55 protein-coding genes, 2 tRNA genes and 1 riboswitch (2 of these 58 only partly in view) are annotated in these 56,103 nt (G+C 53.2%); of the genes, 23 read left to right on the top strand and 34 right to left on the bottom strand.

The genetic code is table 11. From position 1 onward, the window contains the following. The 6 genes from hflX to tsaE all read right to left on the bottom strand — a co-directional run. Positions 1-1,098, bottom strand: the 5' portion of a protein-coding gene (gene hflX / locus WKJ04_RS04545; RefSeq protein WP_337879307.1) for a ribosome rescue GTPase HflX. It extends 192 nt beyond the left edge of the window; only the first 1,098 of its 1,290 coding nucleotides appear in the window; the start codon lies at positions 1,096-1,098; its stop codon lies beyond the left edge, outside the window. A 14-nt stretch (positions 1,099-1,112) separates the two neighbouring features. Continuing rightward, positions 1,113-1,367, bottom strand: coding sequence for an RNA chaperone Hfq (gene hfq, locus WKJ04_RS04540; RefSeq protein ID WP_337842313.1), 255 nt, complete (start codon positions 1,365-1,367; stop codon positions 1,113-1,115). A 95-nt stretch (positions 1,368-1,462) separates the two neighbouring features. Beyond that, a complete protein-coding gene (gene miaA / locus WKJ04_RS04535) occupies positions 1,463-2,386 on the bottom strand; it encodes a tRNA (adenosine(37)-N6)-dimethylallyltransferase MiaA (RefSeq protein WP_337879306.1) in 924 nt (307 codons plus the stop codon). Then, entirely contained in the window at positions 2,383-4,101 is a 1,719-nt protein-coding gene (gene mutL, locus WKJ04_RS04530) for a DNA mismatch repair endonuclease MutL (RefSeq protein ID WP_337879305.1), read from the bottom strand. Before mutL ends, miaA begins: the two co-directional genes overlap by 4 nt. Then, entirely contained in the window at positions 4,101-5,513 is a 1,413-nt protein-coding gene (locus WKJ04_RS04525; protein ID WP_337879304.1) for an N-acetylmuramoyl-L-alanine amidase, read from the bottom strand. The genes mutL and WKJ04_RS04525 overlap by 1 nt, the downstream gene beginning before the upstream one ends. Next, positions 5,510-5,989 carry a tRNA (adenosine(37)-N6)-threonylcarbamoyltransferase complex ATPase subunit type 1 TsaE gene (gene tsaE, locus WKJ04_RS04520; protein WP_337842317.1) on the bottom strand — a complete coding sequence of 160 codons (480 nt, stop codon included), beginning with the start codon at positions 5,987-5,989 and terminating at the stop codon, positions 5,510-5,512. The genes WKJ04_RS04525 and tsaE overlap by 4 nt, the downstream gene beginning before the upstream one ends. 160 nt (positions 5,990-6,149) lie before the next feature. Here tsaE and queG point away from each other — a divergent pair, with 160 nt between their 5' ends. Further along, positions 6,150-7,295 (top strand): tRNA epoxyqueuosine(34) reductase QueG, encoded by a 1,146-nt coding sequence (gene queG / locus WKJ04_RS04515; RefSeq protein WP_337879303.1) that lies wholly within the window; start codon positions 6,150-6,152, stop codon positions 7,293-7,295. Here queG and WKJ04_RS04510 read toward each other — a convergent pair. The 5 genes from WKJ04_RS04510 to orn form a co-directional block, all read right to left on the bottom strand. Further along, positions 7,234-7,452 (bottom strand): DUF1289 domain-containing protein, encoded by a 219-nt coding sequence (locus tag WKJ04_RS04510; protein ID WP_337879302.1) that lies wholly within the window; start codon positions 7,450-7,452, stop codon positions 7,234-7,236. The two genes, queG and WKJ04_RS04510, sit on opposite strands and share 62 nt — an antisense overlap. A gap of 37 nt (positions 7,453-7,489) precedes the next feature. Continuing rightward, on the bottom strand, positions 7,490-7,984 hold the full coding sequence (locus WKJ04_RS04505) for a DUF4442 domain-containing protein (RefSeq protein WP_337879301.1): 495 nt from the start codon (positions 7,982-7,984) through the stop codon (positions 7,490-7,492). A 162-nt stretch (positions 7,985-8,146) separates the two neighbouring features. Further along, positions 8,147-8,222 (bottom strand) — tRNA-Gly (locus WKJ04_RS04500). Between the two features lie 27 nt (positions 8,223-8,249). Beyond that, positions 8,250-8,325: transfer RNA gene (locus WKJ04_RS04495), tRNA-Gly, on the bottom strand. 81 nt (positions 8,326-8,406) lie between these two features. Then, complete coding sequence (gene orn / locus WKJ04_RS04490; RefSeq protein ID WP_337879300.1) at positions 8,407-8,958, bottom strand: oligoribonuclease; 552 nt, start codon at positions 8,956-8,958, stop codon at positions 8,407-8,409. 131 nt (positions 8,959-9,089) lie between these two features. Here orn and rsgA point away from each other — a divergent pair, with 131 nt between their 5' ends. The 3 genes from rsgA to WKJ04_RS04475 all read left to right on the top strand — a co-directional run bounded on the left by rsgA (position 9,090) and on the right by WKJ04_RS04475 (position 11,781). Further along, entirely contained in the window at positions 9,090-10,130 is a 1,041-nt protein-coding gene (gene rsgA / locus WKJ04_RS04485) for a small ribosomal subunit biogenesis GTPase RsgA (protein WP_337879299.1), read from the top strand. A 13-nt stretch (positions 10,131-10,143) separates the two neighbouring features. After that, on the top strand, positions 10,144-11,010 hold the full coding sequence (gene asd, locus WKJ04_RS04480) for an archaetidylserine decarboxylase (protein WP_337879298.1): 867 nt from the start codon (positions 10,144-10,146) through the stop codon (positions 11,008-11,010). Between the two features lie 72 nt (positions 11,011-11,082). Beyond that, positions 11,083-11,781 (top strand): glycerophosphodiester phosphodiesterase family protein, encoded by a 699-nt coding sequence (locus WKJ04_RS04475; RefSeq protein WP_337879297.1) that lies wholly within the window; start codon positions 11,083-11,085, stop codon positions 11,779-11,781. Here the strand turns inward: WKJ04_RS04475 and WKJ04_RS04470 are convergent. Then, positions 11,778-12,164 (bottom strand): MerC domain-containing protein, encoded by a 387-nt coding sequence (locus tag WKJ04_RS04470; RefSeq protein WP_337879296.1) that lies wholly within the window; start codon positions 12,162-12,164, stop codon positions 11,778-11,780. The genes WKJ04_RS04475 and WKJ04_RS04470 overlap by 4 nt on opposite strands. 122 nt (positions 12,165-12,286) lie before the next feature. Here WKJ04_RS04470 and priC point away from each other — a divergent pair, with 122 nt between their 5' ends. Together priC and WKJ04_RS04460 are read left to right on the top strand one after the other, a co-directional pair. Beyond that, positions 12,287-12,592 carry a primosomal replication protein PriC gene (gene priC, locus WKJ04_RS04465; RefSeq protein WP_337879295.1) on the top strand — a complete coding sequence of 102 codons (306 nt, stop codon included), beginning with the start codon at positions 12,287-12,289 and terminating at the stop codon, positions 12,590-12,592. A 55-nt stretch (positions 12,593-12,647) separates the two neighbouring features. Further along, entirely contained in the window at positions 12,648-12,923 is a 276-nt protein-coding gene (locus WKJ04_RS04460; RefSeq protein WP_337879294.1) for a hypothetical protein, read from the top strand. Here WKJ04_RS04460 and WKJ04_RS04455 read toward each other — a convergent pair. Together WKJ04_RS04455 and typA are read right to left on the bottom strand one after the other, a co-directional pair. Beyond that, a complete protein-coding gene (locus WKJ04_RS04455; RefSeq protein ID WP_337879293.1) occupies positions 12,910-13,437 on the bottom strand; it encodes a DUF3016 domain-containing protein in 528 nt (175 codons plus the stop codon). The genes WKJ04_RS04460 and WKJ04_RS04455 overlap by 14 nt on opposite strands. 217 nt (positions 13,438-13,654) lie before the next feature. Next, a complete protein-coding gene (gene typA, locus WKJ04_RS04450) occupies positions 13,655-15,493 on the bottom strand; it encodes a translational GTPase TypA (protein ID WP_337879292.1) in 1,839 nt (612 codons plus the stop codon). Positions 15,494-15,914: 421 nt separating this feature from the next. On the opposite strand from typA, the gene glnA reads away from it, so the two are divergent. The 4 genes from glnA (at position 15,915) to glnG (ending at position 20,505) form a co-directional block, all read left to right on the top strand. Further along, positions 15,915-17,324, top strand: coding sequence for a glutamate--ammonia ligase (gene glnA / locus WKJ04_RS04445; protein WP_337879291.1), 1,410 nt, complete (start codon positions 15,915-15,917; stop codon positions 17,322-17,324). A gap of 124 nt (positions 17,325-17,448) precedes the next feature. Beyond that, positions 17,449-17,955, top strand: a complete 507-nt coding sequence (locus WKJ04_RS04440; RefSeq protein WP_337879290.1) for a DUF4124 domain-containing protein — start codon at positions 17,449-17,451, stop codon at positions 17,953-17,955. Between the two features lie 86 nt (positions 17,956-18,041). Further along, the gene (gene glnL, locus WKJ04_RS04435) at positions 18,042-19,094 is read left to right on the top strand and encodes a nitrogen regulation protein NR(II) (protein WP_337842334.1); all 1,053 of its coding nucleotides are present in this window, start codon (positions 18,042-18,044) and stop codon (positions 19,092-19,094) included. After that, positions 19,090-20,505, top strand: a complete 1,416-nt coding sequence (gene glnG / locus WKJ04_RS04430; RefSeq protein ID WP_337879315.1) for a nitrogen regulation protein NR(I) — start codon at positions 19,090-19,092, stop codon at positions 20,503-20,505. Before glnL ends, glnG begins: the two co-directional genes overlap by 5 nt. Before the next feature lie 19 nt (positions 20,506-20,524). On the opposite strand, the gene WKJ04_RS04425 is transcribed toward glnG, so the two are convergent. The 4 genes from WKJ04_RS04425 to WKJ04_RS04410 all read right to left on the bottom strand — a co-directional run bounded on the left by WKJ04_RS04425 (position 20,525) and on the right by WKJ04_RS04410 (position 24,924). After that, entirely contained in the window at positions 20,525-21,220 is a 696-nt protein-coding gene (locus WKJ04_RS04425; RefSeq protein ID WP_337879289.1) for a hypothetical protein, read from the bottom strand. A 121-nt stretch (positions 21,221-21,341) separates the two neighbouring features. Continuing rightward, positions 21,342-22,553, bottom strand: a complete 1,212-nt coding sequence (locus WKJ04_RS04420; protein ID WP_337879288.1) for a Xaa-Pro peptidase family protein — start codon at positions 22,551-22,553, stop codon at positions 21,342-21,344. A 64-nt stretch (positions 22,554-22,617) separates the two neighbouring features. After that, on the bottom strand, positions 22,618-24,315 hold the full coding sequence (locus WKJ04_RS04415) for a M1 family metallopeptidase (protein ID WP_337879287.1): 1,698 nt from the start codon (positions 24,313-24,315) through the stop codon (positions 22,618-22,620). Between the two features lie 180 nt (positions 24,316-24,495). Continuing rightward, on the bottom strand, positions 24,496-24,924 hold the full coding sequence (locus WKJ04_RS04410) for a Spy/CpxP family protein refolding chaperone (RefSeq protein WP_337879286.1): 429 nt from the start codon (positions 24,922-24,924) through the stop codon (positions 24,496-24,498). Between the two features lie 135 nt (positions 24,925-25,059). On the opposite strand from WKJ04_RS04410, the gene WKJ04_RS04405 reads away from it, so the two are divergent. From WKJ04_RS04405 to WKJ04_RS04395, 3 genes are read left to right on the top strand one after another with little or no spacing between them, the layout of a single operon-like run. Then, positions 25,060-25,758 carry a response regulator transcription factor gene (locus WKJ04_RS04405; protein WP_337842949.1) on the top strand — a complete coding sequence of 233 codons (699 nt, stop codon included), beginning with the start codon at positions 25,060-25,062 and terminating at the stop codon, positions 25,756-25,758. Continuing rightward, positions 25,755-27,107 (top strand): ATP-binding protein, encoded by a 1,353-nt coding sequence (locus WKJ04_RS04400; protein ID WP_337879285.1) that lies wholly within the window; start codon positions 25,755-25,757, stop codon positions 27,105-27,107. The genes WKJ04_RS04405 and WKJ04_RS04400 overlap by 4 nt, the downstream gene beginning before the upstream one ends. 5 nt (positions 27,108-27,112) lie before the next feature. Continuing rightward, complete coding sequence (locus WKJ04_RS04395; RefSeq protein ID WP_337879284.1) at positions 27,113-28,081, top strand: alpha/beta fold hydrolase; 969 nt, start codon at positions 27,113-27,115, stop codon at positions 28,079-28,081. Here WKJ04_RS04395 and WKJ04_RS04390 read toward each other — a convergent pair. After that, entirely contained in the window at positions 28,055-28,942 is an 888-nt protein-coding gene (locus WKJ04_RS04390) for a cation diffusion facilitator family transporter (RefSeq protein ID WP_337879283.1), read from the bottom strand. The two genes, WKJ04_RS04395 and WKJ04_RS04390, sit on opposite strands and share 27 nt — an antisense overlap. Before the next feature lie 82 nt (positions 28,943-29,024). Here WKJ04_RS04390 and trmL point away from each other — a divergent pair, with 82 nt between their 5' ends. Together trmL and WKJ04_RS04380 are read left to right on the top strand one after the other, a co-directional pair. Next, a complete protein-coding gene (gene trmL / locus WKJ04_RS04385; protein WP_337842945.1) occupies positions 29,025-29,489 on the top strand; it encodes a tRNA (uridine(34)/cytosine(34)/5-carboxymethylaminomethyluridine(34)-2'-O)-methyltransferase TrmL in 465 nt (154 codons plus the stop codon). 101 nt (positions 29,490-29,590) lie between these two features. After that, a complete protein-coding gene (locus WKJ04_RS04380; RefSeq protein WP_337879282.1) occupies positions 29,591-33,424 on the top strand; it encodes an EAL domain-containing protein in 3,834 nt (1,277 codons plus the stop codon). A gap of 18 nt (positions 33,425-33,442) precedes the next feature. On the opposite strand, the gene gpsA is transcribed toward WKJ04_RS04380, so the two are convergent. From gpsA to WKJ04_RS04360, 4 genes are read right to left on the bottom strand one after another with little or no spacing between them, the layout of a single operon-like run. Continuing rightward, positions 33,443-34,441 carry an NAD(P)H-dependent glycerol-3-phosphate dehydrogenase gene (gene gpsA / locus WKJ04_RS04375; RefSeq protein WP_337842943.1) on the bottom strand — a complete coding sequence of 333 codons (999 nt, stop codon included), beginning with the start codon at positions 34,439-34,441 and terminating at the stop codon, positions 33,443-33,445. Further along, positions 34,442-34,930, bottom strand: a complete 489-nt coding sequence (secB, locus tag WKJ04_RS04370) for a protein-export chaperone SecB (RefSeq protein ID WP_337879281.1) — start codon at positions 34,928-34,930, stop codon at positions 34,442-34,444. It lies immediately after the preceding gene. A gap of 28 nt (positions 34,931-34,958) precedes the next feature. Continuing rightward, complete coding sequence (grxC, locus tag WKJ04_RS04365) at positions 34,959-35,216, bottom strand: glutaredoxin 3 (RefSeq protein ID WP_337879280.1); 258 nt, start codon at positions 35,214-35,216, stop codon at positions 34,959-34,961. 10 nt (positions 35,217-35,226) lie between these two features. Next, on the bottom strand, positions 35,227-35,655 hold the full coding sequence (locus tag WKJ04_RS04360; RefSeq protein ID WP_337842940.1) for a rhodanese-like domain-containing protein: 429 nt from the start codon (positions 35,653-35,655) through the stop codon (positions 35,227-35,229). 165 nt (positions 35,656-35,820) lie between these two features. Between WKJ04_RS04360 and gpmM the strand changes: the two genes are divergently transcribed. From gpmM to WKJ04_RS04345, 3 genes are read left to right on the top strand one after another with little or no spacing between them, the layout of a single operon-like run. Further along, the gene (gpmM, locus tag WKJ04_RS04355) at positions 35,821-37,362 is read left to right on the top strand and encodes a 2,3-bisphosphoglycerate-independent phosphoglycerate mutase (protein ID WP_337879279.1); all 1,542 of its coding nucleotides are present in this window, start codon (positions 35,821-35,823) and stop codon (positions 37,360-37,362) included. After that, entirely contained in the window at positions 37,362-38,519 is a 1,158-nt protein-coding gene (locus tag WKJ04_RS04350) for a peptidoglycan DD-metalloendopeptidase family protein (protein ID WP_337879278.1), read from the top strand. The genes gpmM and WKJ04_RS04350 overlap by 1 nt, the downstream gene beginning before the upstream one ends. Positions 38,520-38,522: 3 nt before the next feature. Beyond that, the gene (locus WKJ04_RS04345; RefSeq protein WP_337879277.1) at positions 38,523-39,560 is read left to right on the top strand and encodes a divergent polysaccharide deacetylase family protein; all 1,038 of its coding nucleotides are present in this window, start codon (positions 38,523-38,525) and stop codon (positions 39,558-39,560) included. A 45-nt stretch (positions 39,561-39,605) separates the two neighbouring features. Here the strand turns inward: WKJ04_RS04345 and WKJ04_RS04340 are convergent, their stop codons facing one another. The 3 genes from WKJ04_RS04340 to rpoH all read right to left on the bottom strand — a co-directional run bounded on the left by WKJ04_RS04340 (position 39,606) and on the right by rpoH (position 42,900). Further along, a complete protein-coding gene (locus WKJ04_RS04340) occupies positions 39,606-40,199 on the bottom strand; it encodes a DUF1566 domain-containing protein (protein ID WP_337879276.1) in 594 nt (197 codons plus the stop codon). Then, positions 40,196-41,626 carry a DUF1566 domain-containing protein gene (locus tag WKJ04_RS04335; RefSeq protein ID WP_337879275.1) on the bottom strand — a complete coding sequence of 477 codons (1,431 nt, stop codon included), beginning with the start codon at positions 41,624-41,626 and terminating at the stop codon, positions 40,196-40,198. The genes WKJ04_RS04340 and WKJ04_RS04335 overlap by 4 nt, the downstream gene beginning before the upstream one ends. Positions 41,627-42,048: 422 nt before the next feature. Continuing rightward, positions 42,049-42,900 (bottom strand): RNA polymerase sigma factor RpoH, encoded by an 852-nt coding sequence (rpoH, locus tag WKJ04_RS04330; RefSeq protein ID WP_337842936.1) that lies wholly within the window; start codon positions 42,898-42,900, stop codon positions 42,049-42,051. 214 nt (positions 42,901-43,114) lie between these two features. Between rpoH and WKJ04_RS04325 the strand changes: the two genes are divergently transcribed. Further along, a complete protein-coding gene (locus WKJ04_RS04325) occupies positions 43,115-44,329 on the top strand; it encodes an EAL domain-containing protein (protein WP_337879274.1) in 1,215 nt (404 codons plus the stop codon). 27 nt (positions 44,330-44,356) lie between these two features. On the opposite strand, the gene ftsX is transcribed toward WKJ04_RS04325, so the two are convergent. The 3 genes from ftsX to ftsY are packed head-to-tail and all read right to left on the bottom strand — an operon-like array spanning position 44,357 to position 47,216. Beyond that, on the bottom strand, positions 44,357-45,337 hold the full coding sequence (gene ftsX / locus WKJ04_RS04320) for a permease-like cell division protein FtsX (RefSeq protein WP_337879273.1): 981 nt from the start codon (positions 45,335-45,337) through the stop codon (positions 44,357-44,359). After that, entirely contained in the window at positions 45,334-46,014 is a 681-nt protein-coding gene (gene ftsE / locus WKJ04_RS04315) for a cell division ATP-binding protein FtsE (RefSeq protein WP_337842933.1), read from the bottom strand. The genes ftsX and ftsE overlap by 4 nt, the downstream gene beginning before the upstream one ends. Positions 46,015-46,016: 2 nt before the next feature. Further along, the gene (gene ftsY, locus WKJ04_RS04310) at positions 46,017-47,216 is read right to left on the bottom strand and encodes a signal recognition particle-docking protein FtsY (RefSeq protein WP_337879272.1); all 1,200 of its coding nucleotides are present in this window, start codon (positions 47,214-47,216) and stop codon (positions 46,017-46,019) included. A gap of 81 nt (positions 47,217-47,297) precedes the next feature. Here ftsY and rsmD point away from each other — a divergent pair, with 81 nt between their 5' ends. Next, positions 47,298-47,894, top strand: coding sequence for a 16S rRNA (guanine(966)-N(2))-methyltransferase RsmD (rsmD, locus tag WKJ04_RS04305; RefSeq protein ID WP_337879271.1), 597 nt, complete (start codon positions 47,298-47,300; stop codon positions 47,892-47,894). A gap of 50 nt (positions 47,895-47,944) precedes the next feature. Here the strand turns inward: rsmD and WKJ04_RS04300 are convergent, their stop codons facing one another. Both WKJ04_RS04300 and WKJ04_RS04295 read right to left on the bottom strand, forming a co-directional pair. Then, entirely contained in the window at positions 47,945-48,316 is a 372-nt protein-coding gene (locus WKJ04_RS04300) for a DUF3718 domain-containing protein (RefSeq protein ID WP_337879270.1), read from the bottom strand. A 167-nt stretch (positions 48,317-48,483) separates the two neighbouring features. Beyond that, a riboswitch (cyclic di-GMP riboswitch) is annotated at positions 48,484-48,567 on the bottom strand. An 83-nt stretch (positions 48,568-48,650) separates the two neighbouring features. After that, the gene (locus WKJ04_RS04295) at positions 48,651-49,280 is read right to left on the bottom strand and encodes a YjaG family protein (protein WP_337879269.1); all 630 of its coding nucleotides are present in this window, start codon (positions 49,278-49,280) and stop codon (positions 48,651-48,653) included. A 79-nt stretch (positions 49,281-49,359) separates the two neighbouring features. Between WKJ04_RS04295 and WKJ04_RS04290 the strand changes: the two genes are divergently transcribed. Further along, positions 49,360-49,827 carry a DUF2721 domain-containing protein gene (locus WKJ04_RS04290; RefSeq protein ID WP_337842927.1) on the top strand — a complete coding sequence of 156 codons (468 nt, stop codon included), beginning with the start codon at positions 49,360-49,362 and terminating at the stop codon, positions 49,825-49,827. Here WKJ04_RS04290 and WKJ04_RS04285 read toward each other — a convergent pair. The 3 genes from WKJ04_RS04285 to WKJ04_RS04275 all read right to left on the bottom strand — a co-directional run bounded on the left by WKJ04_RS04285 (position 49,814) and on the right by WKJ04_RS04275 (position 54,910). Beyond that, on the bottom strand, positions 49,814-53,026 hold the full coding sequence (locus WKJ04_RS04285) for a PAS domain S-box protein (RefSeq protein ID WP_337879268.1): 3,213 nt from the start codon (positions 53,024-53,026) through the stop codon (positions 49,814-49,816). The two genes, WKJ04_RS04290 and WKJ04_RS04285, sit on opposite strands and share 14 nt — an antisense overlap. A 109-nt stretch (positions 53,027-53,135) precedes the next feature. Then, positions 53,136-53,783: a response regulator transcription factor gene (locus WKJ04_RS04280; protein WP_337879267.1), complete on the bottom strand. Its 648-nt coding sequence runs from the start codon at positions 53,781-53,783 to the stop codon at positions 53,136-53,138. Beyond that, complete coding sequence (locus tag WKJ04_RS04275) at positions 53,780-54,910, bottom strand: histidine kinase (RefSeq protein ID WP_337879266.1); 1,131 nt, start codon at positions 54,908-54,910, stop codon at positions 53,780-53,782. The genes WKJ04_RS04280 and WKJ04_RS04275 overlap by 4 nt, the downstream gene beginning before the upstream one ends. A 135-nt stretch (positions 54,911-55,045) precedes the next feature. Between WKJ04_RS04275 and WKJ04_RS04270 the strand changes: the two genes are divergently transcribed. Both WKJ04_RS04270 and WKJ04_RS04265 read left to right on the top strand, forming a co-directional pair. Then, positions 55,046-55,774 (top strand): hypothetical protein, encoded by a 729-nt coding sequence (locus tag WKJ04_RS04270; RefSeq protein WP_337879265.1) that lies wholly within the window; start codon positions 55,046-55,048, stop codon positions 55,772-55,774. A 190-nt stretch (positions 55,775-55,964) separates the two neighbouring features. After that, on the top strand, positions 55,965-56,103 hold the beginning of the coding sequence (locus tag WKJ04_RS04265) for a sigma-70 family RNA polymerase sigma factor (RefSeq protein WP_337879264.1). 425 nt of this gene lie beyond the right edge of the window; only the first 139 of its 564 coding nucleotides appear in the window; its start codon is at positions 55,965-55,967; its stop codon lies beyond the right edge, outside the window.

Below are 56,103 nucleotides of genomic sequence, written 5' to 3'. Positions count from 1 at the left end.
CCGGATAAAATCAACCGACAGCCGTTGCCGGATGGCCTGGCCTAATAAATCCATGCCCTCGCCTGTTTTAGCCGACAACCAAACGGCTACAGGTTGCAACTCGTCGTTGTATTCAATACGGGCTGGTTGTTGGTTCTGATCAATTTTATTAAATACCTTCAACTGAGGCACCTCTGCCGCCTCAATCTCTTCCAGTACCAGTTGCACCTGACGGATATTGTCATCCAGCCGCTCGTCGGCACAATCAATCACATGCAACTGCAGGTCCGCATCGCGGCTTTCCTGCAAAGTTGACTTGAACGCGGCCACCAGGTCATGGGGCAAATGCCGGATAAAACCAACCGTATCCGCCACGACTAAGTCGCCAAACTCAGGCAGCTGGATTTGCCGCAGTGTCGGATCCAGGGTAGCAAACAGCTGATCAGCGGCATAGACACCGGCCTGCGTCAGACGATTAAACAAAGTGGATTTGCCGGCGTTGGTGTAGCCAACCAAAGACACCACCGGAACTTCAGCTTGCTGCCGGGCTTTACGACCCTGCTCGCGTTGCTGGCTGACTTTAGCCAGCCGCTGTTTCAGTACGGTAATACGTTCGCGTAACAGCCGCCTGTCTGTTTCCAGCCTGGTTTCACCCGGACCACGTAAACCAATACCGCCTTTTTGTCGCTCAATATTATCCCAGCCACGGACCAGACGGGACGCCAGGTGTTTCAGCTGGGCCAGCTCAACCTGCAATTTGCCTTCGTAACTGCGGGCTCGCTGGGCAAAAATATCCAAGATCAGACTGGTGCGATCAATAACCCGGCACTGGCACAGGCGTTCCAGATTGCGGGTTTGGGCTGGGGACAAAGCGTGATTGAAAATAATCAGATCGGCTTGCAGCTCAGCGACAGCCTGCGCTAGTTCTGTCGCTTTGCCACTACCTAAAAAAAACTTGGCATCAATGCTGCTGCGGCTGGCAGTAATCACTGCTTTTTTCTGCACTCCGGCAGAAGCCACCAACATAACCAGCTCATTTAAATCTTCGCTGGCACTGTCTTGTTGAAGATAGAGATGAACCAGGATCGCCTGTTCGGCTACCTTTGCATGTTCAAACAAGCTGTCTGACTCTGTTATTCAGTCTCTTCACCTTCAGAGGTGCCTGCATGACCTGCCATGGTGTTCACAGCGCGGGCCGGTACCACAGTAGAAATTGCATGTTTGTAAACCATCTGGCTTACAGTGTTTTTCAACAGGATCACAAACTGATCAAAAGATTCGATCTGGCCCTGCAGCTTAATGCCATTGACCAGATAAATAGAAACCGGGATGCGCTCACGTCTCAATGTGTTTAAGAATGGGTCTTGTAACGATTGGCCCTTTGCCATTTTCGCTTTCCTTATTTTTTATTAGTCTTGCCGGATATTGTGATTATTATATTATTTTCAAGTCGTTAAATAACAACTTTTTTTCAATTACTTTCTTAGCGTAGCGAAGTTAAAAGCAGTTGCAAGTTTTGCGCTGTGCCCTGTTCGGTTTTTAACCAGCATAAATCGGGCCAGCTTCGCAACCAGGTCAATTGCCGTTTCGCCAACTGACGGGTCGCAGCAATCCCCTGCTCTGTCATTTCAGCTTCGCTGATATATCCACTCAGATACAACCACATTTGCCGGTAGCCTACACAGCGCATCGAAGGAAGATCCAGATGTAAATCACCACGCTGCATCAGCTGTTTCACTTCCTCAGCAAAACCTTGCTGCAGCATGTGCCGGAATCTGACCGCTATGCGCTGATGAAGTTCAGCCCTGTCATCCGGCACTATGGCAAATTGCTTTACCGGGTATGGAAAGGCTTGCCCTTTTTCTGCCGTCAGCTCCGTCATGCTTTTACCACTGAGCCGGTACACCTCAATGGCCCTGTTAATCCGCTGCGGATCATTGGGGTGGATACGGGCGGCTGACACCGGATCAAAGGCCGCCAGTTGCTGATGCAATGCCGCCCAGCCCTGCTCGCTGGCTTCCTGTTCAATTTGTTGCCGAACCTGAGGGTCTGCTTCCGGCAACGGCGACATGCCCTGCAGCAGGGTGCGGTAATACAACATGGTCCCGCCCACCAGTATCGCCGTTTTGCCTTTTCGGTGGCAATCCGCAATTAGTCGAAGTGCGTCGCTGCGAAAATCAGCGGCGGAATAAGCTTGCAACGGGTCCAGAATATCAATCAGATGATGGGGTGCCAGCGCCTGCTCTTCTGCCGTAGGTTTGGCGGTACCAATGTCCATCCCTTTGTAAATCAGTGCGCTGTCGACACTGATAAGTTCTGAAGGTAAGCGCTGATACAGCTCCAGCGCCAGGGCGGTTTTGCCACTGGCAGTTGGACCCATTAAAAAAATCACGCCTGGTTGATTCATGCTCGCTCCTGCAGCTGCGCCAGAGCTGCAGCCACATCCAGGGCTACTGCGCTGGTGTCTGGTTCTGTATTCAATAACTCTGGGAAATATCGCCCCAACCTGGCCCCATCGATAAAACGCCCGGCAAGCAACACATGAATTAATTGCTGCACCAGCGCATCAGGTTCAGATGGTGGTGCCAGTTGCCACCACTGAGCCAACCAGGCTGCAACGGCACTTTGCCGCAAAAAAGCCGGAACCCCCCGGACTATCAATTGCTGATCAGACACCAGCAGGTCAAAACCCAGTTGCGCCATTAATCCGGCATGCCGCAGCAACAGCTGCTGCTCTTTGTGCTCGAGCGTCAGCCGGACCGGCATCAGTAACGGCAACGCATCCAGGGTTCTGGCCAGCCAGGATCGGGCCAGCACAGGCACCAGATCCTGCAAATACAGCTGCTCGTTCACAAAACATAACTGATAGCGGTTTTGCAGCAGCCAAAGCCGGCTGTTGTCTGGCATGTTTGCTGAAGCAGCGGCAGCCGTTACTGGTGCAGCTTCCAGCGCCGGTGGCCAAGGCTGCGCTGCGCCAGCGGACGTTGTCCCTGAAGCCCGGTAAACCGGGCTGGTATAAGGGCCTGGTCGCACGGCAAAATGTTCTGTCACCCCATACCCGCTGCCACGACCAGGAGCCGCATGCACAGAGACTGATTCGGTCAGCGCGTCCTGCCTTGCAGCGGGCTCTAACTGCGACAATGCATTTTGCAGCGCACTGACCACAAAATCATGCACTAACCTCGCCTGATGAAAACGGACTTCATGTTTGGCCGGATGCACATTGACATCCACCTGACGCGGGTCCAGTTCCAGATAAAGCACAAAAGAGGCTTGTTGATCTTGCGCCAGTAAATGGCCATAGGCCTGACGGATGGCATGATTCAACAGCTTATCCCGCATCATGCGGCCATTGACATAAGAATACTGCACCGAACTCTGTGCACAGGCGTCCGGTTGCAGCAACCAGCCGTGCAGAGTCATGCCTTCGTAAGCCACATTCACCCGAGCCGCCTGCTGGGCAAAAGCTTTACCGCACAGCGCCGCCACCCGTTTTTGTTGTTGCCCTGTATCCTGTGCCTGGCGTAACTGCCGTACCAGTTGACCGTTATGCGTCAGGGTCCAGCTGACATCAAATCGGCTCAACGCCAGACGCTTGACCAGCTCATCAATATGGGAAAACTCGGTTTTATCACTGCGTAAAAACTTACGCCGTGCCGGGGTATTAAAAAACAGATCCAGCACTTCGATACTGGTTCCATCCGGATGCGCCGCAGGTTTAATCTCAACCTGCATATCACGCCCTTCCGCACTGGCCTGCCAGGCCTTGTCTTGTGACGCAGGTTTGGAGGTCAAGGTCAGACGAGAGACCGAGCTGATACTGGCCAACGCCTCCCCCCGAAAACCCAGGCTGACAATTTGTTCTAAATCATCCAGGGTGCTGATTTTACTGGTGGCATGGCGACATAACGCCAGCTCAAGTTCAGCCTGAGCAATGCCGCTGCCATTGTCACGGATCAGGATCTTTTTGCAGCCGCCTTTTTCAATATCAATCCACAGCTCGGTTGCACCCGCATCCAGGCTGTTTTCCACCAGTTCTTTGACGACCGAAGCAGGACGTTCCACCACTTCACCAGCGGCGATCTGGTTCGCCAGTTGAGGCGATAAGATCTGAATTGGCATCAGGGGATCCTCAGAACCTGACCAATTTTAATGTTGTCATCCCGCAGCCTATTGTGCTGACGTAACTGCGCCATGCTGACACCATACTGCCGCGCCAGCCTGGACAAGGATTCCCCAGCTTTGACTTTGTGGGTGCGTTCTGCAACAGCCACTGTCTGACCAGAGCCAACTGAAGCCACCGGCACGGCACGGCCTTGTTGTTTGATCGCGGCAAACATCGAGTCGGCCGGCGGTTGTTGGGAGAAATAGCTTTTCACTGCGTTGAATATAGCCTGTGCCAGGCGGCGCTGATGGCCCGGGTCTTTTAATTGGCGTTCTTCGTTGTAATTGGAGATAAAGCCGGTTTCAATCAGAATAGACGGAATATCCGGCGCTTTGAGCACAGCCAGACTGGCAGCCTGAGGTTCCTTTTTATGCAGATGCGCTACTTTGCCCATTTCCCGCAGTACTTCTTTCGCCACTTCAAAACCCGTCACCATGGAGTGGTTCATCGATAAATCCAGCACCGTTTGCGCCAGATAGCGCTCATTGGCAGAGTCTTTAATTACCTCGGCCACACCACCCAGCAGTTCCGAGTGCTGTTCTGTTTGCTCCAGCATCCGACCTACCTCTGTGGTGGCCCGGCGCATTGACAAGACCCACACCGAAGCACCATGGGCTTTGCGGTTTTTCACTGCGTCTGCATGCACCGAAATCAGCAGGTCAGCCTGTTTTTGCCGGGCAACGTCCGGCCTTTTCCCAGGATGAATGTAATAATCCCCTGTGCGGGTCATCACAGCTTTTAAACCTGGCTGCTGGTTGATCATCTGCATCAGTTGCTGCGAAATGGCGTAAGTCACCCGTTTTTCATAGGTGCCGTTTGGCCCCACAGCCCCGGGGTCGTTGCCGCCATGACCGGCATCAATGGCAATCACAATATCCCGGCCTGTGGCATGGCTGGGTGTCACAATTTTGGGTTCAGCCACAGTGGCTGGGACTGCCGGCTTCACGGCGCTGACTGGCGCCAGAGTCTGGCGACTGGCGCTTTGAGGCTTCAGATCGACCACCAGCCGGTGGCCATAAGGTGGCGAAGGTGGCAGGCTGAATACAGTGTCAGCCGCGGCCTGGGTCAGCTCAATCACCACAGCGGTCGCGGCACTGGGAGTGCGGCTGGCGTAAACACGTTTGACCAGCGCAGCGGAGCCACTGACTGGCCCCAGGTTCAGGCTGCTGACGCCTGCCAGTTCAATTTCCAACCGCTGAGGATTATTCAACCGGCGGCTTTTGTACGAAGGTGCTGCAGATAAATCCAGCACCAGCCGGGTGTTGTCGGGGCTCGCCCAAATCCGCACTCCTTTGACTGTGTTGGCTGCCTCGGCCAAAGGGGCCAGCAGTACACAACACAGTGCAAAAGCAACAGGCCATAGCCTCATGCCAGCCGCTCCCCAGATAACTGAGTCAGCCACTGTGCCGCTTTGCTATTGCCTGCAGTCAGGCTGGCTGTTCTTTGGCCGCACTGCAATTGCAACTGCAACTCCAGATCGGCAGGTGCCAACAAGCCATAACCCCGCTCGGGCCATTCAATCAGACATAAAGTCGAAGCGGAAAAATAATCACGAATGCCCATAAACTCTAATTCTTCCGGGTCACGTAACCGATATAAGTCAAAGTGATAGGCTGTTAACTCACCCAGCTGATAAGGTTCGACCAAGGTGTAGGTCGGGCTTTTGACATTGCCCTGATGACCCAGTGCCTGCAGCAAATAACGGCTGAAGGTGGTTTTGCCTGCACCTAAATCGCCTTTCAGATAAAGTACAGCGCCCTGCCGGAGCAAAGGTGCCAGAGCCCGGGCTAAAGCCGCCGTGGCCATTTCATCATCAAGAGGCAGAGTCAGTGCTGAAGTTGTCATGTATTCCTGTGCCAGGTTAAGTCGTGGTGCCAGACCGCAAAGCGGAAGTTAAATTGCCGCTCATGCTACCAAAAGACGCAGTACGCAGCCAGTTTCTTTGCCCAGCTTGCGTCACAGCTCTGTGATAAACTGCAGCCAGTTTTTCTTGCTTTGATTCACCATGCACCCTGATTGGTCCGAACTTGCACAACAAATAAAAAGCTGGGGACTGGAGCTGGGCTTCGGCCAGGTCGGCATTTGCGACACCGACCTTCAGGCCGAGGAACCCAGGCTGCAGGCTTGGCTGGATGCCGGCTTTCATGGTGAGATGGAATGGATGGCCAGCCACGGCATGAAGCGGGCCCGCCCTGCTGAATTAGTGCCCGGCACCTTAAGGGTGATTTCGGTACGGATGGATTATCTGCCGGAAGATGCTGCCTTTGCCTCGAACCTGGCCGATCCGGACAGCGCCTATATCAGCCGCTACGCGCTAGGGCGTGATTATCACAAGCTTATTCGAAGCCGGCTAAAACAACTCGGCGAAAAAATTCAGGCCTATGTCGGCCCTTATGGTTTCCGGCCTTTTGTGGATTCGGCCCCTGTACTGGAGCGACCTTTGGCGGCCAAAGCTGGTTTGGGCTGGCAAGGTAAGCATTCGCTGCTGCTCAATCGCGACGCCGGTTCGCTGTTTTTCCTTGGCGAGCTCTTTGTCGATTTACCTTTACCTGTCGATACACCGGCCGACGACAGCTGCGGCAACTGTGTAGCCTGTATCACCATCTGCCCCACCCAAGCCATAGTAGCGCCTTACACAGTGGACGCCCGGCGTTGTGTCTCTTACCTGACCATCGAACTGCAAGGCGATATCCCGGAACCACTGCGGCCGTTACTTGGCAACCGCATTTATGGCTGTGACGACTGTCAGTTAGTATGCCCGGTAAATCAGGCCGCAGCCGTCAGTGCAGAAAATGATTTTCAGCGCCGGCCCGTCTGGTTCAACAAAACCCTGATTGAATTATGGCGCTGGACTGAAACTGAGTTTTTGCACTTCACCGAAGGCTCGGCCATCCGGCGCATAGGCTACGAGCGCTGGCTGCGCAATATTGCAGTGGCATTAGGCAACGCGCCGTTCAGCGAAAAGACAGTCAGGGCCCTGCACGAGCGCAGCGGTTTGGTCAGCGACCTGGTGCAGCGTCATCTGGACTGGGCGCTGGCTCAGCAAAACGGCAAACAACAAAGGCTGCAATGGCAGCAGCAGAATTTACTTACTCGTCAGACCGAACGTTTGGTCCGGGTGATCCAAAAAGGTTTGCCGGATCATGCCTGAACTGCTGCTTTCTCTCTCTGGCGTTATCGAGGATTTGCTGCTGACGCTGCTCGTCGGCGTTCCCCCAAGCTTTAATTTCTTCCAATGAACGGCCACAACCCAGGCAAATATCCTGCAAATTCAGGCAACAGATGCGGGTACAAGGGGAAGGCAGCATTACAACTCTCCATGACGGGCACTGCCTTTAGTATGACCTACTTACGCTGCTTCGGCACCCAGGCCCAGACAAACTCGGCCAGCACAGGTTCGACATGGACTGAGTCGGTGATCTGCACCTTGATGCTGATTTCGCCTTTTTCTGTGCTGCGAATAAAGTCAATTTGCTCTGCGGTTAACTGAGCGCGCGCCGTTAAATCACCACTGGCGCGTTTCACATAATCCAGGTGCATCGATTTGAGCAAAGGAATGCGGTCATCCGGCACATGCACGCCCACCAGGAAGCCGCTGGCTGACTCGCCCAGCAACGACATCGCGGCTGCATGCACAGAGCCAATATGGTTCTGCACTTTGCTTTTGTTTTTTAACTTCAGTAAGGAGTGCGAAAAATCCAGTTCAGCCACCTGAACAGAGGCTGTGCCGGCAAATTTAATAGCGCGGCCAAATAACTGGGTTAACAACCAGCTGCGCAGCCAGGGGCTCTGCCGGTTGATTCTGTGCACATAACGGCCAAGTTTATTCACTGGTTCCATACTGGTCATACCTCTAAATGCAATGCTGCAAAACTAGCAGTAAAGCGTCATCCAGGCAAGCGGGATGCGGGACAGAGGCGTCATGCAGACACGAAAAAACCGCTTGATGCGGTACAGATGTTCACAGGTGCTTGTCATTTAAACCAGTGTTCCAACCGAAATTGGAGCGGGCAACGAGGCTCGAACTCGTGACCTCGACCTTGGCAAGGTCGCGCTCTACCAACTGAGCTATGCCCGCACTGAAGATGTCTTGCAGAACTGTACGTGGAGCGGGTTACGAGGCTCGAACTCGTGACCTCGACCTTGGCAAGGTCGCGCTCTACCAACTGAGCTAAACCCGCGTACAGTAAAAACCGCTTCTTTCAGTTTTCCGTCAGAAGCGGCGCGCATTTTACAAAAAAAATCGTACTGTGCAACAGCTTTTATTCAGGAATTTTGAAAAAATGCTGCCGGTAGACCATTAATTCAGCAATGGATTCCCGAATATCGTCCAGCGCCAGATGGGTCGATGACTTTTTCACCAGTTTGGTCACAGCCGGAGCCCAACGTTTGGCCAGCTCTTTCACTGTGCTGACATCCAGATTACGGTAATGGAAATAAGCTTCAAACTCCGGTGCATACTTCACCAGAAAACGACGGTCCTGCCCTATGCTGTTGCCACACATCGGCGATTTGCCAGCCGGCACATAACCGCTTAAGAATTCGATGGTCTGCCGCACCGCCTCAGCCAGGTCGGTCTGGCTGTCACGGCAACGTTGGGTTAAGCCACTTTTGCCATGGGTCTCAGTGCACCAGGCGTCCATGCCGTTTAATACCTCGTCTGAAGTTTTAATGGCAAAGACCGGACCTTCCGCCAGAATATTCAGGTCACTGTCGGTCACTATTGTCGCCATTTCCAGAATCACATCCCGTTCCGGATCCAGCCCGGTCATTTCCAGATCGATCCAGATCAGATTGTTTTCATTTGCTGCCATAGGTCTGCCTTCTCCTGCAGGTAATAAGCTCAGTGCTTTGTAACTTAGCTGAATAGCGGTATCATACCAAGCCCGGTGCCAACAACAAAGCCAGGCACCAACCGAACAGCAGCCAGCAACAGCGACGTAACGTGACCAAAAAAAAACACCTGACAGAACGCCAGCATCAACGCATAGCGGCGAACCAGAAAAAACGTTTTGTGCGGGCTGAAAAGCCTGAAGCGGCAGAACAGGATCTGGATTTATTTGCCGAAGCTGAACCTGGCCTGGTGATCAGTCGTTTTGGTCAACATGCCGATATCGAAGCGGCAGACGGTGGTATTTACCGTTGCAGTTTACGTCGGGTCATCAACAGCCTGGTCACAGGTGACAAAGTGTTGTGGCGTCGCGCCAAAGCGGCCAACAGTGCTCCGGCCGGTGTGGTGGAAGCCGTGGCAGAACGCGAGTCTGTGCTGGTTCGGCCGGATTTTTACGACGGCCTCAAACCTGTCGCCGCCAATATCGACCTGATGATTATTGTCTCTGCAGTCTTACCTGTGTTCTCCAGCAATATAGTGGACCGTTACCTGATTGCAGCAGAGGCGATGCAAATCAAACCTTTGTTGCTGCTGAACAAAGTCGATTTACTCAGCGAAACTGAACGCACTGAACTGGAGCAACAGCTCCAGATGTACACCCGTCTGGGTTACGACTTTCTGCTGCTCAGCGCCAAAACCGGCGAAGGCACAGCGCAGTTGAATAATTACCTGCAGCAAGGCTGCAGTATTTTTGTCGGCCAGTCCGGTGTTGGCAAATCATCCTTACTGAATGCGGTGCTACCCGGTATTGACGCGATCACGCAGGAAGTGTCGGAAATGTCAGGTCTGGGCCAGCACACCACCACCACAGCCCGGCTTTATCACCTGCCTCAGGGCGGTGATTTAATTGACTCTCCCGGCATCCGGGAATTTGCTTTATGGCATCTGGAACCGGAGCAGGTTGCTGCAGCTTACCCCGAATTTCAGCCCTGGCTTGGCCGCTGCAAATTCCGCGACTGCAAGCATCTGAATGATCCTGGCTGCGCACTGCAGCATGCGGTCAGCCAGGGTGATATTCACCCGGAACGTTTTCACAACTACCATAAGATCCTGCTCAGTATGCAGCAGGACAAACCTAATTATTTTTCTAACTGAGGTACTCCCTGCCATGGATAAACTGAAAATTGCCCTGCAATACATTCTGCCTAAGCATTTAATTTCCCGTCTGGTTGGCTGTCTGGCCGCTGCAAGGCTGGGTTTTATCAGCCATGCACTGATCAGCCTCTTTATCAAAGCCTTTAAAATTAATATGGCGGAAGCCCAGTTTGAAAAGGCGTCGGACTACAGCAATTTCAACGAGTTTTTCACCCGTCCACTGAAAGAAGGCGTGCGGCCGCTCAACCAGGACCCGGCCATAGTGACTCACCCGGTCGATGGTGCTATCAGCCAGTTAGGCGCTATTGTCGATGGCAAACTGATCCAGGCAAAAAACCACAACTATTCGCTGCAGGCATTATTGGGTGGCGACGCCGCTACAGCTGCACCTTTTGCCGGTGGCGAATTTGCCTGCATTTACCTGGCACCAAAAGACTACCACCGTATTCATATGCCGGTAGCCGGTACCTTGCGTGAAATGATTTATGTGCCGGGCGACTTATTTTCGGTGAACCCACTGACCGCTGAAAACGTGCCTGATTTGTTTGCCCGTAACGAACGTGTGGTGACCATTTTTGATACTGAATTAGGCCCTATGGCGCTGGTGCTGGTTGGTGCCACTATTGTCGCCAGCATCGAAACTGTCTGGGCTGGCACAGTGACACCTCCGGCGGGTAAAGATGTATTCCGCTGGACTTATCCGGCAAGCGGTTCTCAGGCCATTGTGCTGGAAAAAGGTGCCGAAATGGGCCGTTTTAAGCTGGGCTCCACTGTGATCCTGGCGTTCCCGGCCGGACAGGTCGAGTTTTTACCTAACCAATACCCGACCAGCGTTACCCGTATGGGTGAAGCCTTTGCACGGATTTGCAAAAGCAGCTAATACTGCAGTTGCTCCTTTATTCAGTAAAAAGAGCGGCGGCTGAGCCGCTCTTTGTTTAACAGGTATCACTGGATGAAAATTATTGCCCACCGAGGGTACAGCGGCCTTTACCCGGAAAACACCCTGCTGGCAATCCGCAAAGCACTGGACGCCGGTTGTGATGGTATCGAAATCGACCTGTACCGGGTGGAAGATACACTGGTCGTGATCCATGATGCCGATGTCAGCCGCACCACCAATGGCACAGGTCTGATTAACAACTTCAATTTGCAGCAACTGCAGCTGCTGGATGCAGGGCAAGGTCAAAGGGTTCCAACCCTGATGCAGGTATTGCAGCTGGTGAATAACCAGTGCCTGTTGAATATTGAGTTAAAGGGCGCAGACACCGCCGACTTATTACTGCAGGAATTGGCTACAGCTGAACAGCAACTCGGAACCCGGCCTGAGCTGCTGCTTATCTCTTCCTTTAATCACCATCTGTTGCGTTTTCTCCATCAACACAGACCAGAGCTCAAGCTGGGCGCGCTGACCGCCAGTCTGCCGCTGGACTACGCCGCTTTTGCCAGCCAGTTGGCGGCATTCTCAGTGCATTGTGATCAAGATTTTATTGACGAAAGGCTGGTACAAGACGCCCATCAACGTGGACTGCAGGTGTGGGTGTATACAGTGAATTCAGCAGTTCGGGCAAGACAGCTGCATCAACTCGGCGTGGATGCCATCTTTTGTAATTATCCTTTGGAAGCAAAAAACTGGCTGAGTGCCGCAGATTAATGGCTGTCGCAACTGTGGCAATGATTACAGAGCCGCAGGTTCAATACATGTGCCAGAATCACAAAAGCCGCCCCCACAATCAGAATGGCATGTTCATAATCATGGCCAAACACGTCTTTGTGCCAATAAATAAAACCCCCTAAAAACAACGAATAAAACGGATAAAGCTTTTTATGATAACGGTGGAAACCTGCAAGAATGGTGATAAAGCCCAGCACCATAGAGGCCAGCAGGATCACCCGCTCCATCGCATGATTATGCCAGGCAGTTAAGCCTAACAGCGGTAATACAGGCAACAACACCGGCAGCATAATGCAGTGAATAGCGCACAAGGAGGTAATGGCAATGCCTGCTTTGTCGAGCGTATTTCGCAAAAAATCCACAGCCTCTGACTCCAGCCAGTTAAAAGGGCCGTTATGGTATAACAACTCAGAAAAAACTCAAGACATTGCTGGGGAGCTTCGCCACCTTGTGGCAAAATGACGCAAATTTTCCGAGGTGCGTTATGGATCAATTACTGGAACAACTGGATCAAAACTTAAAAGAACTGTACCGCAAAGCATTGGACGCCGATGCAGTGCTGGACCAACTGCAACAACAAGGCCATGCCAAACATCAGCGCATTTTCAGTGAGGAGCTGTTTCTCACCCAAAGCAACAGATTTATGCCTTATCTGAGTGAAACCGCTGAACAGATAGCTGCAATGCGCCAGACCCAACAATTTAATACCGCCACTTTGCAACGGGTGGTCCAAGAGTTACAGCACCTGCACAAGACCCTGGCTGAGTTTAAATCTGTAATAACCAGCTAAAAATCTGACAACTCTCAGGCTGTGCACTAGTCTAACAGGCATAAGGAGGTGACTTATGACTGAATTGACAAGCACAAGCCTGATCGTCAATCAGCCTGCCGAATTTGGCCTGGCCAGCAGTCGCCTGCCCCCTATTCAGCAAGCCAGCACCCCCCTGCTCAGACAGACACAATTGCAAAACACAGCCCCACAAGTGCCTGAGGCTCCTGCTCAGGCACCCGAAACTGATTTTATCCGGGTCAGCAGTACTATTGGCAAAGCAGCTTCCAGCGGCCGGTTAAGCCGCGAAGAAGCTGTGGATATCTACCGGGAGATTGCTAGCCTGCTGTAGAGGAACTGGCGGTTGCCGCCGCAAAAGCAGGTTCAAATTTATCTTTAAACCAACGTTCCAGCATTTCGCGTTCATAAGACAGTGCCTGGCTCCGGTTCAGATGACTGCGGCTCATAAAGGCCATATCCCGCAGTTTCAGCTCTTCGGACAGCACCACCTTTTGTTGACTGTCCAGTAGCTCATAACTGAAGTTAATGCGTGGAGAAAAGATCTCTTTGATCACACGAATATCCTGGCCTGTCTGGGTGAACATGTAATTAACGTCTCCCGCCAGATCAATGTCAGTGACTTTTACTTTCCATAAATAACCTTCGGGTAATTTGGCCGCCAGATCGGCAAAAATCTTATCAAAACCTGCCAGCGTTCTTTTTTCAAAGGACCCTTTAGGTTCGTTCGATGGTTTAATATCGGTAAACTTTTTCTGATCGACGTACTCCACTTTAATGTCGGCAGCCTGCGCAGCAGTTGCCAGACAAAACACCATGCCAATCAGAGCAAAATTCAGTTTACGCATCATCTACCTCCGGTTTTCAATACGCTGCAGCACTCAAGTCGCTGCGTTCGTTGCGGCTAGCTGTACTATAGACCAGCAGCAGGCGGAAACTGAAGTGAAGATTTGTGCCCTCTGGTGTGATTCTGTAATAGCATGCTGACATTCCCTGACACTGCGCAACCAGTACCACCATAAAAAAAGCCAGCGTCTGGCGCTGGCTTTTTAATCAACTTACCAATTACTCACCGGCAGCACGGCTGGCACGCTTACGGTCGTTTTCAGTTAAATGACGTTTACGGATACGGATAGACAAAGGAGTCACTTCCACCAGTTCGTCATCATCGATAAACTCCAGCGCCTGCTCCAGGGTGTAGCGGATTGGTGGTACCAGGTTGATCGCTTCATCGGTACCAGAGGCACGCACGTTAGTTAATTGCTTACCTTTCAGGCAGTTTACCGTTAAGTCGTTGCTGCGGCTGTGAATACCAATCACCTGACCTTCGTACACTTCGTCGGCATGACCGATAAACATACGACCACGTTCCTGCAGAGAGAAAATCGCATAACCAGCCGCTTTACCCATCGCATTGGAAATCAGTACGCCGTTATTACGCAGACCAATGGTGCCGCCTTTGTATGGGCCATAGTGGTCGAAGCTGTTGTACATCAGGCCTGTCCCTGAAGTCAGTGTCATAAATTCAGTACGGAAACCAATCAGACCACGGCTTGGCATCTGGAAATCCATCCGGATCCGGCCTTTGCCGTCCGGCTGCATATTGGTCATTTCAGCTTTACGCTCGCCCATTTTCTCCATGATAGAGCCCTGGTGCTGCTCTTCCACGTCGATGGTGACGTTTTCCATTGGTTCCATTTTCTCGCCGTCGATCACTTTCATGATCACTTCAGGACGAGACACGGCCAGTTCAAACCCTTCACGGCGCATGTTTTCAATCAGAACACCCAAGTGCAGCTCACCACGGCCTGACACTTTGAATTTGTCACCGTCTTCCGTTTCTTCAACACGCAGCGCCACGTTGTGTTTCAGCTCGTGTTGCAGACGCTCCAGAATTTGACGTGAAGTGACGAACTTACCTTCCTTCCCGGCAAAAGGAGAGGTATTCACCTGGAAGGTCATGGTCACTGTTGGTTCATCGACCTGCAGAGCTGGCAGCGGTTCTAATTTCGTCGGGGCACAGATGGTGTCAGAAATTTTCAGTTCACCCAGACCTGTGAAAGCCACGATATCGCCCGCACTGGCTTCAGACGCTTCAATACGCTCCAGACCTAAATAACCAAACACCTGGCCTACTTTGCCGTTACGTTTGCTGCCGTCGGCACCAATAATGGTCACTTGCTGGTTAGGTTTTAAGGTACCACGTTTGATGCGGCCAATACCGATGATGCCCAGATAGCTGGAGTAGTCCAGCTGAGAAACCTGCAGCTGAGTTTCGCCGTCCAGTTCAACCTGGGGTGGCGCAACATGTTTTACGATGGCGTCAAACAGATCGTTAATGTCTGTTTTTGGCTCGTTGTAATCCAGCGATGCCCAGCCATTAATAGCGGACGCGTAAACGATAGGGAAATCTAACTGCTCGTCGGTGGCCCCCAGGTTGTCAAACAGGTCAAATACCTGATCAATAACCCAATCAGGGCGAGCACCCGGACGGTCAATTTTATTCACGACAACAATAGGTTTTAAACCGTGCGCGAAGGCTTTTTGTGTCACGAAACGGGTTTGAGGCATAGGGCCTTCAACCGCGTCCACCAGCAGCAATACAGAGTCAGCCATCGACAGTACACGCTCTACCTCACCACCGAAATCGGCGTGGCCTGGGGTATCCAGAATGTTGATATGGTAGCCATTCCAGCGCACTGAAGTGTTTTTCGCCAGGATGGTAATACCACGCTCAGATTCCTGGGCGTTGGAGTCCATCATACGTTCCTGCAGCTTGGCGCGGGCATCGAAGGTGCCTGACTGTTGCAGTAACTTGTCAACCAGGGTGGTTTTACCATGGTCAACGTGAGCAATAATGGCGATATTACGCAGTTTTTCGATAGCTGAAGCGGTTCCGCTCATCTGTATTTCCTCTGTGGCGCTAGCTGACCATAACCTGACCACTAGGCATTTGACTAAAAGTTGTCCGAATTCAAGGGCGCGTATTCTACTCTTTTTTTCAGCAGAAAGAAAAAAATCCTGCATAAAAGCACAGCCCCAAAAAATCCCCGCCGAATTTCAACACGCCAATGCGACAAGCAGATGAAATCAGCTATGGTTAGCGCTGCACCAGGATGGCACTTATGCACCAAAATAAGGCAACATCGCACCACTTTGACGCTAACACTCAGGTGCCGCACTAAGCATTTTTTAAAAAAACCATGAAAATCATTATGTTTTATCATTGGCATGCTATTAGCATTAAAGTGCGCAACGCTATGGCTGATGCCAGCAACAAAAAAAGTGGCCGCAAGGCCAGTCAACAGACAAACCGGAGGAATGCATGTCTGCTTCTACAGTTATCAGTTTCATGAAAGAGAATGACGTTAAGTTCGTTGATTTACGCTTCACCGATACCAAAGGTAAAGAGCAGCACGTGACTATTCCTGCCAGCCAAATCAATGAAGATTTCTTCGAAGACGGCAAAATGTTTGACGGTTCTTCTATCGCCGGTTGGAAAGGTATCAACGACTCTGACATGATCCTGATGCCTCAGGCTGACACTATGGTGCTGGACCCGTTTTCAGAAGAAACCACGGTGAACATCACCTGTGACGTGATCGAACCAAGCACTATGCAAGGTTACGAGCGTTGCCCGCGTTCTATCGCGAAACGCGCTGAAGAGTACCTGAAATCTACCGGTATTGCAGACACTGTGCTGTTTGGCCCAGAGCCAGAGTGGTTCATGTTTGACGACGTACGTTTCAAAAACACCATGGGCACAGCGTTCTTTGCTATCGATTCAGCTGAAGCGGCCTGGAACTCAGACAAAGTCTATGAAGGCGGCAACAAAGCGCACCGTCCAGGCGTGAAAGGCGGTTACTTCCCGGTACCACCAGTCGACCAACACCACGACATCCGTAGCGCCATGTGTGTGGTGCTGGAAGAAATGGGCCAGGTGGTTGAAGCGCACCACCACGAAGTGGCCACTGCTGGTCAGAATGAAATTGCCACCCGCTTTAATTCACTGACCAAAAAAGCCGACGAAATTCAGATCCTGAAGTACGTGGTTCACAACGTAGCGAACCTGTATGGCAAGACTGTGACCTTTATGCCAAAACCAATGGTTGGCGACAACGGTTCAGGCATGCACTGCCACCAGTCGTTAGCCAAAGACGGCGTGAACCTGTTTGCCGGTGATAAATACGCGGGTCTGTCTGAAACTGCGCTGTACTACATCGGCGGTATCATCAAACACGCCAAAGCGATCAACGCATTCACCAACCCAAGCACCAACTCGTACAAGCGTTTAGTGCCACACTTCGAAGCCCCTGTGATGCTGGCTTACTCAGCCCGTAACCGTTCTGCCTCTATCCGTATCCCGCTGGTACCAAGTGCAAAAGCACGTCGTATCGAAGTGCGTTTCCCGGATCCGGCTGCTAACCCGTACCTGGCCTTCGTTGCTCAGTTAATGGCCGGTCTGGATGGTATCCAGAACAAGATCCACCCAGGCGATGCGATGGACAAAGACTTGTACGATCTGCCTCCAGAAGAAGAAGCACTGATCCCTCAGGTCTGTGGTTCTCTGGACGAAGCTCTGGATGCTCTGGACGCCAGCCGCGCTATCTTCACCAAAGGCGGCGTAATGTCAGACGCGATGATCGATGCTTACATCGAGATGAAACGCGCTGAAGCCAAACGTGTTTCTGTGGCTGTACACCCACTGGAATACGAGCTGTACTACAGCGTTTAATCATTTCTACTGAAGAAAACCCGCGCCTGTCGCGGGTTTTTTTATTTCAGCGACCAGACTGCCGGGTTTGGCAAATCGTCAGCTGCAGGTTTAGAGTTAACACAACGATGCCTGAGGGTTGCTTATGCGTTTGCTGTTCATTCTGCTGCTCATCTGCCCGCCACTTGCCGCCCAGCAAGTGTATTTGTCCTATGCCAAAGACGGCACCCCCATTTATTCTGATCAGCCCTCTGCCGGTGCAACAACAGTTCAGCTGCATATCAGCCTGCCGACGCCGACTGTCACACCAGATTCAGCAGTACCCGGCAACATCATCAGCCCCGTCAAAACCGTGTTCCGTCTGCAGATCCTGCAGCCTGAGCAAGACCAGAACCTGCTGTCCAACTCGGGCGAACTTAAAGTGCAGACCCAGATTGAACCGGAGTTGCCGGCCGGTCATCAACTGCGCCTTTTGTTTGACCAAAACCAGCTCAGCCCGCCTCAACGCGCAACTGGATTTCTGATCCAGGGCATTGAACGTGGCGAACACAGCCTGCAACTGCAACAAATTGACCAAAACGGCAAGCTAATTGCAGAAAGTCCAGTCACACGCTTTTACCTGCGTAAAAGCTCACTATTTTCACCAAATTAGTGCAACACCCCTGACCACAAACCAAAGTTTCAGTAAACTGGGGTTAAAAAGCACCATTTTAGTGCATGACGTAAAAAGGCTTTGTAATGGAATGGACAGCGGCCAGTCTGACCGATCAACTCAGCACCGCCGTATTGGTGCTGGATACGCAATTGCAGGTGCAGTATTTCAATACCGCCTGTTGTGCCTTGTTTGGTATTGGCGAAAAAAAATTAAACCAACAGTACTTCCCGACCCTGTTTCAACACAGCGATCTGTCGACCAGCTTCTTCCTGACCGCTATTCAGAACCGGCAGGGTTTTGGCATCAGTGACGTACAGGCCGTGCTGCTCGATGGCCGCCATATGCTGCTGGATGTCACGGTCAATCTGATGGAACAACCCAGTCTGCTCTTGCTGCTGGAAATCCGTCAGGTCGACCAACAACGCAAAATCAGTCTGGAAAGCCTGCAACAGCATCAGCACCTGGCGGCGCGTGAACTGATCCGAGGCCTGGCGCATGAAATCAAAAACCCTTTGGGGGGCTTACGTGGCGCCGCCCAGTTGCTGGAAGAGTCGTTAAATGACGAGCAAAAGGAATACACTCAGCTGATTATTGCGCAGGCAGACCGGTTGCGGAACCTGGTGGACCGACTGCTTGGGCCCTATAAAGCGCCACAGAAGAAGCTGCAGAATGTGCATCAGGTGATTGAACAGGTGGTACAACTGACACAGATGGATAACCCGAATCAGGTGTTATTTATCCGCGATTACGACCCCAGCATTCCTGATTTCCAGTTCGACCCTGAACTGATAGAGCAAGCGTTGCTGAATATTGTCGGTAATGCCCAGCAAGTGCTGGATCAGGCTGGTGGCCAAATTACACTGCAAACCCGGGTGCTCAATCAGCACACTTTGCATGGCCGCCGTCATCGCCTGGTGGCCGCAGTCAAGGTGACGGACAACGGACCGGGCATTCCAGCTGAAATTAAAGACACCTTATTTTTTCCTATGGTCAGCGGCAAAGCCGGTGGCACAGGTTTAGGGCTATCCATAGCCCAAACCTTGATTCATCAGCATGGCGGCTGGATCGATTGTGAAAGCTGGCCAGGCCAAACTTCCTTTACTTTGTATCTGCCCCTCAATAACTCTGGAGATTAATATGCAACAAGTGGTCTGGATTATTGATGACGATAACTCGATCCGCTGGGTTCTGGAAAAAGCGCTGGCCCGCGCCGACATCGCTTGTGAAAGTTATGCTTCGGCGGATCTGATGCTGCAACGCCTGCAGTATGAACAGCCGACCGTGGTGGTGTCCGACATCCGGATGCCGGGTACAGATGGCATGGCGCTGCTGGGCAAGTTACAGGAATTAAGCCCTGAACTGCCGGTCATTATTATGACGGCTCATTCTGACCTCGACAGCGCGGTCAATGCCTTTAAAAAAGGCGCCTTTGAATACCTGCCGAAACCTTTTGATGTGAATGAAGCGGTCGCACTGATCCAGCGAGCATTGGAACATGCCAAAGCCAAACAACCCAAACATCAGCCGGTGCAACCGACTGAAGTGCCGGAAATCATTGGTGAAGCACCGGCGATGCAGGAAGTGTTTCGCGCCATTGGCCGTTTATCCCGCTCCAGCATCAGTGTGCTGATCAATGGCCAGTCTGGCACAGGCAAAGAGCTGGTGGCTCATGCGCTGCACAAGCACAGCCCACGTTCTGAGCAGCCTTTTATTGCGCTGAATATGGCGGCCATTCCGAAAGATCTGATTGAATCCGAACTCTTTGGCCATGAAAAAGGCGCCTTTACCGGTGCAGCCAACCAACGCAAAGGCCGCTTTGAACAGGCTGACGGCGGCACCTTATTCCTCGATGAAATTGGCGATATGCCGCTGGACGTGCAAACCCGCTTGTTACGCGTGTTGTCGGACGGCCAGTTTTACCGGGTTGGCGGTCATCAGGGCATCAGTGTTGATGTGCGTATTATTGCCGCCACCCACCAGAATCTGGAGCAACTGGTGGCCGAAGGCAAATTCCGCGAAGACTTGTTTCACCGCCTCAACGTGATCCGCATTCATATTCCGGCGTTAAAAGACCGGCGTCAGGATATCCCTAAACTGGCCCAGCATTTTCTGCGTCAGGCCGCCCGTGAGCTGAATGTGGAAGCCAAGAGTCTCGCCACAGACACCGAAAAATTTATTGCTTCACTGGACTGGCCCGGCAATGTGCGCCAGCTGGAAAACATCTGCCGTTGGCTGACGGTGATGGCCAGCGGTAAACAGGTACTGATGTCAGACTTGCCACCTGAGTTGACTCAGGCGCCAAAAATTGTACACAGCACGGCCGGTGGCACTGCTCAGAGCTGGCAAGACGCGCTGGCCAGTTGGGTACGTGACAAACTGCAGGCCGGTGAAGAAAATATTCTGGCCGAAGCCAGCCCTGAGTTCGAAAAGATTGTGCTGAAGCAGGCGCTGCATTTTACCCATGGCCATAAGCAGGATGCTGCCCGGCGTTTGGGCTGGGGCCGCAATACCCTGACCCGTAAGCTGAAAGAACTGGATATGGAATAAGGGGACAAAGCGGAGAGGTTTAAAACCTCTCCAGTGCCAGTTCAATCCGCTGGTAGTACAGCTGGGTCAGGCCTTCATAACCCGAATCTGTGCCCAGAAAAACCCAGACTGCCCCACTGGCATCTGTGTACAGAGGTAAACGCTCTGAGGTGGTGGTCTGAATGGTTTTTTCGGCAAAACGGCTGCCGTCGCACAACGCGTCTTTAGCCGCCACATGTCCTACGACCACTGCCTGACTGCCGCCCTGCGACTGTTGACCTTTGTCTGCATTCAGGTAATAACCTTCTTGCTTAGGTTCGGATTGGTGATAGCCCAACTTCATGTAGACGCTTTCGCCTGGCGCCCCACCAACACCCACACAGTTTTCACCGGCATTGGATAAAAAGCTGACCCTCAGCCGCAGGTAGTATTTGCTGGAGGGTTCCAGCCCGGTCAGGCGCTGTTTCAGAAACATAAACAGATCATCGCTGCGGTTCATGCCCGACAGCAAATAACCAGTGCCACTGAAACCCGCAGGCAGAGTCCGGATACCGGACTCCAGCTGATAACTGGCTGAATTGTCTGCCGGGTAGTCGGAAAAACCGGCAGTCCAGCCAGAGGCCCCCTGGCGGAAATCGTAGTTATAGCCTTTGCCGTCGCCGCTGAGCAGCTCAACCTCGCAGGCACTTAACAGCACGGCGGCTGCGGTAAGACTTAATACGTTGAATCGATTCATGGCTGCTTTTTACTCCAAAGAGTCTGATAACAGAGAGTCTCTATTGTAAAAAGCAGCAGGCCCAGTCCTGTGACCATTTGTAATGCTTCAGTATGAATACGTCACTGACCTGTGACTACACTCAATCGCCAAATGGCTGTTCAATGCTGTGGGCCGGTTCAGTAAACCAGCGCGGGCCCTGCGCTGTCATATAGAAATGGTCCTCCAGACGCACACCAAAATGGCCCGGCAGACAAATCATCGGCTCATTGCTGAAACACATGCCTTCGGCCAGCAACGTCTGTTCCCCCCGCACCAGGTATGGCCCTTCATGAATATCGCGGCCAATGCCATGACCTGTCCGGTGCGGCAAGCCGGGTAACTGGTAGTCCGGCCCCAGACCATGCGCCATCAGCACCTCACGGGCCGCATAGTCGGGCTGTTCACAGGGAGCGCCCAGCTGAGCAGCCGCAAAAGCGGCGGCCTGCGCCTCTTTCTCAATAGCCCAGATACGGCGCTGTTCTGCAGACGGCTCGCCAAACACATAACTGCGGGTGATGTCCGACACATACCCCAATAAACGACAGCCCGTATCTATCAGTACCATGTCGCCCTGTTCGAGGTTTTTGGGTGTTTTGACCCCGTGCGGATAGGCTGAATCCGCGCCGAATAACACAATGCAGAAATAGGAACCGCTGGCACCAACCGCCTGGTGCGCCTTGTCGATAAAGGCTTCGACCTCAGCCGTGCTGATACCGGGGCGCAGAATGCTGGCCGCTGCTTTCTGCACCTCCAGTGTCATAGCCATTGCCCGTTGCATAATGGCCAGTTCAGCCGCCGATTTCTGCGCGCGGCAGCCTTGTGTCACGGCTTCACCACTCAGGATCTGCCAGTCCGGCACCTGCTGACGTAAACCTTCAAAAATGAAAAAGCTGCTGCTGTCATCCAGTGCCAGTACCGGCTGCTGCAGGCCGGTTAAAGCGCGGGCTTGCTGCACCAGCAACTGGTATGGATTTGCATGTTCATGCCAGCCCGCAATAGCCGCTTTCACCTGCTGATAGCCTTCTAAGGTCGGCACTTCAAAGACCGGGCTGATATATACCAGTTGCCCCGTTGCCGACAATAAAGCCCCGACCAGGCGCTCACTGGCATACCAGTCGGTGCCGGTAAAATAACTTAAATTCGTCCCTGCATTCAGATACAGCAGGTCGATACCCTGTTGCTGCATCAACTGACAGGCTTTGCTGAGACGCTGTTGGTACTCAGCCACACCTATTGGCGCCACTCCCTGAGTCATGCCCCTTAAACGGGCTAACGCGTCCGTCTGGCTGACGCCTCCTATGCCTTTTATCATTGGTTACTCCGGTAGTGTCGGCAGACAGGGCCTGTTCCCATTGATCCGGTCTGCCATGAAACAGTTAAACTTTTGTGCTGATTTTGCTGTTGGCTTGAAGGTCACAGCGGCCAATCAGCGGTAATTGGCGCAGGATCAACATCTGCGGATCTAACTGCAGCTGGCTGTCGCCAGGAAGCCAGACATCCCCTTTACTGAAATCCAGCCACTGCGGCTCACCATTGACCAAAGCAGGCACCGGCATCGGGAATGGCAAATCAGCCGGCACTTTCCAGTGAAGATGGATCTGGCCATCGTGCAGTTGCTGCACCAGTTCAGGCAATTCAGCCTGATACAGATAGACATCAAACAACCACTGGTAATTTTTGCCGGTCAGGCGGTTCACAATGGCAATAAAGTCTTCTGTGGTTTTGTAGGACGGTGCAATAGGATAAGCCAGTGTTGCTGTGTCGGCTGTCCCATAGAGCAGCTCACGGCTGGCTTGCCAGAACAGCTCGTCGCCAATCAAAGCCCGCAGCGTATGCAGTACCCAGCCGCCTTTGCCATAAATATCCGAATTAAACGCCTGCTCCGAGGTGACAACGCCCGTGCGCACCACAGGATCGCAGTTTTTCAGCCCAAGATAAGCTTTGTACATCTGGTAGCGGTACGCCGCTTCCCCCAGCTTATCCAGCGCATAAGCCGGTTGCATATACAAACCAAAGCCTTCATGCAACCAGGCATGATTCAGGGTTTTATGGGTCAGCAAATTACCAAACCATTCGTGCGCCAGCTCATGTTGCGCCAGCCAGTCATAACCGTTCGGGTCCAGGCTGTAGCCTTTGCCATAGGCATTGATGGTCTGGTGTTCCATGCCCAGATGCGGCGTTTCGACAAAACCAATTTTTTCCCGGCCCCATGGGTACGGCCCCAGTGTTTTTTCATACCACTGGATCTGGCCTTGCAAATCGTCCAGCCAAAGCTTGCGGGCCGCTTCTTTGTGTTGTGGCAAAGCCCAGAACTCCACCGGAATAGTGCTGCCGTTAATGCCCTGATAACTGAAACGCTCCAGCACATAAGGGCCAATATTCAGCGCAATATTGTAATCGCTGGCAGGAACAGACAATAACCAGTCAAATTCGGTGCGGCCATCCTCCAATGTGCGCTGATGTTGCAATACCCCATTGGTGGCGGCGGCCAAACCATTTGGCACTCTTAAGGTGATCCGCATCGAATCGGCTTTATCGCCAAAATGGTCTTTACAGGGCCAGAATAAATCACAACCTTCGCCTTGCACTGCGGTCGCTATCCAGGGGTCACCTGCAGGGGTTTTCGCCCAGACAAAACCACCAGACCAGGGGGCTTTCAGGGCAATATGGGGCTGTCCCTGATAAAACACCTGCACTTTGACCTGCTGACCTGCTTTGTAAAGCCCGGGCAATGCAATAGTCAGCAGGCCACCATCACGCTGGTAACTGGCCTGTTGGCCTGCCACCTCAATACGGTTGATCTGAAACCTGCTGTCAAGTTTCAGTTCCACACTCTGGCTGTCGGCCAGCAGTTCAAACCAGGTGGTACCACTGCCGCTGATGAATTTGTGCTGTGGGTCAATGTCCAAATCCAGTGCGTAACGGCGCACATCAGTGGCCAGAGCAACAACAGACAGAGGCTGCCCTGTATCGCCAATTTTTGGGTCCAAAGGGGCGGGGCTCTGGCAGCCAGCCAATAAAGCGACTGCCGCAGACCTCATCAGACTGATGCGACACCAAGGAAAGTGTTTCACGATAAACCTGCATTTTTTTATTTTCTGTGGGCCGCCGATCATGACAAGAGCCCGTCGCAAGTGCCAGAGCGGAACACTGTGTTCTGTCCGACCTCAGCCCCCGTTAATCGCGTTTGTTTTATAACGGAAAAAGGCGCTGAGGTCAGCGCCTTTTGGCATCACATCAATTGTGGCTTCAGATTATCCCTGCAGACGTGACTCCCGTTTCTGTTCCCGCTCAGCCAGTTTGGCTTTTTGCTCTGCAGTCAGCAGTTGATAAATGTCATGCTGCAGACGGGCACGGCTGATCTCCGCTTCCAACCTTTGCTTTTGCTGACTTTCCAGCTCAGCCCGCACAGCCGCTTCATCGAAGTTTTCTGCCTGGATCAGCGTTTTTAATTGCTGATGCTGAGCTTTCATATCGGCTTTGGCTGGCATGCTGGCCCGATGTTGTTCCATCAGGGTTTTCACCTGGGCTTTTTGAGCCTCGGTCAGGTCCAGTCCTTTCAGTTGCATCACAGGTCCAGCCAGAGGGCCATGATGACCACGGTCTTGCCCTGCGGTGGCAGTCAGGCTGGTTGCAGCAACTAAGGTACTGAATAATAATGCGGTCAGGGTTTTAGCTTTCATCGTCAATCTCCTGTGTTGGGACCATTACAGCTTACCCAACCCAATGCAAAGCAGCGCAAAGCCAAAGTAAAGATTGAGTAAAGCCCTGCAAGCAATTCTGTCCGGCTTTTACAATGGCGAAAAACAGGAGGCGCAATGACCGCAATATTAATGATTGATGATGATCAGGCACTGACTCAGCTGGTCGCCGAATACCTGCAACCTGAAGGTTACCAGTTTACCGCTGTGCATGAAGGTATCACAGGCCTGGAGCGGGCCAGAAGCAATGAGTTTCAGTTGATCCTGCTTGATATTATGCTGCCGGGTCTCGATGGCCTCAGCCTGCTGCGTCAGTTGCGCCAGCACAGCTATTGCCCGGTATTGATGCTGACTGCCCGCGGAGATGAAATTGACAGGGTACTGGGGCTGGAGCTGGGCGCCGATGATTACCTGGCCAAGCCCTTCAGCCCACGGGAGCTGGTTGCCCGTATCAAAGCCATTTTGCGTCGGGTCGAGCTGCTGCAACAACAGCAGCAAAGCCAGCCCGCCACTCTGACCGTTAACCAACTTACGCTGGACAGTGCCCGCCGGCAAATCAGCGTAGCCCAACAGGCGCTGACCCTGACCGCTACCGAATACCAGATCCTGGAAATACTGATGCGCCATGCCGGCGAAGTGGTCAGCAAAGAAGACTTAAGTCAGCTGGCGTTAGGCAAACGTCTGCAAATCTACGACCGCAGCCTGGATATGCATATCAGCAATATCCGTAAAAAAATTGCCCAGTACGACCCCGGCGAAAAGATTCAGACTTTACGTGGCCTGGGCTATTTATTGCTGCAGGAAAGCCCGGCATGAACTGGCAGCGTTTTCATCCGTTTAATTACCTGGCAGGCCGGATTTTCCTCTGGTTCTGGCTGGTACTGTCGGTAGCGGTCGCCGGCACCATGCTGCTGACTGAAAACTGGTTGTCCCAGACGGAGCTGCACAGACCGCCACAACATCTGGCCGAGCCGATGCGTCAAATCAGCCGTCAGCAACCGGCCTTTGCCAGTCAGGCCGAGCTGCAACGTTTTCTGAAGCGCCAGTTTGATGGGGTCTGGTTGCTGGTCCGGCTCAGTGACACTCAGGTGCTGAACCGGGGCGCGATACCACCCAAACTGGATCCCAGCTGGATCACTGAACTTGCTCAGTTGCAGCGCCCCCGTTTATTGACGCACAGAAACTACCTGCTGCTGGGGCCGGCCCTCGTGAGACTGGGAGACGAGCCTGTCGCAGCCTTTCAGTTGCGACAAAAGCCAGAGCGCCCCTGGTGGCATCTGGCCGCCTTACCCGAAGAACTCCTGGTGCCCTTTTTACTGGCGGTCTCGGCGATCGCCAGTCTGATCCTGGCATTCTCCATTACCCGGCCTTTACGTGAGCTGAGCCAAAGCCATCTGGACTTTGCCCGGGGCCAGCTGCAAAGCAGGGTCTCACACCTGGCCGCCCGCCAGGACGAACTGGGTGCTGTAGGCCGCGGTTTTAATACCATGGCGCAGCAGATTGAGGCACTGATTGAAAACCAGCAGCGCCTGCTCAGGGACGTGTCCCATGAACTGCGTTCGCCATTAACCCGCTCTCAACTGGCGCTGGCCTTGCAACAACGGCAACAGGACAGCCCTGCGCTGCAGCGCATCGAACAGGAACTGCAGCTGCTGGATCAGTTACTGGATGAATTACTGACCTTCAGCCGGCTGGACACAGGCCAGTACCCGCTGGATAAACAGCCACTGGATTTAGTCGAACTGCTGCAGGCGATCCTGGAGTTGAACCAGCTGGAAGCCGACAACAAACACCAGCAACTGCTGTTGGAGGCACCACAGCAGGCCCTGTACAGTGCCGACCAGCGCCTGATTGGCCGCGCCATTGAAAACGTGGTGCGTAATGCGATCAAATACAGTCCGCCCGACAGCACAATCCGTCTGCAACTGCAGCACGCTCCACAGGGCTGGACACTAAGCATTTGTGATCAGGGCCCAGGCGTGCCCGCCGACCAGCTGCAGCAGATATTTGCGCCTTTCTTTCGGGTATCACAGGTACGGGAACATCATCAGGGCACAGGGCTGGGGTTGGCTATTGCAGCTCAGGCCATGCGTCAGCATCAGGGGGCGATCAGTGCCAGCCTGACCGACCAGGGTGGTTTGTGTGTCCGCTTTGACTTCAGGTAACACAGATGCCCTGGCTATTGAACGCACATTTTTCTGAACAAAACTTGCTGCAGCGCCAGCCAGAGCTTTTGCAGTTCTGGCAGCAGGGCAATCACCAGCAGTTTGCCGCCCAGGACGGAGTGATGCTGGCCTGCAGTCAGTTTATTCAGCCTGCTGCCCGTGCTGACCTGCTGATTTGCCCTGGCCGGATTGAAGCCGCAGAAAAGTACATGGAAAGCTGTTTTGACCTGTACCAGGCCGGTTTTAACCTGCATCTGCTGGACCACAGGGGCCAGGGTCGTTCGATGCGGCTTTGTGCCGACAGCCAGCTTGGTTATGTCAGTCACTTTACTGACTATGTGCAGGATTTACGGCTTTTTATCGACAGCAAAGTCCGGCCTGTGGCACAAGGCCCGTTACTAGCGCTGGGGCATTCCATGGGCTCTGCCATTTTATGCCGTTATCTGCAAAGCACTGCAGCACATGGCATTAGCGCCGTGGTGTTTTGTTCACCTATGTTTGGCCTGGTGACCAAGCCGCTGCCTGAACCTCTGGCCCTGACATTGGCCCGGCTGATCCGCTGGTGGCAACAGACCCCTGATTATTTCCCCGGTCAACAACAGTACCGCATCATTCCCTTTAACGAAAATCATCTGTGCCAAAGCCAGGGCCGTTATCAGTGGTTTCGCGAATTGTATGAACAGGATCCGCCACTGAAACTGGGCGGGGTCTCCAGCCACTGGCTGGTGCAGGCATTGCTGGCTTGCCGGCAAATCCAGCAGGCTCCGCCGCTGGACATACCTGCGCTGCTGTTGCAGGCGGGTGCAGATGATGTGGTGGATAACCGGGCGCAGCTGCGTTTCGCTTCGGCTCAGCCAACCCTGCGGCTGCACCGGATTGACCATGCCAGGCATGAGCTTTTTCTGGAAACTGATGCCATCCGGCTGCAGCTGTATCAGCAGTTGCAGCTATTCTGGCAGCAGCTGGGCATCTGAGCGCGGTTCCGGATGGATCATCACTTCCGCACCGGCATACCGTGCTTTGAGCTGCAGTTCCACAGCATCCACAATTTGATGCGCCTGTTTTAGGGTCCAGTGATCGTCCAGCACCAGCACACATTGAATAAACACTTTGGGGCCTGCTCTGCGGGTACGTAACTGCTGACAGGCCAGCACATCGGGCTGCGCCAGCACCAACTGTTCAATTTGCCGCAATTCTTCTGCCGGCAACTGTTCATCCAGCAAATGCTGCAGGCTTTCCCTGGCAAGTTGCGCGGCACTGTATAACAGATAACAGGCAATCAGGGCCGCTATCAGCCAGTCTGCCCAGACCCAGCCCCGCCAGACCAGCGCCAGAGCCAGCAACACAGCGGCATTCATCAGCAAATCACTGCGGTAATGCATGGCATCAGACTTGACTGCCAGAGAGCCGGTACGACGCACAATCCAGTGCTGAACCAACACCAACAACAACGTCAGCAGCATACAACATAACGTAATCAGCATGCCCCAGCCGGGTTGCTGGGGCATGTTCTGGCCCTGGGCACCGGCCAGCGCCTGCAACAACAGCAACAAGGCCGCTCCGGTTAAAAAAGCAGCCTGCAACAAGGCCATCACTGCTTCTGCTTTGCCATGCCCAAAACTGTGGTTGTCGTCAGCCGGGCGCAGCGCATAACGCAACACCGCGAAATTCAACAGGGATATCAGCAAATCCAGCGCCGCATCGGTAAAAGACGCCAACATGGCGCTGGAATCGGTCAGCATCACAGCCACCAGCTTCAGCAGCAAAATCACTGACGCCGTTGCCAGTGTCAGATAGCCTGAGCGTTTGACCCACAACGGATAGTCAGCCTGCATAAGATCCTCCAGGTCGCAGATAGGCACCAGAAACGAAAATTGCTACACTCAGCGGCCTTTCGATGGCCATCTGGAGTCTTTGATGCTTGATATTGTGTTGTACGAGCCTGAAATTCCCCCTAACACCGGCAACATTATCCGGCTTTGTGCCAATACAGGCTACAGGCTGCATCTGATCGAACCTTTGGGTTTTGCCTGGGACGATAAACGGATCCGCCGGGCTGGTCTGGACTACCACGAATTTGCCACTGTGCAACGTCATGCCCACTATCAGGCCTTTCTGGATAAAGTGCAACCCAAACGCCTGTTTGCCTGCACCACCAAAGGCCAGCGCCATCATTCAGACGTCCTTTATCAGCAAGGGGATGTGCTGATGTTTGGTCCTGAAAGCCGGGGCTTGCCGGCCGAAGTCCGGCAGAGCCTGCCGCAGGAACACTGGTTAAGAATACCTATGGCTCCGGACAGCCGTTCGATGAACCTGTCCAATGCGGTCTCGGTTTTTGTCTACGAATCCTGGCGACAGCTTGGGTACGCGGGCTCCGTCTGAGCCGAAGGCAGTGGTTTGCCAGCCCGGACCACTTATAGCTATAGTGTGCGCTCAGCATTCTGATTTTTAGTTGTTTTTTTGAGCCTGGGAAAAAGAAGCCTATGTCAGTCTGGATGAAAGTCTGCCTCTGCTGTGTATGGATGCTGAGCCTGCAGGTTCAGGCTTACATCACGATACAACCCATGGTGCAGGCCAGAGACAACCAGCACTTGCGTGCCCAATTGTTCAGTCAGGACAAAGATGGTTATTTATGGTGGACCACCAGCAGCCACGTGCACCAGTTTGACGGCCATCTGCAGCACAGCGTGGCACTGCCTGCCACACTGCAGCAACCATTCAGCGCCTTTAGCCAGGCCGGTACCGACTTACTCTGGCTGGCGAGCAAAGAAAGTCTGTGGCAGTTCCGCCCTTCAGACAGCAGTTTTCAGCAGATTTGGCAGGCAGACCACGCCATTTTGCAGATCTGGGCCACCAGCCAATCCCGGTTGATCCTGACCAGCCACAGTCTGTGGTCCTGGCCAGACGGACAGGCAGAACCCAGCCTGCTGTGGCAGAATCCACCCGATGCGTCTCCCTGGCAGCAGGCAAGTTTCGCCCAGGAGTCCGTTTGGCTCTGGAATCAGGAAGGTTTGCAGCAGTTTTCATTGTCGAGCCAAAGCTGGCAACGAGTTGCTTTGCCTTTTCAGGGTATGCCTTTGCTGCAGGCAGGAACGGATCAACAGCTCTGGCTACTCAGTCCGCAGAAATCATTGTATCTGTGGCAGCAGGGCCAGTTACAGCCCATTGCCGTCAATGACAGCTTTCCTGCCAGTCAGTTGCAGTTGGACAGTCTGGGGCAACTCTGGTTATTGCAACCGAACCGGCTCAGCCTGTACCAGCCTCATCAGCGGCAATGGCAACATCAGGCCCTGCAAAAAAACTGGTCGGGGCTTTTTGCCGACCGGCACCAGAATTTATGGTTAAGTGACCCGGCGGGTACTATTGCACTGGTCAGCCAAAGCACATTGCAGGTCACAGCCGACCCAGAACTGCAGCTCCCTGCGGCGGCACCGCTCTCCTGGCAGCAGGGTCAGCTGCATGGTGCCGGGCACAGCTGGCCCGCTCCGGCACAAGCCGGGCAGGCAGAGCAAGCGGGCATCCTGCAGCACAAGCCTTGGTTTTTCGTCAATCAGCAGCTGTGGCTGAATACAGCCGGGCAGGAGCATTGGCTGACTCTGCCACAGCGCATTCGCGCCTTACAGCCCGGCTCTGGCACCTTGTGGTTTGTCGACGATAAAGGACTCTGGTCCTTACACCACAGCAATGAACCGCCTGAACTGCTGCATCAGAATGCCGGCTGGCAATTGCTGAGCCTGGATCAGAACCGGCTATGGCTGGCAGGTCAGGAGCAACTCTACCTTTATGATGTATCGGACGGCCAGCTCAGCCGTTGGGCGGTGGATTGTGGCATGCAAACCTGCCCTTCTCTGACACCATTGCTGGCAATGCGCGCACAGGGGCAGCAAGTCGAGCTGCTGCTCCCCGGCAAAGTGCTGCGATTCACCCCTGACGCGACAGAACAGCGGTTGCGACTGCAGCACACACTGGCTGTTCCGCTGCAAAGCAATCAATTTTGGTCTGAACAAGGCCAGCTATGGCTGCTCAGCCAGAACAGACTGCACTTGTTTTCTGCCGATGGTCAGTACAACCTGGGCTGGCTGCTGAATGAAGGGGAGTATTTTACCTCGGCTCCCTGGCGGGATCCGCTTGGTGGGCTGAAACTTCGCACCAATCTTGCCAGCTACCGTATTGAAGCGAGCACCACCGATCACCAGCTGCCAATAAACCCGCTGCGACTGCAACTGATGGCCGATGCAGGGCAACGATTACAGCGCAGTGCCGACGAACTGCGGCTGGACAGCAAAGGCAGCAGCAGCCGCTGGCAGCTCAGCCATTACCCAACCGCTGGCAGACAATGGCAATACTTTCGCTATCAGTTGGACCAACAGGCCAGCCGGCTGCTCGATTACCCGACACAACAATTTGTACTCGATATGCCGGCTTCTGGTCTGTACCAACTGAATCTGCAAGCCAGCGCCGACGGCATCCACTGGCAACAGGCCGCTCACTATCAGCTGCGACTGCAGCGGTATCTGAACCTGCCGACCATCTGGCTGGGACTGCTGTTGTTGTGCTCTGCACTCACCCTGGGGTTTGTGTTATGGCGGGTGCGGCGTTATCAGCAGCATCTGGCCAGTACCAATGAGCAGCAATTGCTGATTGGTTCCTTGTTTAACAATACGCAAGATGCTGTCTGGCTGGCCAATGCGGACCTGCAAATCCAAAAAGTAAATCAGGCATTCAGCCAAATCACCGGGTATTCACAAGCCGCTATGGAAGGCCAGGTGATGCCGCTTTATACGGCGCAGGGCCATCAGACTGAACTGGTGAAAACCATCCGGGAGCAGTTGCAGCAGTTTCAGTTCTGGCGGGGCGAAGTCTGGAGTCAAAAAGCCAATGGCGACCGTATCGCCGTTTCTTTGGCTGTGACCCTGCTCTCCCCTGCAGGCCCGGACAGCAGTGAGTTGTATCTGGGGATTTTTTCCGATGTAACCAACCGCAAACTGAATGAAAAAGAACTGCGTAAACTCAGCACCCGCGACCCGTTAACTCAATTGCCAAACCGCTCCCTGTTTCTGGAGCATCTGGAGCGGGCCATTGTCAGCTGCAGCAGCCGTTTTCCGCAATTTGCCGTGCTGCTGCTGGATTTGGACAGATTTGCCAAAATCAATGACTCCCTCGGTCATCAGCAGGGCAATCAGTTGTTGCAGCTGGTGGCGGCACGGCTGCAACAGCAGTTGCCAGCCGGTTATATTCTGGCCAAAACCGGTATTGATGAGTTTGCCATTCTGGTGCCTTCACACTTTTACACTGAGCAGTTTGATGTGCTGCTGAACCGGCTGGCCAACCAGTTACTGCTGCAGGTGCGGGAACCGTTTCAGCTGGCTGACCTGCAGGTCACGCTGACTGCCAGCCTGGGTATTGCCGCCTACCCGGCCGATGGTGAGGCCAGCGACGCCTTGCTGCGCAGCGCCGACACCGCTCTGCACCATGCCAAACATATGGGACGGAACAACGCTCAGTTTTTTAACGATAAAATGCTGCAACGCACACCAGAGTACCTGGCGCTGGAAAGTGATTTGTGGCGCGGGCTGAATCAGCAGGAATTTCATGTGTTGTACCAGCCGAAGTACAACATCAGTCAAAACCAGATTGTGGGTTTCGAAGCCTTGTGCCGCTGGCAAAATGCGCAACGAGGCCTGGTCTCCCCTTCCGTTTTTATCCCTATTGCCGAAGAGAATGGCGTCATTATTCAGCTGGACCGCCTGGTGTTCAGTCAGGTCTGTGCCCAGATCCGTGTCTGGCAGCAGCAAGGCCTGATGCGGGGGCGCGTGGCGGTGAACCTGTCTGTGCAGCAGCTGCAACAAAAAGATTTACCTGACTTTTTGCGTCAGCAATTGCGGCTGCATGGTGTCGATGCACAGTACATTGAACTGGAGATCACTGAAACAGCCATGATGCGTGACGCCGAACATTGTTTGCAGATGATGCATCAGTTGAAAGCGCTGGGTTTCACCCTGGCGCTGGATGATTTTGGCACCGGCTACTCCTCTTTGGGCTACCTGAAACGTTTCCCAATCGACACCCTGAAAATAGACAGGGCCTTTGTCAAAGATATGGACAGCTCAGAACAGGACAGAAACATCACCTCTACCATTATCCGGCTGGCTGGGTATCTGAATATCGCGGTGGTCGCCGAGGGGGTCGAAACTGAGATGCAAGCCTACCTGCTGCATGTGATGGGTTGTGAAGTGGCACAAGGCTACTTGTTCAGTGCGCCAGCCAGTGCGGAGCAAATCAGCCTGGTGCTGCAAAAAGAAAACGCAGGGGCGTAGTTTACTGCGCCCCACCTGTTACTCGTCGCGTTTTTCGCGGCCAAGCAAATCCAGAGCCGCCAGTTTGGCATCTTTGCCCTGATACAACACCTGAAAGATTTGTTCAGTAATCGGCATTTCGACGCCTACCCGTGCCGCCAGGTTAAAGACTTCTTTGGCATTACGGTACCCTTCCACGACCTGACCTATCTGACTCATGGCCTGCTCAACCGACTTGCCTTCGCCCAGCAACAGACCAAAACGGCGGTTACGTGACTGATTGTCGGTGCAGGTCAGCACCAGATCACCCAAACCGGCCATGCCCATAAAGGTTTCTTTTTTGGCACCCAAAGCGCAGCCCAAACGGCACATTTCGGTCAGCCCCCGTGTGATCAAGGCTGTACGGGCATTGGCACCAAAGCCAATGCCGTCGGCCATACCGGCCCCTATAGCGATCACATTTTTGACCGCACCACCGAGCTGAACCCCGATAAAATCCGGGTTGGTATAGACCCTGAAGGTTTTGGTGCAGTGCAGCAGGTCAGACAGGGTTTTAATAAACTCAGGGTCAGTCGACGACAATGAAATGGCCGTCGGCAAACCTTTGGCCAGTTCTTTGGCAAAAGTCGGGCCCGATAACACAGCCAACGACACCTGCTCACCGAGAATTTCTTTCGCCACGTCCTGCAATAAACGACCGGTTTCTGGTTCCAGGCCTTTGGTGGCCCAGGCCACGCGGGCATCGGCTTGCAAATAAGGTTTAATCAGACGCAAGGTTTGCGCGAAAGCGTGGCTGGGTACCACCACTAAAATATCGCGGCAAGCACGGACAGTTTCAGCCAGATCAGCACTGACCTGCAGCGCTTCCGGCAATTGAATATCCGGCAGGTAACGCTGGTTGGTTCTGTCTTTGGCCATCTGCGCAATATCATCGGCATTGCGACCCCACAACAGGGTTGGATTGCCATTACGGGCCAGAGAAATAGCAAGGGCGGTCCCATACGAGCCCGCCCCCAATACAGCAATTGCCGCTTTCATTTACGAATGCGTCACTGCGCCCTGCTGGGCCTGTGCGTCTGCCTGACGTTTTTGCAGGTACTGGGCAAACAACGCGTCAAAGTTCACCGGCGACAGGTTCAGCTGAGGGAAAGTACCACGGTTCACCAGGCTGGCAACGGCTTCACGGGCATAAGGGAACAGAATGTTCGGGCAGAAGGACGCCAGCATGTGCGCCACCTGCACTTCTTCTTCCAGCGCTGGCAGGCTGAAAATACCGGCTTGCTGCACTTCGCAGAGAAACGCCACTTCGTCACCTAAACGGGCGGTCACTGTTAAGGACAGCACCACTTCAAAGCTGCCATCGTCCAGCTTCTCACTGCGGGTATCCAGGTCCAGTTGCACAGCAGGTTGCCATTCTTTACGGAAAATGGCCGGAGCCAGAGGCGCTTCAAACGACACATCTTTTACATAAATACGCTGAATGGCAAATTGCTCAGCGGCGACGCCGTTGGCTTGTTGTTCTGACATGATAAATCCTTATTTATTCTTAAATTTTTCAGGCGCTTAACAGCGCATCCAGACCACCTGCAGCGTCCAGCGCTACCAGGTCGTCACAACCACCAACGTGGCGGTCACCAATAAAAATTTGTGGCACTGTGGTTCGGCCGTTGGCCCGTTCAATCATTTCAGGCCGCCGTTCAGGCTGGCGGTCAATCTGAATTTCTTCAAACTGCACAGCTTTGCTGTTTAACAGCGACTTTGCGCGGACACAATAAGGACAATAGTCCTTAGTGTAAATAGTGACATGAGCCATCAGTACCTCGTTATTTCTTCACCAGCGGCAGGTTTGCCCCTGTCCAGCTATTCATGCCGCCCTGCAACACAAAGACCTGACTGAAGCCCTGTTTATTCAGGCTGGCCGCCACGCTTTGCGCCGACATGCCGGCCTGACATACCACAATAATGGGGTTGTCTTTCTGGTTTTCAAGGCCAGGTAAACCAGCAGCCTGCAGCTGGCTGGCCTGGATATTCCGGGCCCCTGTGATATGGCCTTTACGAAAATCAGCTTCAGCACGAATATCCAGTACAGTGGCGTCCTGCCGGTTCACCAGCATGGTCAGTTCAGTCGGGCTGATTTGTTTGATTTTAGAGGTTAAAGATTTCATCCAGCTGACAACCAGTGCCAGAAACAGCACGACCCAGGCCGCGGTCAGGTAGGGATGATTGGATAAAAAGTCGATGTATTGCTGCATAAGAAGCCATCTGATTAGCTGAAAATGGGCCCGAGTATACCCAGTTTCAGACCGGATTACAGCCCTGGTAGCCCTTGTGTACTATTCCAGCACTGTTTTCAGCAGTAAAACAGGGTAAGATAGCCGCATTAGCGTAAGCAGAACAGTTGGTTGCGGAGAGCAGGTATGACGCCAAAAAAACCTTTAGTCTTAGTGATTCTGGATGGTTGGGGTTACCGTGAAGAGCGGGAATATAACGCCATTTTACAGGCCCGCACCCCTGTGATGGACAAACTCTGGGCCAACTATCCACACACACTGATTTCAGGCTCAGGCATGGACGTGGGCTTGCCGGACGGTCAGATGGGTAACTCTGAAGTTGGTCACGTCAACCTGGGCTCAGGTCGGGTGGTGTACCAGGACTTTACCCGCATTACCAAATCCATCAGCGATGGCGACTTCTTTGAAAATCCGGTATTGACCGATGCCTGTCAGGCCGCGGTGCAGGCCGGTAAAGCCGTGCACATTATGGGTTTGTTGTCGCCAGGGGGCGTGCACAGCCATGAAGATCACTTAATTGCGATGATTGATCTGGCCAGGCAACAAGGTGCTGAACAGATTTACCTGCACGCCTTTCTGGATGGCCGTGACACGCCGCCACGCAGTGCCGAAGCTTCGCTGGCGCGGGTCGAAGCACACTTTAACGCCCTGGGCACAGGCCAGATTGCCTCCATTATCGGCCGTTATTATGCAATGGACCGCGACAAACGCTGGGACCGTGTAAAAGCCGCCTACGACCTGCTAACCCAAGGCAAAGCTGAGTTTCAGGCCGACAATGCCGTCGCCGCCCTGCACGCCGCTTACAGTCGCGATGAAAACGATGAATTCGTCAAAGCGACGGCCATACGGACGCCATCAGGCCAGGTGGTCAGTATGAACGATGGCGACAGCCTGATTTTTATGAACTTCCGTGCCGACCGGGCCCGCCAGTTCAGCCGCGCCTTTACTGACGTGGGTTTTAGTGGTTTTGTCCGGGAAAAAACACCAGCGCTGAGCCGTTTTGTGATGCTGACCGAATACGCCGCCGATATCAAAGCGCCCTGCGCCTATCCGCCAGAAAGTCTGAATAATGTGTTGGGCGAATGGTTGGCCAAACACCAGAAAACCCAGCTGCGTATTTCTGAGACCGAAAAATACGCCCATGTCACCTTCTTCTTCAGTGGCGGCCGTGAAGACTTATTCGAGGGGGAGCAACGCATTCTGGTGGAGTCGCCGAAAGTGGCAACCTACGATTTACAGCCAGAAATGAGCTCAACAGAACTGACTGACAAATTGGTTGGTGCCATCCACAGTGGCGAGTTTGATGTGATTATCTGCAACTACCCGAATGGCGATATGGTGGGTCACACCGGTGTGATGAGCGCTGCCATTGCCGCAGTGGAAGCCGTGGATCACTGCATTGGCCGGGTGGTCGAAGCGCTGCAGCAAGTGGGAGGCGAATGTTTGATTACCGCCGACCATGGCAATGCCGAACAAATGATGGATCCGGAATCTGGCCAGGCCCATACCGCCCACACCAGCGATCCGGTGCCTCTGATTTATGTTGGCCGGCCGGCCGAAGTAATTCAGGGTGGCATTTTAAGTGATATAGCCCCGACTATGTTACATCTGATGGGCATGCCTGTGCCTGCAGAAATGACCGGCAAAGTGCTGATGAAAACCCACTGATGCAAGTATCCGTTGTCCATACATTGACACAGCAGGGCCTGGCTCTGCTGTGTTGCTTTGGTTTGCTTGCCCCTCTGGCCGCCCAGCAACAACAGGAAGTGCAGCAGGAGCTGAACCAGCTTAAAGACCAAATCCAGCAAACCGAAAAAGAACTGAAGCAGCAGCAACACGCCTTTGCCAAAGCACAGGAGTTGCTGAAATCGGCCGATCAGTCTCTGGCGAAACTGGCAGCGCAGCTTCGCAGCAGTCAACAACGACTGGCTGAACTGACGCAGCAGCAACAACAGTTGACGGTGCAGCAGCACCAACTGCAGCAAGAGTTTGAACGGCAAAAGTCCTTGCTGAGCCAGCAAATCCGTGGCGCTTTTGTCGCTGGTCAGCATGATTACAGCAAATTGTTGCTGAACCTGGATGACCAGCAAAAACTGGAGCGGGTGTTGACTTATTATCAGTACCTGAATAAAGCCCGCACCGGCGCCCTGACAGCCTTGAATCAGACCGCGACTGAATTGCAGCAGGTGCAGCAGCAACTGCAGTCCCGGACTGAGGAGCAACAGCTGGCGCAGCAACAGCTGGAGCAGCAACAGGCGGAACTGAAAGAGGCCCGCGTCAGCCAACAGGCGTCAGTGAAAAAAATTCAGGCTTTTCTTGCCAGCAACCAACAGCAACTGGAGTACCTGAAGCAAAACGAACAAAGCCTGCAAAGCACCCTGAGCAAACTGAAAGCGGCAGCGCTGGCCGCCAAACAGCGGCTGGATATACCGAAAACCAAAGGCAACCTGCCCTGGCCTGTACGGGGCGACATACTGCAAAGTTATGGCGAGCAGCGCCTTGCTGGTGTCAGCTCCCGCGGCATTCTGATCGCCGCCGCTGAAGGCACACAGGTGAAAGCGGTCGCGGCCGGACAAGTGCTGTATGCTGACTGGCTGAAGGGGTATGGTTGGGTCATTATTGTCGACCATGGCAGTGGGGTCATGAGCCTGTATGGTCATAATCAGGCGCTGCTGAAAAAACCAGGTGAAGCCGTGGCGTCCGGGGAAGCTGTGGCTTTGGTTGGCGCCAGTGGTGGCCAGGCGCAAAGTGGCCTGTATTTCGAGATCCGGCAAAAAGGCAGCGCCATTAACCCGGTCAGCTGGTTACAGAAAAGGGCGGGTTAACAGATGAAATGGCTGTTGGCATGTTCCGTTCTCTGTTGGTCAACACTGGCGCTGGCTCAGGCCAAACTGGTGATCGTGATTGACGATATAGGGTACCACCAGACCGATTACCGCCTGCTGGAGCTGGATTACCCTCTGACTTATGCCGTGATCCCCCATACCCGTCACAGCACCGCCATGGCGCAGGCTGCAATGCAAAAAGGCCGGGACGTGATTCTGCATATGCCGATGGAATCGGCCCGCCGCGCCGACTTAAGCAAAAATGCCCTGAAAGTGACGATGAACCAACAGCAAATTGAGCAGATGCTGGATGCCGCTTTTGCTGATGTGCCGCAGGCCATTGGCATGAATAACCATATGGGCAGCTATTTTACCGAGCAGCATCAGGTAATGGATTGGACCCTGGCCTATTTGGGACGGCGAAAACTGTTTTTCCTCGACAGCAAAACCACCGCCAAAAGCACGGCCGCCCGTTACGCCAGTCTGCATCAGGTCCCCTTGCTGACCCGTCAGGTTTTTCTGGACAATGACCGCAGCTATGCTGCACTGGACAAACAATTTAAGCAGGCACTGCAGCTGGCCAAACAACATCAGCAGGCCATTGCGATAGGCCACCCTTACCCGGAAACTTACCAGTACCTGCAAAAGAACCTGGCCAGCATTGCCAGGGCCGGAGTGGAACTGGTGCCTTTGTCAGCGCTGTTACCTGAAGATTACCCACTGGTACGGGCCAATCAAAGCCTGCCTGTGCATCAGGCAATAGCTCAGCAGGCAACAACAGAACAACACCCGACGACAGAATCCAAGGCGACCAATCAACCCCTGATGCCTGAGACCATGGCCGCCCAGGTGATCCTGCAGCAGGAGCAGGCACTGCAACCTGAATACGCCATACCTGAATTACTCAATCCTTTGACTCTGCCTGCAAAGCAGGAAGCCAGTGTACCGCTGTATCAGCATTATCAGCCGAAAACCAACCCGACAGCGGTTCAGGTTCTCCCCTTGCCTTTTTACCAGCTAGGCAGCGGACCCGGGGCCTGAGTTGCAATAGCATGGCCACGGTAGTCAACCGGCGGATGCCTTACTTTATGGGGCAGTTCGCACCAGACGGATCACTCCGCCGATACCAGCGCCAGATTCGCCTTCATCCCAGCTTTGTATCACCATGCCCGTGGTAAACCAGACAGGCCAACCCCTCACCACACCATTCACAACTACAGGGGACGATGTCCAATACCAGCTGTTATGAGTCTGAGGGAATATCTGGCTATTGATACTGGGGTAAAGACAACGCTGCTCGACGATAGACGCCAGTTCATGTTTATTCGGCAACCGCCAGTCACTATAGCCGGCAAATACCTCGCCTTCCGCAGCAGCTAAAGCAGTAGTCCAGCTAAATACATGTTGGTACTGGCCTGAGCAGGTCATTCCATCCCACTGCTGACCCAGGCTGCAACGCATCCACATAAGACCAGTGCTATTGTGCGTGACGGTGCCATCCGGATGCACAGTAAAATCGACAGAGGGGGTACTGGCTACAACAGCCCCATTCTCATAATTGCACATAGCTTCGACAGCCTGTGCGGAAGTGAAGCCTCCAGCCAGGCTCAGCACAGATAACCAAAACGACGCTGTATTCATCGAAATTATTCTCCTGGTTTTGCCTTTTGCCTTATTCATTGCCCACCCCGCACTAACCGCAGATGGGCAAAGGGCGTTGCCGTCGACTCGCTACTTTTCAACCTTGATACCAAGCTGCCGTTACTAAAATCAACCACCCAGGCCGAGGATAAAACGCCAGTGTCATCCAGCTGCGCGAAGGGCACAGCAGTCCAATACAAACCTGACATCGTATTCGGAAAATACGCAGGAGCGACCAGAGGTGGCTGGCCCGCATGGTACAAAATGCTACTCAGCTCGATCCGGTCCGGCAAGCGCCAATCTGAATGGCCACAAAGCCCTTGTTGATTGATCTGCTGCACAAAAGCCGCAGTGTCACAGCTGCTGCCGCTGCATTGACCTGCATTTTGTTTGCCGGCATAGCCTCCATTCACCTCAGGATCGGGTTGATACCAGCTGTATCTGTGTTGCTGATCCCTCAGGCCTCCGTCGGCAGTTTTTACTTCCCAGGTAAGCCCGGTATGATTGTCTCGCACACAACTCCATACCGCAGCATCATCAGGCAGTGTCTCGCCATTTACTCCGAGTTTACTGAAGTCAAAACCGGCTTCCCCTGCACCTGCTTTTACCAACTGCTGTTTAGCTGCCTGAGCATCGCGGCCATACTCAGCATCCTGTCCAGCCGCTTCTGGCACCGGGCAAGGCAGGCTGGTCTGCGTTTCGCTGGCACAAAGGCTGATACCTGTATCGTTCAGCTTGCGGGTTCCTGCCGAGGTATAAGTATCAGCAATGAAATTCGCTGTCACGGTACAGTCCTGATGAACTGACTCGATCCGGTATTGCTCTGCATCTAATGAACCGTCACAACCCTGGACAATACCAATGTGGTAACCAGGGTCAGCAGTCAATGTCAGAATAGCTGGCACACCAACCGCTACTCTTTGTGAAGCCGGGCTGATAGTTCCGCCTTCTGACGCAGTAGCTGTTACAACAAAATCCTGTGAGGCAAAACTGGCCTGGATCTGGCAACTGGCAGTCACATTGGCTGTGGTGTAGACAGAACCTGTTAAGCTGCCACCACACCCTGTCACTGAATCAATACGATAACCTGCTGCCGGGTTCAGGGTAAAACTAGTGCTTTGGCCATGATTCACCTTAACTGAGGCTGGGCTAATGCTGCCACCGGCGCCAGCACTGGCCGTCAGACTATAGCTATCCAAACTGAAACTGGCTTGCACACTGCAGGCACCGCTGATGCCAGCGGTGGTAAAAATATTGCCGTTGAGACTGCCCCCACAACCACTAACGGCACTTATGCTGTAACCAGTTTCAGCAGTCAACGTAAAAGTCACTGTTTGCCCGCTTTGTACATTGACGCTGACTGGGGACACGCTGCCACCCAAACCCGCACTGGCACTGACCTGGTAATTCACAGCCGCCTTTGCATCACCCCCTCCGCCGCCACATCCCGCCAGTCCAAACGACATAACCAAGCCAGCGAAAATCCTCACCTTCGAATCATCAAGCTGCATATTCACTCCTGTTAAGCGAGATTATTTATCGCCCTTTCCCCTCAGTTCTGCTGCGATCAGTTGCAGCGGACAGAAATAATGAGCGAGTCCAGTAGTCGGCTAAATTAGAGTCAGCAAAGCCAGGAAACAGGCAGGAGATGGCAACGAAAAAAGCCTTGATAACCAATCCATTGCGTCGTCTTTAGCGTCCTTCGATTTTAGCTTACCCAAGTTAAAGACAAAGTTATAGCTTTTTTTGGAACCCATTGAAAAGCGGATGAGGCTGAGAAATGAAGTCTGATTTTACTCCGACACCGACAATGCTGAACTTCAAGCGGCAAGTTGAAAAACAAGAAAGCCGGCGGGTCGCCGGCTCTCACTATCTACTTTTGTTTGGCTCAGGCTGCCATAGCCGCCTGCAGTTTTTTCATCGCATTTTTTTCCAGCTGACGCACCCGCTCCGCAGACACCTGATAACGATCGGCCAGCTCTTGCAGTGTCATTTTGTTCTGGTCCAGCCAGCGAGCCCGGATAATATCCTGACTACGCTCGTCCAGAGTGCGGACAGCGGCCTGCAGACGGTCGACTGCAGCATTGTCCCACTGGTCTTCTTCAATACGGTTGGCTAAATCAGAGCCTTTGTCTTCCAGGTAATACACCGGCGCTGTATAGCTTTCGTCGTCATCGTCCGGTGCATCAAACGGCATATCATGGTTGCTCATGCGGGCTTCCATTTCCAGCACTTCGTGCTCCGGCACCCCTAAGGACTCGGCTACGTTTTTCACTTCTTCCTTGCTGAACCAGCCTAAGTGTTTTTTCGCCTTACGCAGGTTAAAAAACAGTTTCCGCTGAGCCTTGGTCGTTGCCACTTTGACAATACGCCAGTTTTTCAGCACAAATTCATGAATTTCTGCTTTGATCCAGTGCACTGCAAAAGAAACCAGCCGCACACCTACCGAAGGGTCAAAGCGCTTGACTGCTTTCATCAGGCCAATATTACCTTCCTGGATCAAGTCACTGATTGGCAATCCATAACCTGAATAACTGCGCGCAATATGCACCACAAAGCGTAAATGCGACATAATCAGCTGGCGGGCCGCTTCCAGATCGCCATCCTGATGTAAACGTTCGGCTAAAGCGCGTTCTTCTTCGGCGCTGAGCATAGGGATGGAACTGACTGCATGAGTATAAGCTTCCAGGCTGCCGCTACCGGCCACTGTCAGCGTCATCAACTGAGCTGTTTGCGTCATTTAAAACCCCTTTCATTTCTGAATTGCGACCGATATTAGCACTCTTTAACGGAGAGTGCTAAATATTTTTTGCCAGCTTTTAAGATCCAAATTTTCTAATACTGCTATTTTAATAATATCTGCTCATATAGAGTGTAGCTGTCCGGAAATACGATAAATTTAGAGTTCTTCTCAGCATATACACTCAACCAATAAACATAACTGAGGCGGTACGATGTATTGTTATGTGGCCAGACAGCCCATTTTTGATCAGAATAAAGAAGTAACAGGTTATGAGCTGTTGTTCAGAGACGGAATCGAGAATAGCTTTCCAAATATCAATGCCGACGAAGCCACCTCCAAGCTGATTACGCAACACCACCTGATGTTGGGGGTTGAAAAAATCACCGGTGGTAAACAGGCTTTTATTAACTTCTCTGCCGATACCCTGATCCACCATTTCCCTACATCTATTGATCCAAACGCCATCGTCATTGAAATTCTGGAAACTGTCGAGATCAGTGATGAACTGCTGACCGCCTGCAAAGAGCTGCATAACATGGGCTATCGGCTGGCGCTGGACGACCATGATTTTGATCCCAAGTGGGATGTGTTCTTACCTTATGTGCATATTCTGAAAATTGATGTCCGGCAATTTAATGTGCTGGAAATCAGTCGTTACTTGCGACGGGTCCGGCCCTATGCCTTGACCTTGCTGGCCGAAAAAGTCGAAACCGCTGAAGAATTTGCCCAGTTGCAAACGCTGGGGTTCGACCTGTACCAAGGCTATTTCTTTGCCCGCCCTGAAATGCTGAAACACAAACAGCTGGGGTCAAATAAGCTCAATCTGCTGACCCTGATCAGTGAATCCAGTAAAGTGCAGCTGGATTTTGACAAGCTGGCCGGCATTATGCAGCGCGACCTGGATATGTCCTATAAGCTGCTACGTTTCATCAACAGCGCCAATTTCGCCCGTAAGCAAACCATTGGTTCACTGAAACATGCCATGGTCTATATGGGTGAAGCAGAGCTGAAAAAATTTATTTCGTTGCTGGCTTTGGCGAACCTGGCCGAAGGGCAATCTGACGAGCTCTTGGTGATGTCATTGATCCGGGCCCGTTTCTGTGACCAGCTAGCGGCCATTCGTGGCGATCAGGAAAACCCGCCTGCCGCTTTTCTGACTGGCCTGTTTTCGCTGGTCGATGCCCTGCTGGAACAACCACTGGACGAATTACTCTCCCAATTACCTTTATTGGATGAAATTAAAGCCGCTTTGCTGCAAGGCGAGGGCACGCTGGCGCGTTATCTGGAATTGCAAACCACCTTTGAACAAGGCCTCTGGCAACAGCAAACTAAATTATCGGCCGCGTTGGTGCCAGCCGGCGTGGATTTAAACCGGGTGTATCTGGAAGCGGTGGAATGGGGTCAGAGCCTGTTGAAAGTGCGTTAAAAAATGTGTCCGCAAAAGCGGCCGGGGTCAAACCCCTGCCGCATCTATCTGCATAATAGTACGGCGCACCGCCAGGTAAGACCCCAGCAGACCAAGCAGTATGGCTCCCAGCAGCAGGTAACCCAATTCAGCCAGGCTCATAGGTTGCAACTGAAAGCTGCCTTCATACAACTGGGTCACCCTGGCAATGCCTTGCTCCAGCCACCACATCAGTACTTCTTCAATCAGAAACGTCAGCACGCCGCCAAATAACCCCAGCCAGATCCCTGTGTACAGAAAGGGCCGCTGAATGTAAGAATCCGTGGCACCAACCAGCTTCATCACTTCAATTTCGTCTTTTTTACTTAAAACCATCAGACGAATGGTATTGCCAACCACCAGCAATAAGGCCAACACCAGTAATAGGGCCACGGCCACAGCCGCCTGACGCACCAGCGATACTATGGCGTCCAGCCGCTCCAGCCAGCCAATATCCAGCTTGGCTATTTCAATATAACGTTCCTGTTGCAGCTGTTTTAACAACGCGGATGCAGCAGCAGCTGAGGTATCAGCCGGAGTGACCAGCACCACATGAGGCAAGGGATTGTCGTCCAGATAATCCAGTGAATCACCAAAACCTGAGCTTTGTTTGAACTCGGTCAGCGCCTGACCTTTATCGATAAACGCCACTGCCGCAATCTGCGGGTCAGCCTGCAGCAGCGCCAGCAACTCCGCAATTTGGGTTTCATTGGTGTCCTGCTGCAAAAACAGACTGATTTGTGCCGCTTTGTCGACCCCCTGCCCCACCTGCTGCAGGTTTTTCACCACCAGATGCAATGTCACAGGCAGAGTCAGGCTGACGCCAATCACGGCCACAGTCAGCAAAGAGGAGGCAGGTGTCAGCCAGATTTCGCCAAGGCTGGTGACCGCCTGACGTAAATGTGCCACCCAAAACATCACAAACTTACGCCACAGGCTGACTTTCGCTGCAGTGGCCCCTGTGGCCCGGCCCTGGAACAGAATACTCATTCGTCCGCTCCCCAGCTCAGACCGTCGTTAATCATGCGGCCACTGCGCAACGTCAGGGTGCGATAACGCATACGCGCCAGCAGGCTTAAATCATGGCTGGCGATAAGCACCGACACCCCTACCTGATTAAAGGCTTCAAACACACCCATAATTTCTTTGGATAACTCCGGATCCAGGTTGCCGGTCGGTTCGTCTGCCAGTAACAGAGGCGGACGGTTCACCACGGCACGGGCAATGCCAACCCGTTGCTGCTCTCCACCAGACAAGGTGTGAGGCAGGCAACGGACTTTATCCAGCAGCCCCACTTTATCCAACGCGGCATGCACCCGCTTGGCCATATCTTTACCACTGAAGCCTTCAATGACCAAAGGCAAAGCCACGTTGTCAAACACTGTGTGGTTCATCAACAGCTTATGGTTCTGAAAAATCATGCCAATATCGCGACGTATATAAGGCACCTGACGCTGACGGATTTTGCTCAGGTCCACGCCGTTAATAAAGACTTTCCCTGCGCTTGGTCTTTCGATCAGGCTGATTAAACGCAACAGGGTACTTTTACCTGCTCCGGAGTGGCCGGTTAAAAACGCCATTTCGCCTTTTTCCAGCTCAAAGCTGACCCGGTCCAAGGCCACAAAACCACCACTGTATCCTTTGGTCACCTGTTCAAAACGCAACATGCTCAGAGATCCCGGTTAAACAAGGCTTTAATAAAGTCCTGGCTGTGAAACACCCGTAAATCGTCAATGCCCTCACCAACACCAATGTAACGGATAGGCAGACTGAACTGGTCGGCAATCGCAAAAATCACCCCGCCTTTGGCGGTACCATCCAGTTTGGTCAGGCTGATGCCGGTAATGTCCACCGCCTCTTTAAATAACCGGGCCTGGCTCAGCGCATTCTGGCCTGTGCCAGCATCCAGCGTCAGCATCACTTCGTGCGGCGCTGCATCGTCGATTTTCTTCATCACCCGGACAATCTTTTTCAGCTCTTCCATTAAGTGCGCTTTGTTTTGCAGACGACCGGCGGTGTCGGCAATCAACACATCCACATTCCGTGCTTTGGCCGCCTGATAAGCGTCAAAAATTACCGAAGCACTGTCGGCACCGGAGTGCTGGGCAATCACCGGAATTTGGTTGCGTTCGCCCCAGACCTGCAGCTGTTCGACGGCTGCAGCCCTGAAAGTATCGCCAGCCGCCAGCATCACCGTTTTGCCCTGTTGCTTAAACTGTTGGGCCAGCTTGCCGATGGTGGTGGTTTTCCCGACCCCATTAACCCCAACCATCAGAATCACATAAGGGCCATTGGCGCCATCCAGCTGCAGCGGCTGTTCCACTTTTTGCAGCATGTCGGCCATTTCCTGCTGCAGTTTGTCGTACAGAGCGTCCGCGTCTCGCAGTTGCCTGCGATCCGCGTGTTGCACCAGTTGCCTGATCAGTTTCTGGCTGGTCTCCACACCCACATCAGCCAGAAGCAACTGAGTTTCGAGCTCTTCGTACAGCTCATCGTCAATTTTTTTACCACTGAACAGGCTGGCCAGGCCATTACCTAAGTTCTGACTGGTTTTACTCAAGCCCTGACGCAAGCGGGCAAAAAAGCCGGTTTTGGCGGCGGCGGTGCTGGCTGCGGCTTCGGGCTGGTTTGCGGCAGCGGGCAGCGCTGCGGCCGATTCAGTGTCAATGGAAGGTGAAATTTCTTTTTCTGCAACCAGCTCTGGTTGCACTGCCTGTTCCACCTGAGGTTCTGCCACACGCACTGTGGCGTCACTGCTGGGCTCGGGCTGAATGGCTTTGTCTTGTTCAGCGTCAACAGTTTTGGGCTGTTCATTCTGTGGCTTTTTGCCAAACCCCAGCCAGGAAAACAGTTTATTTTGCGTAGTCATAAAGCTCGATGCCAGAAGATTGGAAACTAAGGTAAAATCGGCGCTTATAGTACCATCTTTAAGATGCAGGGCAAAAACTCAATGAAAACAACCCGCCAGAAAAACAGCCCCTCCCACCAGGGGCCTGGTTATGTCCGGCTGATCAGCGGCCGCTGGAAAGGTCGGCGTTTGCCGGTGCTGGATGCCCAAGGGCTCAGACCCACCTCAGACCGGGTGAAAGAAACCCTGTTTAACTGGCTGATGCAGGATGTGGCCGGTGCGGTCGTGCTGGACTGCTTTGCCGGTTCCGGTAGTCTGGGGCTGGAAGCCTTGTCCCGTTACGCGGCTTCGGTTCTGCTGCTGGAAAAAGACGCCCAAACCGCCGCTTTGCTGAAAAAACACCTGCAAAGCCTGAACAGCTCCGAAGGTGCAGTGCACCACACCGATACGCTGCTGTGGCTGCAAAAACCTGCCACCACTCAATTTGACCTGGTGTTTATTGACCCGCCATTCCGGCAACAGCTGGCATTGCCCACCTGCCAGGCACTGGCCAGCCAGGGCTGGTTAAAACCCGGCGCTTTGGTGTATCTGGAAACCGAAAAAGAACTGACATTACAGGACATACCTGCAGGCTGGACTTTGCTGAAGGAAAAAATAGCCGGGCAGCTGGCTTATCGTTTATGGCAAGCCGCAGAGTAAAAAACAAAAAGCCATGCAATCGCATGGCTTTTTTGTCACACCGGGCTGAATTAGCTGGCGCTGCGTGTTTTGATCACTTCCAGGATAGGCGACGCAGCAAAACCGTTGCTGTTTGCCCATTCAATGTCACCTGATTGAGCAACCTGGCTGCTCGGTAACTGCTTGATGATGAATTCTGCAGTATCCGCAGCGTTGTTTTTAATGGCAAAACGTACCAGTGGTAAACCATCACAGCTGATGCCGTCATACACAGCTTTTAAACGCATGCGGTTGTCAGACAGTGTCTTACGCAGGTTGTTTTTGTTGTTGTCTGCCACATAAGCACAGATAGACTGAGCTAACTGGTCGTTGGCAGAAGCCTCTGGGGCAACGAACTGGGCAGCAACAGCAGCAGCGATTAAAGCAACAAATTTGAATTTCATGTCAAAAGCTCCGGATTAAGCTAAGCCTGATTTCAGGCAGATTCATGGTTGTTCAGGCTGACTACTGCTACAGCAACAAAGCCGCTGCTGTGATATCAGCAAACACGAAAGGAGGAGCTTGGGACATCAGTAATCTGATGGATGCGCGTCCTACATAACCTCCTGGTTACGGCAGCCCAGCCATCATAGGTTTCCCCTTAGACCTGAAGCTTTGCGTGTACTCCCTTTCGGGAGACTTGCCTTTCGAGCGGTGCGCATTGTAAATAGCGAATAAAATTCGCGCAACAAAATTTTTTAAGGTTTTTTAATTAGTTAAACTAATAGTACCTAAAACTCACTGATCGGATTGATTATTTTCTGTACTAAACTCCATACCCAGATTGGTCAGACCTTGTTCCTTTACCCAAGCCTTCAGCCGCTGTACATCGGTTTTCTCGAAGCTTTGTATAGGACGCACCAGCTCAATCAGTTCAGCAAGACAATCCATTTCATACTGCATCAGCCCGTGGTCCCGAACATGCTTTTTCAGTTCAGCTTCTGAGCTGATCTCCAGCGCTTCCGCTTCCCACTCAATCAGCCGCGCCACTGTGGCCTGAGAAATTTTGGCCACATTGATAAATTCAGCGGCGTCCTGAGAGGAAATACCATTGAGCATACTGTCCAATGCCGTCGCGGTGTCGATGGCCGGATAGACACCGAAGAGGTCAAAATTGGCCTGATCCGGGGTGGCCAGTTCCAGCTCTTCCGCCAGCCGTTCAAAGTTAATTTTGACCCGACGGACAAAAAGCCATTCCCACACCATATTCAGAATATCGCGGCATAACTTGGCATCCCCAAACTCAGTGACTTCAGCAAACAGCTGGTAATTCGGCAACATACGCTCCAGTAAAGCCGCCGCAATGGCCGCCTGCTGGTAATACCCAAGTTCACGCATCATCTGGAAATTATTGGCTTTTTGTTTCATGCTGGAGACTCCGTGCCGCTATCGGCTGGCATCATACACAACAGCTGAAGTTTATGCCAAACCCAACGGACAGCCAGTGATGGCTGCTTTGTTTGCTGAACTGGAGTTTTTTATGGATTTATCGCTGATGACGATCACCACCCCGGCTTTATTATTTCCGGCCATTTCGCTGTTACTGCTGGCGTACACCAACAGGTTTCTGGTGCTGGCCCAGCTGATCCGGCAGCTCAATACCCGCGAAGGCAACCAGGTGCGGGAGCTGGCCAAACGCCAGATTGAAAACCTGCGCAAACGGGTATTTCTGATCCGTTCCATGCAGCGCTGGGGCGTGATCAGTTTCGTGCTCTGTACCCTGTCGATGTTTTGCCTTTTTATGCAATGGCAGCTCGCTGGCCAATGGAGTTTTGCCGCCAGTCTGGCCGCATTGATGTTGAGTTTATTGGTGTCTTTGTACGAAATTCAGATTTCCTGTAACGCCATTCAGATTGAACTGGAATCACTGGAGCACCCGGCTTCGCAGCAGCAGAACAGTATCAATCTGCCGTAACACTGGCACCGGCCTGCGGAAAGCTGCACCAGAACGTGGCACCCTGGCCGGGTTCAGATGAAAAACCAATCTGGCCCCCCATGCTTTCTACCAGTTCTTTGGAAATCGCCAGGCCAAGGCCTGTGCCACTGCTGTGGCGGCTGTCGGACGAATCTGCCTGGGAAAATCGTTTAAACAAACGCTGATGAAACTCCGGCGCAATGCCTGGGCCCCGATCTGTCACCGAAATCCTGGCCTGCTCACCCGCTGCGTCCAGCTGCACTGTCACCAGCGCGCCAACAGGCGAAAACTTGATGGCGTTGCTGAGAAAATTCGACAGCACCTGAATAAAACGTTTGGCATCCAGTACTGAGCGTAACTCGCTGTTGCCAGCAGCAAACTCCAGGCGGATTTGTTTCTCCTGTGCCAGCATCCGGTTTAGTTCCAGCGCCTGGTGCACCAGCGGCAACAACAACTCCGCTTTATGCTCAAATTGCATTTTACCGGCCGCTATTTTTTCGATATCCAGCAAATCATTGATCAGACTGGTCAGGCGCTGACTGTTTTTATGCGCTATACGCACCAGTTCAGCCGCCTGAGGTTCAAGACTGCCCACAATGCCGTTATCCAGCAGGCTCAAAGCGCCGGCAATGGAGGTCAGCGGGGTACGGAGTTCATGGCTGACGGTTGAAACAAATTCGTTTTTCAGCTTCTCAACCCGTTTACGGTCTGAGATATCCCGCACAGTACAGATATAAAGTAAACGTCCCTGGCGGCGGATTTGTGAGACCGCCAGCTCCATGGCAAATACCTGACCATGGGCATTCTGCCCTTCCAGCTCGCGATTTTGACCCAGCACCGGAACCTGGCCTGGCAGCGGAAAATACGCAGCCTGTTTTTGCTGTTGCCGGGCACTGGCCGACAACAATTCGGTGGCATAACGGCCTGTCAGCTGGTCGGCGCTGCTGTCAAACATCTGCTGTGCGGCCGGGTTGACGCTGGCAATACGGCCGCTTTCATCAATGGTGATAATGCCATCCACCACGTTATTCAGCACAGTCTGGGTATGCTGGGCATATTCTTTACTGATTTGTTCAGCATCTTTGCGCTGTGCTACTGTCAGGGTTTGTGCCATCACCGCCGCCACGGCACTGACAAAAGCTTCTTCGTCACTGTGCCATTGCCGGGCCGGACCAATGTGTTCCAGGCACACCACCCCAACCACTTTGCCCGCCAGCAGAATGCCACCGTCCAGCATCGAGGTAATACCAAGGGGTTTTAAATAGACTGAACTGAATTCACTGGTCGCCGGATCGGTCTGGGCATAGTCTGCGCAAATCCAGCCTTTGGCCGCTATGGTGTCAAAATACACCGGGAAATCACTTTTTCGCAGCACCATCTGGTCCTGATGCACAGGCCCGCCTTGTTGGTACAGTGCCAGACAAAACATCTCATCACCGGCATCGGACAACATCCAGACGCTGACTCTGTTGCACAACACCGCTGCAGAGGTGGTTTTAGCCAGCACTTGGGCAAATGCCAGGCGATCCCCTAAAGACACGGCTTCGTTCAGCACCAGCTGAGTCAGTGCACTGCGTTGCCGCTCGGTGCGTTGCTGTGCTTCCTGCGCTGCGGCTTCGGCTTCTTTCCGGCTCTGGATATCCTGACACAGGATCACAAAACCTCCGGCTTCGCCCTGCTCATTCTGCACTGCATCGCACTCCAGACTGAGCCAGCGGGCTTTGCTGTGACCAAGCTGGCAGCGGCATTCCAGCGTAAAACTTTTACTTTGCGCCAAAGCCTGCTCCATTTGCAGCAGCTTGCCATCAGGGTTGGCCTCCGCAAGCGTCTGGCTGAAGGCCCGTCCTTGCAATTGCCCCAGGCTCAGGCTGGCCAGCCGCTCAAAAGCCTGATTGACCCATTCAATCTGCCCCGTGCTATTGAGTACCACCACCCCATTACTGGTGCGACTGACCGCCAGCGACAGGCGCTGCAAGGACAAAGAATCGACTTCAATCCGCTGTTCCAGCTGTAAAAATGACTGGTCCAGCCGCAGTGCCATTTGTGCCAGCGCCTGGCTTAATACATTGACTTCCCTTACTGCACTTTCAGGCACAGGCAAATGGGTGGCTGAGCCCTGTTCCAATTGTTGCGCCCATTCTTTTAATGCCATCACAGGCTGCGACAATTGCCGGCTCAATAACCAGCCCAACAACGCAAAGACCAGTACCGCCCCCATCATCAGCAAGCCACTTTGGCGCTGGCTGGCATACGCCTGCTGCATCAGTTGCTGATTGTTGACCAGAACCAGAATGGATAACTGCAACCCGGCGGGATCCTGGAAAGACTGGAAAAAAGTCTGGTAGTCCTGCTGCTGCCAACGCAGCTGCTGCTGGACTGGCCCTCCCTGAGCAAAGGCATCCAGCAAAGGGGCGACTGAGGTTTGGGGAGGCGGAACCTGACTGCTGGCCAGCAGTTGCCGATCCTCGCTGACGATAAAGATAGTCGCCCCGACCTGCTGACCCAATTCGCTGACAAACTGCTGTAACCAGTCCAGACTGATATCTGCGGCAACGACCGCCTGCAATTCGCCGTCGTTACCATACCAGGGTGTGGCCAGCCCTATGCCCTGACCTTTAAAATGCCGGTAGGAATACAAGGGATACCAGCTGGTCCTGCCTTGCCGTACAGCTTGCTGAAACCACTCACGCTGCCGGGCATCGTACAGGGCAGGAGACTGCAATCTGGCCTGAGCTTTGCCTGTTTTGTCCAGTTCATACTGACTGCGCATCAGTTGCTGATTATCCCAGGACGAAAGCAGGGTCATCGACCCCTGCACCGGATTGCGCTGAATCCCCAGGTAACGGCCATCGGCCGCGCCCACAGATAAGTAGGTCAGTTGCGGGTAGTGCTGCATTTGCCAGTTGAAAAAGCCTGACAACAACTCCGTCTGTCCGGATGAAATTAAACCGGACTGCAGCATTTGCCGGCTCGATTCTGCCGCCAGCCTGGGCACAGACAATAGCTGTTCCAACTGGTGTTTGACCTGAGCCGTGGTTTGTCTGGCTAATTGGGATGCATAGCTGTTGGCGGCCTGATGGGCGTTGTAATACGAAATCAGGATCAGCAAGGCACCAAACAACACAAACAGCCCCAGTACGGGCCAGGAGAAAAACGCCCGCAGTGGAACTCCAGAAGATGATTTGAACTCAGAACTCAACCGCTATGCCCTCGTTTCCCTGGCTGCCTTTCATCACGTACAGAACTGTTGGTTTCCAGTATAGCGGCTAAAAAAGGAAAGACGACAAAATCCAAACAAAATGAGCGGCTTAGCGTTGTTGTATTAAACCAAGTTCCAGCCCAAGTAACACAGCTCTGGTTCTGTCCCTAACCCCAAGTTTAATCAGAATACTGGAGATTTGGTTTTTAATGGTGCCTTCCGACTTGTACAAAGCTGTGGCTATTTCTTTGTTGGAGTAGCCCCCGGCCATCAGCTGCAGTATTTCCAGCTCTTTTTCAGATAAAGCGTCGATGTCATGGCGGTCAGCAGGCATAGCGGCAGGTTTGATCCCGGCCAGCAGCCGCTCTGTCACACTGCTTTGAAAACAACTGCCACCTTGGGTCAGGGTGACGATAGCCTGAGTCAATGCCTGCAACGACACATCCTTGAGCAAATAACCTCTGGCACCCAGCTGAATGCTTTGCAGCACCAGGTCATGTTCTTCAAAGGTGGTCAGGATCAGCACCGGCAGGTTCAGACCGGCTTGCTGTAACAACCGCAGTGCACCTATGCCATCACAAACTGGCATCGACAAATCCAGCAGGATCAGGTCCGGCTGATGTTGCCGGACTGCGGCAACCACTTCAGAACCGTCTTTGCATTCAGCGACCACACTGACCTGACCGGACAAGGCCAGCAGACTTTTAATGCCTTCGCGGATCAGCGTCTGATCATCCACCAGCAACACCCGGATCATAGCGCCTCCTTCGGCAACCGCAGCAACAGCTGCATTTGCCCCTGGGAGTCACTGCACTGCAATTCAGCCCCCAGCAAAGCAGCCCGCTCCTGCATACCCCGCATGCCATTCCCGGCCAGCCAGCCCGGCTGCACCCGTCCGTTATCGCGGATCAGCAACTGCACGGCCTCTTCATCTTCGCTCGAAATCACTGTCACTTCAGTGGCTCCGCTGTGTTTCAGGCTGTTGGTCAATGCTTCCTGGATAATCAGCAGCACCTGTTCGGCCTGTTGCACTGAGGTCAGTGGCAATTCGGCCTGCCAGTCTGTTGTCAGCTGCAGACGCGGCAACGCCGCTGCCAGCTCACTGACGGCCTGTTGCAGGTCCAGCACCCGGTGCTGGCGCAGTTCAGACACAGCTTCCCGCACATCGGCCAACAGCAGGCGGGCCAGTTGCTGGCAGGTGGCCACTGTGGCTTTGACCTGGTCGGTGGCCTGGTGCTCTGCAATTTGCAAATGAATACTCAATCCGGTCAGGTGATGACCCAGCACATCGTGCAAATCCCGTGCTATCCGGCTGCGTTCCTGCTGCTGGGCGCTGGCTTTAAGTAATTGTTGCGCCAGCACCAGTTGTTGATGCTGTTGCTCCAGCTGTTGCCGGGCCTGCTGTTCCGACAAGGTCTGTTTCATCATCAGCAAGGCAAAGCCATGAAAAGAACCGTATAACAAAGCGGAAATCCACAAGGACCGCTGTTCCAGCCAGGCATCCACACCAAACCACAGGCACAGCAGCCCAAAGGTGATCAGCAGTGCCCGACGGAACGGCACGAAATAAGGCAGAACCGACACCCAGATAATGCTCAGAATGGCCAGATAATCCAGCGGCAACAACCAGTTCAGTGCCAGGGCAGAGCCCAGCTGCAGTAAATACAGCAGCCATCCGGCCCGGCTGCCAGGTGCACAGTGGCTCCCCTGCCGGGTCAGCAGCAGAAAACAACCGCAGTACAAGAAAAATAACGGGATCAGCAAAGGCCAAAGCGCCCGGAGCTCAGGTGACGAGGCCGTTAAATACAGGCTCAGCAGAAAGACCAGCAACCAGGTCAGCCCCCCTGCCAGCACATCCAAACCTAAAGTTTTTATCCATTGCATGCGTGGAGTATGCCTGATTCCCTTTGGCACTCAATAGGCCAGAAGTCACAAGCAAAAATCCTGACTTCCGGCACCTGCGCCGGCCTGGTGTTGCCTGTAGCCTGAACAAAACCAATCAACAGGGGAGTTTTGACTATGCTGACCATGTTTTATCAGGCCGTCAGCCTGACACATATCATTCTGGGTACCGCCGCTTTGCTCTTGTTCTGGTGGCCTGTGCTCAGCAAAAAAGGCAGCGCCGTGCATCGCAGAACCGGCCACTATTACAGCCTCTGTATGCACAGTGTGGCCGCATCAGGCATTGTGATGACCTTGTTGGTCTGGGGAGCTCCATTGGCGGCCAAACCCGAACTGATGGCCAGAGCCCTGACAGAGCCGCAGCTTTATCAGCGGCTGATGGACCAGAACAGCTTCTTGTTTCTGCTCAGCCTGCTGACCTGGGTGACGATCCGGCATGCTCAGCTTGCGCTGAAAACCCGGCAGGACCGCCGGCTGTTACGTCACTGGGCAGTGCTGGGCCCAGTTCTGCTGCTGGTGGCGGTCAGCGCTGCTGTGTTGCGGCAACAGGGTGCCTATCAGCCTTTGGTGCTGGTGTTTTCGCTGATCAGTCTCGGCACAGCGGCTGGCATTCTGCGTTACACTTTTGCCCGCAACACCACAGCCAACGCCTGGCTGGTGGAACATGCAGTGGCGATGCTGGCCTCAGGTATTGCTGCCTACACAGCGTTCAGCGCCTTTGGTGGCCGGGTACTGCTCAGCTCTCTGTTGCAGGGATACTGGCAGATGTTGCCCTGGTTATTGCCCACTCTGATCGGTCTGCCGGCCATTTTCTGGTACAGACGCAAACTGAACCAAGCCAGTTAAGCAAGACTCAGCCTGCTACCGGCCCGGCACTCTGCCTGGCCGGCTTTTTGTTTTTTGCATATTTATTTCCTTTACTTCTCAGTGAATTAGAAAATATTCTCTGATTATTCTGAAATTTTTTCGCCCGACGCCAAACTATTTACCACACCAGTCCGACTTACTAACAACTTCAGCGGATCCGAAAAACAACGTGTTTAAACGCAGCGACGAAACATTAATAGAAAAGGCCATAGCGGGAGACGCCAAAGCCTGGCAGCAGCTGGTATCCAGATACCAGGCGCCTTTGTACTACTACGCCCTGCGTTTGTTAGGCTCGCCGGACGACGCCC

It is taken from the genome of Rheinheimera sp. (genome assembly GCF_037442345.1).
Classification (GTDB): domain Bacteria; phylum Pseudomonadota; class Gammaproteobacteria; order Enterobacterales; family Alteromonadaceae; genus Pararheinheimera.
Note: the sequence above shows the minus strand (reverse complement) of the source record. Positions and strands in the feature narration are given on the sequence as shown.

Coding starts and splice junctions, on each gene's coding strand:
- WKJ04_RS04270 (WP_337879265.1), top strand. CDS start 55,046: ATGCTGACCATGTTTTATCAGGCCGTCAGCCTGACACATATCATTCTG.
- rpoH (WP_337842936.1), bottom strand. CDS start 42,900: ATGACGCAAACAGCTCAGTTGATGACGCTGACAGTGGCCGGTAGCGGC.
- priC (WP_337879295.1), top strand. CDS start 12,287: ATGGATCAATTACTGGAACAACTGGATCAAAACTTAAAAGAACTGTAC.
- WKJ04_RS04455 (WP_337879293.1), bottom strand. CDS start 13,437: ATGCGTAAACTGAATTTTGCTCTGATTGGCATGGTGTTTTGTCTGGCA.
- tsaE (WP_337842317.1), bottom strand. CDS start 5,989: ATGACAACTTCAGCACTGACTCTGCCTCTTGATGATGAAATGGCCACG.
- WKJ04_RS04400 (WP_337879285.1), top strand. CDS start 25,755: ATGAACTGGCAGCGTTTTCATCCGTTTAATTACCTGGCAGGCCGGATT.
- orn (WP_337879300.1), bottom strand. CDS start 8,958: ATGGCAGCAAATGAAAACAATCTGATCTGGATCGATCTGGAAATGACC.
- WKJ04_RS04350 (WP_337879278.1), top strand. CDS start 37,362: ATGCAAGTATCCGTTGTCCATACATTGACACAGCAGGGCCTGGCTCTG.
- WKJ04_RS04300 (WP_337879270.1), bottom strand. CDS start 48,316: ATGAAATTCAAATTTGTTGCTTTAATCGCTGCTGCTGTTGCTGCCCAG.
- glnA (WP_337879291.1), top strand. CDS start 15,915: ATGTCTGCTTCTACAGTTATCAGTTTCATGAAAGAGAATGACGTTAAG.
- WKJ04_RS04410 (WP_337879286.1), bottom strand. CDS start 24,924: ATGAAAGCTAAAACCCTGACCGCATTATTATTCAGTACCTTAGTTGCT.
- hfq (WP_337842313.1), bottom strand. CDS start 1,367: ATGGCAAAGGGCCAATCGTTACAAGACCCATTCTTAAACACATTGAGA.
- WKJ04_RS04395 (WP_337879284.1), top strand. CDS start 27,113: ATGCCCTGGCTATTGAACGCACATTTTTCTGAACAAAACTTGCTGCAG.
- WKJ04_RS04460 (WP_337879294.1), top strand. CDS start 12,648: ATGACTGAATTGACAAGCACAAGCCTGATCGTCAATCAGCCTGCCGAA.
- WKJ04_RS04345 (WP_337879277.1), top strand. CDS start 38,523: ATGAAATGGCTGTTGGCATGTTCCGTTCTCTGTTGGTCAACACTGGCG.
- WKJ04_RS04380 (WP_337879282.1), top strand. CDS start 29,591: ATGTCAGTCTGGATGAAAGTCTGCCTCTGCTGTGTATGGATGCTGAGC.
- rsmD (WP_337879271.1), top strand. CDS start 47,298: ATGAAAACAACCCGCCAGAAAAACAGCCCCTCCCACCAGGGGCCTGGT.
- WKJ04_RS04340 (WP_337879276.1), bottom strand. CDS start 40,199: ATGAATAAGGCAAAAGGCAAAACCAGGAGAATAATTTCGATGAATACA.
- WKJ04_RS04275 (WP_337879266.1), bottom strand. CDS start 54,910: ATGCAATGGATAAAAACTTTAGGTTTGGATGTGCTGGCAGGGGGGCTG.
- WKJ04_RS04425 (WP_337879289.1), bottom strand. CDS start 21,220: ATGAATCGATTCAACGTATTAAGTCTTACCGCAGCCGCCGTGCTGTTA.
- WKJ04_RS04360 (WP_337842940.1), bottom strand. CDS start 35,655: ATGCAGCAATACATCGACTTTTTATCCAATCATCCCTACCTGACCGCG.
- WKJ04_RS04525 (WP_337879304.1), bottom strand. CDS start 5,513: ATGAGGCTATGGCCTGTTGCTTTTGCACTGTGTTGTGTACTGCTGGCC.
- typA (WP_337879292.1), bottom strand. CDS start 15,493: ATGAGCGGAACCGCTTCAGCTATCGAAAAACTGCGTAATATCGCCATT.
- gpmM (WP_337879279.1), top strand. CDS start 35,821: ATGACGCCAAAAAAACCTTTAGTCTTAGTGATTCTGGATGGTTGGGGT.
- WKJ04_RS04505 (WP_337879301.1), bottom strand. CDS start 7,984: ATGGAACCAGTGAATAAACTTGGCCGTTATGTGCACAGAATCAACCGG.
- ftsY (WP_337879272.1), bottom strand. CDS start 47,216: ATGACTACGCAAAATAAACTGTTTTCCTGGCTGGGGTTTGGCAAAAAG.
- grxC (WP_337879280.1), bottom strand. CDS start 35,216: ATGGCTCATGTCACTATTTACACTAAGGACTATTGTCCTTATTGTGTC.
- miaA (WP_337879306.1), bottom strand. CDS start 2,386: ATGAATCAACCAGGCGTGATTTTTTTAATGGGTCCAACTGCCAGTGGC.
- queG (WP_337879303.1), top strand. CDS start 6,150: ATGCACCCTGATTGGTCCGAACTTGCACAACAAATAAAAAGCTGGGGA.
- gpsA (WP_337842943.1), bottom strand. CDS start 34,441: ATGAAAGCGGCAATTGCTGTATTGGGGGCGGGCTCGTATGGGACCGCC.
- WKJ04_RS04510 (WP_337879302.1), bottom strand. CDS start 7,452: ATGCTGCCTTCCCCTTGTACCCGCATCTGTTGCCTGAATTTGCAGGAT.
- WKJ04_RS04420 (WP_337879288.1), bottom strand. CDS start 22,553: ATGATAAAAGGCATAGGAGGCGTCAGCCAGACGGACGCGTTAGCCCGT.
- mutL (WP_337879305.1), bottom strand. CDS start 4,101: ATGCCAATTCAGATCTTATCGCCTCAACTGGCGAACCAGATCGCCGCT.
- glnL (WP_337842334.1), top strand. CDS start 18,042: ATGGAATGGACAGCGGCCAGTCTGACCGATCAACTCAGCACCGCCGTA.
- WKJ04_RS04295 (WP_337879269.1), bottom strand. CDS start 49,280: ATGAAACAAAAAGCCAATAATTTCCAGATGATGCGTGAACTTGGGTAT.
- trmL (WP_337842945.1), top strand. CDS start 29,025: ATGCTTGATATTGTGTTGTACGAGCCTGAAATTCCCCCTAACACCGGC.
- asd (WP_337879298.1), top strand. CDS start 10,144: ATGGATAAACTGAAAATTGCCCTGCAATACATTCTGCCTAAGCATTTA.
- ftsE (WP_337842933.1), bottom strand. CDS start 46,014: ATGTTGCGTTTTGAACAGGTGACCAAAGGATACAGTGGTGGTTTTGTG.
- WKJ04_RS04325 (WP_337879274.1), top strand. CDS start 43,115: ATGTATTGTTATGTGGCCAGACAGCCCATTTTTGATCAGAATAAAGAA.
- secB (WP_337879281.1), bottom strand. CDS start 34,930: ATGTCAGAACAACAAGCCAACGGCGTCGCCGCTGAGCAATTTGCCATT.
- WKJ04_RS04405 (WP_337842949.1), top strand. CDS start 25,060: ATGACCGCAATATTAATGATTGATGATGATCAGGCACTGACTCAGCTG.
- WKJ04_RS04390 (WP_337879283.1), bottom strand. CDS start 28,942: ATGCAGGCTGACTATCCGTTGTGGGTCAAACGCTCAGGCTATCTGACA.
- WKJ04_RS04335 (WP_337879275.1), bottom strand. CDS start 41,626: ATGTCGTTTGGACTGGCGGGATGTGGCGGCGGAGGGGGTGATGCAAAG.
- WKJ04_RS04290 (WP_337842927.1), top strand. CDS start 49,360: ATGGCTGCTTTGTTTGCTGAACTGGAGTTTTTTATGGATTTATCGCTG.
- WKJ04_RS04475 (WP_337879297.1), top strand. CDS start 11,083: ATGAAAATTATTGCCCACCGAGGGTACAGCGGCCTTTACCCGGAAAAC.
- WKJ04_RS04440 (WP_337879290.1), top strand. CDS start 17,449: ATGCGTTTGCTGTTCATTCTGCTGCTCATCTGCCCGCCACTTGCCGCC.
- WKJ04_RS04280 (WP_337879267.1), bottom strand. CDS start 53,783: ATGATCCGGGTGTTGCTGGTGGATGATCAGACGCTGATCCGCGAAGGC.
- ftsX (WP_337879273.1), bottom strand. CDS start 45,337: ATGAGTATTCTGTTCCAGGGCCGGGCCACAGGGGCCACTGCAGCGAAA.